53 protein-coding genes and 1 pseudogene (1 of these 54 running past the window's edge) are annotated in these 55,626 nt (G+C 61.8%); 26 read left to right on the top strand and 28 right to left on the bottom strand.

Annotated elements, in window-relative coordinates; all coding sequences use genetic code 11:
- Both C4J85_RS25865 and ptsP read left to right on the top strand, forming a co-directional pair.
- Positions 1 to 464, top strand: partial view of an RNA pyrophosphohydrolase gene (locus C4J85_RS25865; RefSeq protein ID WP_003176750.1) — the 3' portion only. The gene continues 16 nt to the left of window position 1, outside the view; only the last 464 of its 480 coding nucleotides appear in the window; its start codon lies off the left edge, out of view; it ends in the stop codon at positions 462 to 464.
- Between the two features lie 22 nt (positions 465 to 486).
- A complete protein-coding gene (gene ptsP, locus C4J85_RS25860) occupies positions 487 to 2,766 on the top strand; it encodes a phosphoenolpyruvate--protein phosphotransferase (protein WP_124364847.1) in 2,280 nt (759 codons plus the stop codon).
- Between the two features lie 109 nt (positions 2,767 to 2,875).
- Here the strand turns inward: ptsP and C4J85_RS25855 are convergent, their stop codons facing one another.
- A complete protein-coding gene (locus C4J85_RS25855; protein ID WP_124411019.1) occupies positions 2,876 to 3,622 on the bottom strand; it encodes an NRDE family protein in 747 nt (248 codons plus the stop codon).
- A 218-nt stretch (positions 3,623 to 3,840) separates the two neighbouring features.
- On the opposite strand from C4J85_RS25855, the gene lgt reads away from it, so the two are divergent.
- Positions 3,841 to 4,653: a prolipoprotein diacylglyceryl transferase gene (gene lgt, locus C4J85_RS25850; protein ID WP_122542012.1), complete on the top strand. Its 813-nt coding sequence runs from the start codon at positions 3,841 to 3,843 to the stop codon at positions 4,651 to 4,653.
- Positions 4,654 to 4,704: 51 nt separating this feature from the next.
- Positions 4,705 to 5,538, top strand: coding sequence for a thymidylate synthase (locus C4J85_RS25845; protein WP_124364845.1), 834 nt, complete (start codon positions 4,705 to 4,707; stop codon positions 5,536 to 5,538).
- A 124-nt stretch (positions 5,539 to 5,662) separates the two neighbouring features.
- Here the strand turns inward: C4J85_RS25845 and cadR are convergent, their stop codons facing one another.
- Positions 5,663 to 6,103, bottom strand: a complete 441-nt coding sequence (gene cadR, locus C4J85_RS25840; protein ID WP_124368727.1) for a Cd(II)/Pb(II)-responsive transcriptional regulator — start codon at positions 6,101 to 6,103, stop codon at positions 5,663 to 5,665.
- 85 nt (positions 6,104 to 6,188) lie between these two features.
- Here cadR and C4J85_RS25835 point away from each other — a divergent pair, with 85 nt between their 5' ends.
- The 6 genes from C4J85_RS25835 to C4J85_RS25805 all read left to right on the top strand — a co-directional run bounded on the left by C4J85_RS25835 (position 6,189) and on the right by C4J85_RS25805 (position 14,658).
- Positions 6,189 to 8,435, top strand: coding sequence for a heavy metal translocating P-type ATPase (locus C4J85_RS25835; RefSeq protein WP_124411018.1), 2,247 nt, complete (start codon positions 6,189 to 6,191; stop codon positions 8,433 to 8,435).
- A gap of 16 nt (positions 8,436 to 8,451) precedes the next feature.
- A complete protein-coding gene (locus C4J85_RS25830) occupies positions 8,452 to 9,315 on the top strand; it encodes a LysR family transcriptional regulator (RefSeq protein ID WP_124411017.1) in 864 nt (287 codons plus the stop codon).
- Positions 9,316 to 9,577: 262 nt separating this feature from the next.
- Positions 9,578 to 10,642, top strand: coding sequence for a putative 2-aminoethylphosphonate ABC transporter ATP-binding protein (locus C4J85_RS25820; RefSeq protein WP_124364841.1), 1,065 nt, complete (start codon positions 9,578 to 9,580; stop codon positions 10,640 to 10,642).
- Between the two features lie 7 nt (positions 10,643 to 10,649).
- Positions 10,650 to 12,356 (top strand): putative 2-aminoethylphosphonate ABC transporter permease subunit, encoded by a 1,707-nt coding sequence (locus tag C4J85_RS25815; RefSeq protein WP_177413587.1) that lies wholly within the window; start codon positions 10,650 to 10,652, stop codon positions 12,354 to 12,356.
- Between the two features lie 20 nt (positions 12,357 to 12,376).
- Positions 12,377 to 13,399 carry a putative 2-aminoethylphosphonate ABC transporter substrate-binding protein gene (locus C4J85_RS25810; protein ID WP_124411015.1) on the top strand — a complete coding sequence of 341 codons (1,023 nt, stop codon included), beginning with the start codon at positions 12,377 to 12,379 and terminating at the stop codon, positions 13,397 to 13,399.
- Between the two features lie 128 nt (positions 13,400 to 13,527).
- The gene (locus C4J85_RS25805) at positions 13,528 to 14,658 is read left to right on the top strand and encodes a TIGR03364 family FAD-dependent oxidoreductase (protein ID WP_124411014.1); all 1,131 of its coding nucleotides are present in this window, start codon (positions 13,528 to 13,530) and stop codon (positions 14,656 to 14,658) included.
- A gap of 7 nt (positions 14,659 to 14,665) precedes the next feature.
- Here C4J85_RS25805 and C4J85_RS25800 read toward each other — a convergent pair whose 3' ends face one another.
- Both C4J85_RS25800 and C4J85_RS25795 read right to left on the bottom strand, forming a co-directional pair.
- The gene (locus C4J85_RS25800) at positions 14,666 to 16,033 is read right to left on the bottom strand and encodes a DUF3482 domain-containing protein (RefSeq protein WP_124411013.1); all 1,368 of its coding nucleotides are present in this window, start codon (positions 16,031 to 16,033) and stop codon (positions 14,666 to 14,668) included.
- Positions 16,026 to 17,405, bottom strand: coding sequence for a DUF2868 domain-containing protein (locus C4J85_RS25795; protein ID WP_124411012.1), 1,380 nt, complete (start codon positions 17,403 to 17,405; stop codon positions 16,026 to 16,028). The genes C4J85_RS25800 and C4J85_RS25795 overlap by 8 nt, the downstream gene beginning before the upstream one ends.
- Positions 17,406 to 17,474: 69 nt before the next feature.
- On the opposite strand from C4J85_RS25795, the gene C4J85_RS25790 reads away from it, so the two are divergent.
- A complete protein-coding gene (locus C4J85_RS25790) occupies positions 17,475 to 17,987 on the top strand; it encodes a dihydrofolate reductase (RefSeq protein ID WP_124411011.1) in 513 nt (170 codons plus the stop codon).
- Between the two features lie 85 nt (positions 17,988 to 18,072).
- Here C4J85_RS25790 and C4J85_RS25785 read toward each other — a convergent pair whose 3' ends face one another.
- The gene (locus C4J85_RS25785; RefSeq protein WP_124368717.1) at positions 18,073 to 19,464 is read right to left on the bottom strand and encodes an L-cystine transporter; all 1,392 of its coding nucleotides are present in this window, start codon (positions 19,462 to 19,464) and stop codon (positions 18,073 to 18,075) included.
- 241 nt (positions 19,465 to 19,705) lie between these two features.
- On the opposite strand from C4J85_RS25785, the gene C4J85_RS25780 reads away from it, so the two are divergent.
- The gene (locus C4J85_RS25780; protein WP_124411010.1) at positions 19,706 to 20,764 is read left to right on the top strand and encodes a haloacid dehalogenase-like hydrolase; all 1,059 of its coding nucleotides are present in this window, start codon (positions 19,706 to 19,708) and stop codon (positions 20,762 to 20,764) included.
- Positions 20,765 to 20,955: 191 nt separating this feature from the next.
- Here the strand turns inward: C4J85_RS25780 and ilvD are convergent, their stop codons facing one another.
- Complete coding sequence (gene ilvD / locus C4J85_RS25775; protein WP_057723488.1) at positions 20,956 to 22,797, bottom strand: dihydroxy-acid dehydratase; 1,842 nt, start codon at positions 22,795 to 22,797, stop codon at positions 20,956 to 20,958.
- 385 nt (positions 22,798 to 23,182) lie between these two features.
- On the opposite strand from ilvD, the gene C4J85_RS25770 reads away from it, so the two are divergent.
- A complete protein-coding gene (locus C4J85_RS25770) occupies positions 23,183 to 23,641 on the top strand; it encodes a transposase (protein ID WP_124408438.1) in 459 nt (152 codons plus the stop codon).
- Between the two features lie 123 nt (positions 23,642 to 23,764).
- On the opposite strand, the gene C4J85_RS25765 is transcribed toward C4J85_RS25770, so the two are convergent.
- Both C4J85_RS25765 and C4J85_RS25760 read right to left on the bottom strand, forming a co-directional pair.
- Complete coding sequence (locus C4J85_RS25765; RefSeq protein ID WP_124411009.1) at positions 23,765 to 24,925, bottom strand: MFS transporter; 1,161 nt, start codon at positions 24,923 to 24,925, stop codon at positions 23,765 to 23,767.
- A gap of 155 nt (positions 24,926 to 25,080) precedes the next feature.
- Positions 25,081 to 26,277 (bottom strand): class I SAM-dependent rRNA methyltransferase, encoded by a 1,197-nt coding sequence (locus C4J85_RS25760; RefSeq protein WP_053127951.1) that lies wholly within the window; start codon positions 26,275 to 26,277, stop codon positions 25,081 to 25,083.
- A gap of 295 nt (positions 26,278 to 26,572) precedes the next feature.
- On the opposite strand from C4J85_RS25760, the gene C4J85_RS25755 reads away from it, so the two are divergent.
- Together C4J85_RS25755 and mutM are read left to right on the top strand one after the other, a co-directional pair.
- Positions 26,573 to 27,385, top strand: a complete 813-nt coding sequence (locus C4J85_RS25755; RefSeq protein WP_177413585.1) for an HDOD domain-containing protein — start codon at positions 26,573 to 26,575, stop codon at positions 27,383 to 27,385.
- 21 nt (positions 27,386 to 27,406) lie between these two features.
- Positions 27,407 to 28,219: a bifunctional DNA-formamidopyrimidine glycosylase/DNA-(apurinic or apyrimidinic site) lyase gene (mutM, locus tag C4J85_RS25750; RefSeq protein ID WP_124368712.1), complete on the top strand. Its 813-nt coding sequence runs from the start codon at positions 27,407 to 27,409 to the stop codon at positions 28,217 to 28,219.
- 116 nt (positions 28,220 to 28,335) lie between these two features.
- Here mutM and C4J85_RS25745 read toward each other — a convergent pair whose 3' ends face one another.
- The 5 genes and pseudogenes from C4J85_RS25745 to C4J85_RS25725 all read right to left on the bottom strand — a co-directional run.
- Positions 28,336 to 28,587, bottom strand: a complete 252-nt coding sequence (locus tag C4J85_RS25745) for a YfhL family 4Fe-4S dicluster ferredoxin (protein WP_003195146.1) — start codon at positions 28,585 to 28,587, stop codon at positions 28,336 to 28,338.
- Between the two features lie 102 nt (positions 28,588 to 28,689).
- Positions 28,690 to 29,169, bottom strand: coding sequence for a pantetheine-phosphate adenylyltransferase (gene coaD, locus C4J85_RS25740; RefSeq protein WP_049711086.1), 480 nt, complete (start codon positions 29,167 to 29,169; stop codon positions 28,690 to 28,692).
- A 103-nt stretch (positions 29,170 to 29,272) separates the two neighbouring features.
- Positions 29,273 to 30,868 (bottom strand): GMC family oxidoreductase, encoded by a 1,596-nt coding sequence (locus tag C4J85_RS25735; protein ID WP_124368711.1) that lies wholly within the window; start codon positions 30,866 to 30,868, stop codon positions 29,273 to 29,275.
- Between the two features lie 37 nt (positions 30,869 to 30,905).
- Positions 30,906 to 31,451, bottom strand: coding sequence for a twin-arginine translocation pathway signal protein (locus tag C4J85_RS25730; protein ID WP_124411007.1), 546 nt, complete (start codon positions 31,449 to 31,451; stop codon positions 30,906 to 30,908).
- A 28-nt stretch (positions 31,452 to 31,479) separates the two neighbouring features.
- Positions 31,480 to 32,922: pseudogene (locus tag C4J85_RS25725) on the bottom strand (coniferyl aldehyde dehydrogenase); the annotation flags it as partial.
- Positions 32,923 to 33,051: 129 nt separating this feature from the next.
- Here C4J85_RS25725 and C4J85_RS25720 point away from each other — a divergent pair.
- Together C4J85_RS25720 and C4J85_RS25715 are read left to right on the top strand one after the other, a co-directional pair.
- The gene (locus C4J85_RS25720; RefSeq protein WP_124368709.1) at positions 33,052 to 33,723 is read left to right on the top strand and encodes a TetR/AcrR family transcriptional regulator; all 672 of its coding nucleotides are present in this window, start codon (positions 33,052 to 33,054) and stop codon (positions 33,721 to 33,723) included.
- Between the two features lie 33 nt (positions 33,724 to 33,756).
- Entirely contained in the window at positions 33,757 to 34,611 is an 855-nt protein-coding gene (locus C4J85_RS25715) for a sulfurtransferase (protein ID WP_124411005.1), read from the top strand.
- 58 nt (positions 34,612 to 34,669) lie between these two features.
- On the opposite strand, the gene C4J85_RS25710 is transcribed toward C4J85_RS25715, so the two are convergent.
- From C4J85_RS25710 to C4J85_RS25695, 4 genes are read right to left on the bottom strand one after another with little or no spacing between them, the layout of a single operon-like run.
- On the bottom strand, positions 34,670 to 35,665 hold the full coding sequence (locus C4J85_RS25710; protein WP_124368707.1) for a hydrolase: 996 nt from the start codon (positions 35,663 to 35,665) through the stop codon (positions 34,670 to 34,672).
- Between the two features lie 29 nt (positions 35,666 to 35,694).
- Positions 35,695 to 36,300 (bottom strand): 16S rRNA (guanine(966)-N(2))-methyltransferase RsmD, encoded by a 606-nt coding sequence (gene rsmD, locus C4J85_RS25705; RefSeq protein ID WP_124364821.1) that lies wholly within the window; start codon positions 36,298 to 36,300, stop codon positions 35,695 to 35,697.
- Positions 36,300 to 37,790 (bottom strand): pitrilysin family protein, encoded by a 1,491-nt coding sequence (locus C4J85_RS25700; RefSeq protein ID WP_124411004.1) that lies wholly within the window; start codon positions 37,788 to 37,790, stop codon positions 36,300 to 36,302. The genes rsmD and C4J85_RS25700 overlap by 1 nt, the downstream gene beginning before the upstream one ends.
- A complete protein-coding gene (locus C4J85_RS25695) occupies positions 37,783 to 39,138 on the bottom strand; it encodes a pitrilysin family protein (RefSeq protein ID WP_124408430.1) in 1,356 nt (451 codons plus the stop codon). The genes C4J85_RS25700 and C4J85_RS25695 overlap by 8 nt, the downstream gene beginning before the upstream one ends.
- 231 nt (positions 39,139 to 39,369) lie before the next feature.
- On the opposite strand from C4J85_RS25695, the gene ftsY reads away from it, so the two are divergent.
- The 4 genes from ftsY to rpoH all read left to right on the top strand — a co-directional run bounded on the left by ftsY (position 39,370) and on the right by rpoH (position 43,403).
- On the top strand, positions 39,370 to 40,731 hold the full coding sequence (gene ftsY / locus C4J85_RS25690) for a signal recognition particle-docking protein FtsY (RefSeq protein ID WP_124411003.1): 1,362 nt from the start codon (positions 39,370 to 39,372) through the stop codon (positions 40,729 to 40,731).
- A complete protein-coding gene (gene ftsE / locus C4J85_RS25685) occupies positions 40,728 to 41,399 on the top strand; it encodes a cell division ATP-binding protein FtsE (protein WP_003213784.1) in 672 nt (223 codons plus the stop codon). The genes ftsY and ftsE overlap by 4 nt, the downstream gene beginning before the upstream one ends.
- On the top strand, positions 41,396 to 42,418 hold the full coding sequence (gene ftsX, locus C4J85_RS25680; RefSeq protein ID WP_124411002.1) for a permease-like cell division protein FtsX: 1,023 nt from the start codon (positions 41,396 to 41,398) through the stop codon (positions 42,416 to 42,418). The genes ftsE and ftsX overlap by 4 nt, the downstream gene beginning before the upstream one ends.
- Positions 42,419 to 42,548: 130 nt before the next feature.
- On the top strand, positions 42,549 to 43,403 hold the full coding sequence (gene rpoH / locus C4J85_RS25675) for an RNA polymerase sigma factor RpoH (RefSeq protein WP_003176698.1): 855 nt from the start codon (positions 42,549 to 42,551) through the stop codon (positions 43,401 to 43,403).
- A gap of 123 nt (positions 43,404 to 43,526) precedes the next feature.
- Here rpoH and mtgA read toward each other — a convergent pair whose 3' ends face one another.
- The gene (mtgA, locus tag C4J85_RS25670; protein ID WP_124411001.1) at positions 43,527 to 44,249 is read right to left on the bottom strand and encodes a monofunctional biosynthetic peptidoglycan transglycosylase; all 723 of its coding nucleotides are present in this window, start codon (positions 44,247 to 44,249) and stop codon (positions 43,527 to 43,529) included.
- Between the two features lie 74 nt (positions 44,250 to 44,323).
- Between mtgA and C4J85_RS25665 the strand changes: the two genes are divergently transcribed.
- From C4J85_RS25665 to trmB, 4 genes are all read left to right on the top strand, one after another.
- The gene (locus tag C4J85_RS25665) at positions 44,324 to 44,704 is read left to right on the top strand and encodes a DUF423 domain-containing protein (protein WP_124364815.1); all 381 of its coding nucleotides are present in this window, start codon (positions 44,324 to 44,326) and stop codon (positions 44,702 to 44,704) included.
- A 71-nt stretch (positions 44,705 to 44,775) separates the two neighbouring features.
- Entirely contained in the window at positions 44,776 to 44,976 is a 201-nt protein-coding gene (gene thiS / locus C4J85_RS25660) for a sulfur carrier protein ThiS (RefSeq protein WP_104505352.1), read from the top strand.
- 54 nt (positions 44,977 to 45,030) lie between these two features.
- Complete coding sequence (locus C4J85_RS25655) at positions 45,031 to 45,825, top strand: thiazole synthase (protein ID WP_124411000.1); 795 nt, start codon at positions 45,031 to 45,033, stop codon at positions 45,823 to 45,825.
- Positions 45,826 to 45,834: 9 nt separating this feature from the next.
- A complete protein-coding gene (gene trmB, locus C4J85_RS25650; protein WP_124410999.1) occupies positions 45,835 to 46,560 on the top strand; it encodes a tRNA (guanosine(46)-N7)-methyltransferase TrmB in 726 nt (241 codons plus the stop codon).
- A gap of 140 nt (positions 46,561 to 46,700) precedes the next feature.
- On the opposite strand, the gene C4J85_RS25645 is transcribed toward trmB, so the two are convergent.
- The 9 genes from C4J85_RS25645 to C4J85_RS25605 all read right to left on the bottom strand — a co-directional run bounded on the left by C4J85_RS25645 (position 46,701) and on the right by C4J85_RS25605 (position 53,541).
- Complete coding sequence (locus tag C4J85_RS25645; RefSeq protein WP_016972961.1) at positions 46,701 to 47,024, bottom strand: DUF3392 domain-containing protein; 324 nt, start codon at positions 47,022 to 47,024, stop codon at positions 46,701 to 46,703.
- A gap of 19 nt (positions 47,025 to 47,043) precedes the next feature.
- Positions 47,044 to 48,246 (bottom strand): radical SAM family heme chaperone HemW, encoded by a 1,203-nt coding sequence (hemW, locus tag C4J85_RS25640; RefSeq protein WP_124410998.1) that lies wholly within the window; start codon positions 48,244 to 48,246, stop codon positions 47,044 to 47,046.
- Positions 48,243 to 48,839: an RdgB/HAM1 family non-canonical purine NTP pyrophosphatase gene (gene rdgB / locus C4J85_RS25635; protein WP_164487891.1), complete on the bottom strand. Its 597-nt coding sequence runs from the start codon at positions 48,837 to 48,839 to the stop codon at positions 48,243 to 48,245. The genes hemW and rdgB overlap by 4 nt, the downstream gene beginning before the upstream one ends.
- Positions 48,836 to 49,270, bottom strand: coding sequence for a DUF4426 domain-containing protein (locus tag C4J85_RS25630; RefSeq protein ID WP_124372171.1), 435 nt, complete (start codon positions 49,268 to 49,270; stop codon positions 48,836 to 48,838). The genes rdgB and C4J85_RS25630 overlap by 4 nt, the downstream gene beginning before the upstream one ends.
- A gap of 21 nt (positions 49,271 to 49,291) precedes the next feature.
- On the bottom strand, positions 49,292 to 49,912 hold the full coding sequence (metW, locus tag C4J85_RS25625) for a methionine biosynthesis protein MetW (protein WP_124364809.1): 621 nt from the start codon (positions 49,910 to 49,912) through the stop codon (positions 49,292 to 49,294).
- 25 nt (positions 49,913 to 49,937) lie between these two features.
- Positions 49,938 to 51,080 (bottom strand): homoserine O-acetyltransferase, encoded by a 1,143-nt coding sequence (locus tag C4J85_RS25620; RefSeq protein ID WP_124410996.1) that lies wholly within the window; start codon positions 51,078 to 51,080, stop codon positions 49,938 to 49,940.
- A gap of 309 nt (positions 51,081 to 51,389) precedes the next feature.
- A complete protein-coding gene (locus C4J85_RS25615; RefSeq protein WP_124364807.1) occupies positions 51,390 to 51,977 on the bottom strand; it encodes a YggT family protein in 588 nt (195 codons plus the stop codon).
- Between the two features lie 25 nt (positions 51,978 to 52,002).
- Positions 52,003 to 52,821, bottom strand: coding sequence for a pyrroline-5-carboxylate reductase (gene proC, locus C4J85_RS25610; RefSeq protein ID WP_124410995.1), 819 nt, complete (start codon positions 52,819 to 52,821; stop codon positions 52,003 to 52,005).
- A 33-nt stretch (positions 52,822 to 52,854) separates the two neighbouring features.
- Positions 52,855 to 53,541, bottom strand: a complete 687-nt coding sequence (locus C4J85_RS25605; protein ID WP_124410994.1) for a YggS family pyridoxal phosphate-dependent enzyme — start codon at positions 53,539 to 53,541, stop codon at positions 52,855 to 52,857.
- A 57-nt stretch (positions 53,542 to 53,598) separates the two neighbouring features.
- Between C4J85_RS25605 and C4J85_RS25600 the strand changes: the two genes are divergently transcribed.
- Entirely contained in the window at positions 53,599 to 54,633 is a 1,035-nt protein-coding gene (locus tag C4J85_RS25600; protein ID WP_124410993.1) for a type IV pilus twitching motility protein PilT, read from the top strand.
- A 140-nt stretch (positions 54,634 to 54,773) separates the two neighbouring features.
- Here the strand turns inward: C4J85_RS25600 and C4J85_RS25595 are convergent, their stop codons facing one another.
- Complete coding sequence (locus C4J85_RS25595) at positions 54,774 to 55,412, bottom strand: C40 family peptidase (protein WP_124368691.1); 639 nt, start codon at positions 55,410 to 55,412, stop codon at positions 54,774 to 54,776.
- Between the last annotated feature and the right edge of the window lie 214 nt (positions 55,413 to 55,626).

Below are 55,626 nucleotides of genomic sequence, written 5' to 3'. Positions count from 1 at the left end.
GTTTCCGTCCTAATGTCGGGATTATTCTTACGAATGATGCCGGACAGGTGCTATGGGCTCGCCGAATCAACCAAGATGCCTGGCAGTTTCCTCAAGGTGGGATCAACCCCGACGAAACCCCTGAAGACGCCTTGTACCGTGAGTTGAACGAAGAAGTCGGCCTTGAGCGCGAAGATGTGCAGATTCTGGCCTGCACCCGGGGCTGGTTGCGCTATCGTTTGCCGCAACGCCTGGTGCGTACCCACAGCCAACCGCTGTGTATCGGCCAGAAGCAGAAATGGTTTCTCCTGCGCCTGATCTCCAATGAGCAGCGGGTGCGGATGGATTTGACCGGTAAACCGGAGTTCGATGGCTGGCGCTGGGTCAGTTATTGGTATCCGCTGGGCCAGGTGGTGACATTCAAGCGCGAGGTTTATCGTCGCGCTCTCAAAGAGCTTGCCCCGCGCCTTTTAGCGCGCGACTGACGACGGAGTTCGACCCCGAGCCATGCTCAATACGCTGCGCAAGATCGTCCAGGAAGTTAACTCCGCCAAGGATCTCAAGGCGGCGTTGGGGATTATTGTGTTGCGCGTCAAGGAAGCCATGGGCAGCCAGGTCTGCTCGGTTTACCTGCTGGACCCCGAGACCAACCGTTTTGTGCTGATGGCCACCGAGGGCTTGAACAAGCGCTCCATCGGCAAAGTCAGCATGGCGCCCAATGAAGGTCTGGTGGGCCTGGTGGGGACGCGTGAAGAACCCCTGAACCTTGAAAACGCGGCCGATCACCCGCGTTATCGCTACTTTGCCGAAACCGGCGAAGAGCGCTACGCCTCGTTTCTCGGCGCGCCGATCATCCACCACCGCCGCGTCGTCGGTGTGCTGGTCATCCAACAGAAAGAACGCCGCCAGTTCGACGAAGGTGAAGAAGCCTTCCTGGTGACCATGAGCGCGCAGCTGGCCGGGGTTATCGCCCACGCCGAAGCCACGGGCTCGATTCGCGGCCTGGGTCGCCAGGGCAAGGGCATCCAGGAGGCCAAGTTCGTCGGCGTGCCGGGTTCGCCGGGGGCCGCCGTCGGTACGGCGGTGGTCATGCTGCCACCGGCCGACCTCGATGTGGTACCGGACAAGACCGTTCACGACATCGACGCTGAAATCAAACTGTTCAAGACCGCCCTGGAAGGCGTGCGCGCCGACATGCGCAACCTGTCGACCAAGCTGGCCACCCAGTTGCGCCCGGAAGAGCGTGCGCTGTTCGATGTGTACCAGATGATGCTCGACGACGCGTCCCTGGGTAATGAAGTCAAGACCGTGATCAAGACCGGCCAGTGGGCCCAGGGCGCGCTGCGCCAGGTGGTTACCGATCACGTCAACCGTTTCGAATTGATGGACGACGCCTACCTGCGCGAGCGTGCCTCGGATGTGCGCGACCTCGGTCGCCGTCTGCTGGCCTACCTGCAGGAAGACCGCACCACCAATCTGGTCTACCCCGACAACACCATCCTGATCAGCGAAGAACTGACCGCCACCATGCTCGGCGAAGTGCCTGAGGGCAAATTGGTGGGCCTGGTCTCGGTATTGGGCTCGGGTAACTCCCACGTTGCGATCCTGGCTCGCGCCATGGGCATTCCGACGGTGATGGGCCTGGTGGACCTGCCGTATTCCAAGGTGGATGGCATCGACATGATCGTCGATGGCCATCGCGGCGAAGTCTTTACCAACCCCAGCGAATTGCTGCGCAAGCAATACGCCGAAGTGGTCGAGGAAGAGAAACAACTGGCGCTGGGCCTCGACTCGTTGCGCGAATTGCCGTGCGTGACCCTCGACGGCCATCGCGTGCCGCTGCTGGTAAACACCGGCCTGCTGGCCGATGTGGCCCGGGCGCAACAGCGCGGCGCTGAAGGGGTGGGGCTGTACCGCACCGAAGTGCCGTTCATGATCAACCAGCGTTTCCCGAGTGAGAAGGAGCAGCTGGCGATTTATCGCGAGCAACTGCAGGCCTTCCACCCGTTGCCGGTGACCATGCGCAGCCTGGATATCGGCGGCGACAAGTCACTGTCGTATTTCCCGATCAAGGAAGACAACCCTTTCCTCGGCTGGCGCGGGATTCGCGTCACCCTCGACCACCCTGAAATTTTCCTGGTGCAGACCCGCGCCATGCTCAAGGCCAGCGAAGGCCTGAATAACCTGCGCATCCTGCTGCCGATGATCTCCGGCACCCACGAGCTGGAAGAAGCCTTGCACCTGATCCACCGTGCCTGGGGCGAAGTGCGCGACGAAGGCGCCGACGTGCCGATGCCGCCGATTGGCGTGATGATCGAAATCCCGGCGGCGGTGTACCAGGCCAAGGAGCTGGCGCGGCAGGTGGACTTCCTGTCGGTGGGCTCCAACGACCTGACCCAATACCTGCTCGCCGTGGACCGCAACAATCCACGGGTAGCCGACCTGTACGACTACCTGCACCCGGCCGTGCTGCAAGCGCTTCAGCACGTAGTGCGCGACGCCCATGCCGAAGGCAAGCCGGTGAGTATCTGCGGTGAAATGGCCGGCGACCCGGCGGCGGCGGTGCTGTTGATGGCGATGGGCTTTGACAGCCTGTCGATGAACGCCACCAACTTGCCCAAAGTGAAGTGGATGCTGCGCCAGGTTGAATTGAGCATGGCCAAGGATTTGCTCGCCGAGTTGATGACCATCGACAACCCGCAAGTTATCCACAGCTCGCTGCAATTGGCGCTGAAGAACCTGGGGCTGACGCGGATGATCAACCCGGCTTCTGCGAAAACCCTCTGAAGCCTGGCGCCAATCCAAATGTGGGAGGGGGCTTGCTCCCGATAGCGGTGTATCAGTAGCAGATATTCTGACTGACATACCGCAATCGGGGGCAAGCCCCCTCCCACATTTAAAGATTGAGCTCGATTTCGCCGAGTCTGCCACCCTGCGGCCCGAAACTGCGCTCCACCATCCGCCGCGTGCCGTCAGCATTCACGATCAACGCCGTGCTCGCCCGTGTCCCGTAACTCGGGCTGGCGATAAACACACTCGACAGCAAACTCTCCGTCGCCAAGCCGACGCCGGTATCCGGCAGTTCAGCAAACGGTGCAGTCTGTGGGTCACTCAAGATCCTCAGCAACGCGTCCGGCTGCGGATCGTCGAGGATTTCAACGAGTGCCGCCTTGGCCTTGAGCAGCTTCGGCCAAGGCGTATCCAAGCCGGCATTGGATAAACCGTAAACGCCCGCCTCCAATCGCGTCGGCTCGGTCTCGTTGGCGTTGTAGTGCCAGAGCTTATCCCGCGTGCCCACTAATAGATTAAACCCGGCATATTCAATCGAACGTCCGTTAACATCCGCCAAATAATCGTCAATCGGCAGCGAACCACTGAGAAAGCGCGCCACCAGCTCACCCCGGGACTTGCGTGACGGCGGCTGGTGCGGGTCGCGGATATTGGTGAGCGCGGCAAAACGCCCCTCGGCGTTCACCCCCAGCCAAGTGCCGCCCGCTTCCTGATCGCGGCCGGCGTAGACCTGTGGCGCATCCGGCCATTGAGCCAGCGGCAGGCTGGGCCGGGCGTAGAATTCATCACGGTTGGCCGCGACGATCAGCGGCTGGGCATGGCCCGGCCGCCAGGCAAAAACAATCAGGCACATCGGGCGATCCCTTGTGTGTTTTTTCCTCACTCTACCCACAGAACCGCAGGCGTTCCATCGTAACGAAGTTGGGCCGCGCACCTTCCATCCGTTAACATGCCGGGCTGTTTGGTGTGTATGTGAACTTCTTAATTTGATCTCGCAGCTGTAACGCAGGCTTAATCGCGCATCGGCATGGTCCGGTGCGTCATGACTAAATGTTTTAACGAGGAGTCGCAATGCTGCCTTACCCGCAGATCGACCCGGTGGCCCTGGCCATCGGTCCGCTGAAAATCCATTGGTATGGGTTGATGTACCTGATCGGCATCGGCGGTGCCTGGCTGCTGGCGTCCCGGCGCCTGAACCGTTTCGACCCGACCTGGACCAAGGAGAAACTCTCCGACATGGTGTTCTGGTTGTCGATGGGGGTCATTGTCGGTGGGCGACTCGGGTATGTGCTGTTCTACGATCTGTCGGCCTACATCGCCAACCCGACGCTGATCTTTGAGGTGTGGAAGGGTGGCATGGCGTTCCACGGCGGGTTTATCGGCGTGATGATCGCCGCCTGGTGGTTTGGCCGGCGCAACGGCAAGTCGTTTTTCCAGCTGATGGACTTCGTCGCGCCGCTGGTGCCGATTGGCCTGGGCGCTGGGCGTATCGGTAACTTCATCAACGCCGAGCTGTGGGGCAAGCCGACCGATGTGCCGTGGGCCATGGTGTTCCCGCCGTTCAGCGACCCGGCGCAACTGCCGCGCCATCCGTCGCAGCTGTACCAGTTCGCCCTGGAAGGTGTGGCATTGTTCCTCATCCTGTACATCTTCTCGCGCAAGCCACGCCCAACCATGGCCGTGTCGGGGATGTTCGCGCTGTTCTACGGGATCTTCCGCTTCATCGTCGAGTTCGTGCGCGTACCGGATGCGCAGTTGGGCTACCTGGCGTGGGGCTGGTTGACCATGGGGCAGGTGCTCAGCATCCCGATGATCCTGGTCGGCCTGGGCCTGCTGTGGTGGGCTTACAACCGCCCACAAGGCATCAAGAGCACCGCGCTTTAAATTCGAACGCCGAGGCGTGCGCGCCTCGGCTTCAACGATACGGGTACCCACATGAAGCAATACCTCGAACTCCTGCACGACGTCGTGACCAATGGCCTGACCAAAGGCGATCGTACCGGCACCGGCACCAAGGCCGTGTTCGCCCGTCAGTATCGGCATAACCTGGCCGATGGCTTCCCGCTGCTGACCACCAAGAAGCTGCATTTCAAAAGCATCGCCAACGAACTGATCTGGATGTTGAGCGGCAACACCAACATCAAGTGGCTCAACGAAAACGGCGTGCGTATCTGGGATGAATGGGCCACCGAAGACGGCGACCTGGGCCCGGTGTACGGCGAGCAGTGGACCGCCTGGCCGACCAAGGACGGCGGCAAGATCAACCAGATCGACTACATGGTCGAGACGTTGAAGACCAACCCCAACAGCCGCCGCATCCTGTTCCACGGCTGGAACGTCGAATACCTGCCGGATGAAACCAAGAGCCCCCAGGAAAACGCGCGCAACGGCAAGCAGGCCTTGCCACCGTGCCACCTGCTGTACCAGGCGTTCGTGCACGACGGCCATCTGTCGATGCAGTTATACATCCGCAGCTCCGATGTATTCCTCGGCCTGCCCTATAACACTGCCGCCCTGGCGTTGTTGACCCACATGCTGGCCCAGCAGTGCGACCTGATCCCCCACGAGATCATCGTCACCACCGGCGACACCCATGCTTACAGCAACCACATGGAGCAGATCCAGACCCAGCTCGCGCGCACGCCGAAAAAGCTGCCGGAACTGGTGATCAAGCGTAAACCTGCGTCGATATACGACTACAAGTTCGAAGACTTTGAAATCGTCGGCTACGACGCCGACCCAAGCATCAAGGCTGACGTCGCGATCTGAAGTCTGTCCTGATCTAAATGTGGGAGGGGGCTTGCCCCCGATAGCGGTGGATCAGCCAGCATTTCTATGGCTGACACACCGTAATCGGGGGCAAGCCCCCTCCCACATTTGATCTGTGTTCACTCTAATGCCCGTGGCTTCTGCCAACATGTGACGGCTCGGCCTCGCTGGCCTGCACGCTCCCGCTGACCTCCAAGCGCTGCAAAATCCCGCACTGCGCCCCGCCGCCACAGCGCTGGCGCAAGTCCAGCAATTGTTCCTGCAACGCCAGCAGCCCATCGATCCGCGCTTTCACATGGTGGATATGTTCGTCGATCAACGCATTCACGCTTTCGCATTGATCCTGTGGGCTGTCACGCAGGCTGAGCAGGCTGCGGATTTCTTCCAGGGTCATGTCGAGGCTGCGGCAGTTGCGGATAAAGATCAGCCGCTCGGTGTGCGCCTGGGTGTACACCCGGTAGTTGCCCTCCGTGCGCGCCGGGGGTGGCAGCAGACTTTCCTTCTCGTAATAACGGATGGTTTCCACCGGGCAGTCGGTCAGTTTGGCCAGTTCGCCGATCTTCATCGCAGCAATCTCCAAATGGGTGCTTGACCCTATAGTGGCTACAGGGTCTTTACTTGGCAACAGGCACATCTACGGACGCGACAGCATGAGCGATTCCCTCCACACCCCGCATAAGCACGATCATGAGCATGATCACGGCGAGCAAACGCTCAAGCCGGTGCATGACCACGGCGGCGGGTGCTGTTCCGGCACCCCGGCGCCTGCAAAAGTACAGCTGAGCGACGCTCCCACCGTCGGCTCGCGCCTGAGCACCTTTCGCATCGAAGCGATGGACTGCCCCACCGAACAAACGCTGATCCAGAACAAACTGGGCAAGCTCGCCGGTGTGCAGCAGCTGGAATTCAACCTGATCAACCGCATCCTCGGCGTCACCCACGACTTGCCGAGCACTGCGCCGATCATCGACGCCATCAAATCCATCGGCATGCAGGCCGACCCGATCGAAGAAGGCACCCCCGCCGCTGCGCCGCCCGCCAAGAAGCACTGGTGGCCGCTGGCAGTCTCGGGCGTGGGCGCATTGGGCGCGGAAGTCCTGCATTTCACTGGCGTGGCGCCGACCTGGGTGATCGCCCTGGTGGCGCTGGTGTCGATCCTCAGCGGTGGCCTCACCACCTACAAAAAGGGCTGGATTGCCCTGAAAAACCTGAACCTGAACATCAACGCGCTGATGAGTATCGCCGTGACCGGCGCCGTGCTGATCGGCCAATGGCCGGAAGCGGCGATGGTGATGTTCCTGTTTACCGTGGCCGAGTTGATCGAGGCCAAGTCCCTGGACCGTGCGCGCAATGCCATCAGCGGTCTGATGCAAATGACCCCGGAGGAGGCCACGGTGCGCCAGGCGGACGGTTCATGGCTGGAGCAAGAGGTCAAAAGTATCGGTCCTGGCGCCATCGTGCGGGTAAAACCCGGCGAGCGCATCGGCCTGGACGGTGAGGTGACTGCCGGTCAATCCACGGTCGACCAGGCGCCGATCACCGGTGAAAGTCTGCCGATCGAAAAAACCGTGGGCGATAAAGTCTTCGCCGGTACGATCAACCAGGCCGGTTCCCTGGAATACAAGGTGACCGCAGCGGCGAATAATTCCACTCTGGCGCGGATCATCCACGCGGTGGAGCAGGCCCAGGGCGCCCGGGCGCCGACCCAGCGTTTTGTCGACCGCTTCTCCAAGGTCTATACACCCGCAGTGTTCCTGTTTGCCCTGGGCGTGGCGGTCATACCGCCGCTGTTCATGGCCGGAGTCTGGTTCGACTGGATCTACCGCGCCCTGGTGTTGCTGGTGGTCGCGTGCCCGTGCGCCTTGGTGATTTCCACCCCGGTGACCATTGTCAGCGGCCTCGCGGCGGCGGCGCGCAAAGGCATCCTGATCAAGGGCGGCGTGTACCTGGAGGGCGGTTACAAGCTCAACTACCTTGCCCTGGACAAGACCGGCACCATCACCCACGGCAAGCCGGTGCAAACCGACTACGTGCCGCTGTTCGCCACCGTGCAGGACAGCGCGCCGGCGCTGGCCGCGAGTTTGGCCGGCCGTTCCGACCACCCGGTGTCTTTGGCGATTGCCAACGCGGCGGTGGATAAAAACCTGGCGTCCTACGTTGTGGATAACTTCGCGGCATTGCCCGGTCGTGGCGTGCGCGGAGACATAAACGGCGAAACCTACCACCTGGGCAACCACCGTCTGGTGGAAGACCTCGGGCTGTGCTCGCCGGCCCTGGAAGAGAAACTCTTCGCCCTGGAAAAACAAGGCAAGTCCGTGGTGCTGCTACTCGACAAGTCGGGCCCGCTGGCCCTGTTCGCCGTAGCCGACACGGTCAAGGACAGCAGCCGCGAAGCCATCCGGCAACTGCACGAGCTGGGCGTCAAGACCCTGATGCTCACCGGCGATAACACCCACACCGCCCAGGCGATTGCCGCCCAGGTCGGTATCGACCAGGCCCAGGGCGACCTGCTGCCCACCGATAAGCTGCAAGCCATTGAAACGCTCTACGGGCAGGGCCACCGCGTCGGCATGGTCGGCGACGGCATCAACGACGCCCCGGCCCTGGCACGCGCCGAAATCGGCTTTGCCATGGCTGCGGCGGGCACCGACACCGCCATCGAGACCGCCGACGTGGCGCTGATGGACGATGATCTGCGCAAGATCCCGGCATTCATTCGGCTCTCCAGGCAAACGTCGAGTATCCTCAAGCAGAACATCGCCCTGGCGCTGGTGATCAAGGCGATCTTCCTGGCAGTCACCTTCCTGGGCATGGCGACGATGTGGATGGCGGTGTTCGCCGACATGGGGGTCAGCCTGCTGGTGGTGTTCAATGGCCTGCGCCTGTTGCGCAAATAGACGATGAGAGGGTGGTGTGCTGAGTGCTGAGCTGAAGGCGTTTTTCATGGTCGCCCGCCTGGGCAGCATTACCCAGGCGGCGAAAAAGCTCGGCCTGAGCCAACCTACGGTCACTACCCAGATCCGCAACCTGGAAAGCCACTACGGCGTTGAGCTGTTCTATCGTGGTGGCCGCCGCCTGATCGTCAGCGATGAAGGCGCGCGGCTGTTGCCGATGGTCAAGGCGCTGTTGCAGCAGGAAGCGGACATCGAGTTTTTCCTGCGCAATAACGGCCAGGTCCAGGGCACCTTACGGATTGCCGCCACCGCGCCGTACTACATTCTGGACCTGGTCAAAGCCTTCCGCGAACGCCTGCCGCACGTGGAGGTGTCGGTGGAAATCGGCAATTCCCAGCAGGTGCTCGAAGCGCTGGACGACTACCGCGTCGACGTCGCCGCCTCGTCGCAGTTGGTGGAAGACCCGCGTCTGGTGCGCCGCGTGCTGGGCACGGACCCGCTGGTGTTGGCGGTACACCGCAATCACCCGTTGGCCAAGCTTGATCACGTACCGTTGAGCGCGCTCATCGGGCATACCTTGCTGATGCGTGAAGCGGGTTCTACCACCCGCAGGCTGACGGAAGAGATGCTGAAGAACGCGGGCGTGGGGTACGGGCCGTTGCTGGAGATCGGCAGCCGTGAGTCGATTCGCGAGGCAGTGCTGCGCAATATCGGCATCAGCATCATCGCACGCCAGGAGGTGCCGCATGATCCGCAGCTGAAGGTGCTGACCATCGAGAATGCGCCGCAGATTCCGGAGTATCTGTACTGCCTCAAGGAGCGTAAAGGTGCCCGGTTGCCGGCGGCTTTCCTTGGCCTGGCCCAGGAAATGTCACCCTTGTAGGAGCGAGCTGATCGTTCCCACGCTCCGCGTGGGAATGCCTCCTGGGACGCTCCGCGTCCCGTCACTGCCGCCCACAGGTGACGCAGAGCGTCACGGGCTGCATTCCTACGCGGGAGCGTAGGAACGATCGGGACCCGGCACCACATTTCTAAGAATCCTACACAAATCCACCAATACCACTATCACCCCCTTTAGCCTTCCTGCCACACCAACGACGCATTCCCCCCCTAGCATGGCCCCATCAGTTCGATGAGGTGCCACCATGAACACAGCCCTGACCCAACCCGGCGCGCCGATGAAGGTGCGCGGTATCCAGAAACGCTTCGGCGCCTTTACCGCGTTGGACAACGTGTCCTTGGATGTCGCCGCTGGCGAGCTGGTGTGCCTGCTGGGCCCGTCCGGCTGCGGCAAGACCACCTTGCTGCGCTGCATCGCCGGGCTTGAGCGCCAGGACAGCGGCGAACTTTACCTGGGTGACCGGGATGTTTCCCGGCTGCCGCCCCAGGCGCGGGACTACGGCATTTTGTTCCAGTCCTACGCGCTGTTTCCCAACCTGACCGTTGAAGCGAACATCGGCTACGGCCTCGCCGGCTGTGGCCGTGATGAAGTGCGCAAGCGTGTCGGGCAAATGCTCGAATTGGTCGGCCTGCTCGGCAGCGAAAAGAAATTCCCCGGCCAGCTGTCCGGGGGCCAGCAGCAACGTGTCGCGCTGGCGCGGGCCCTGGCGCCGGCGCCTTCGTTATTGCTGTTGGATGAACCCATGTCGGCCCTCGACGCGCGGGTGCGCGAGCATCTGTGTACCGAGTTGCGCCAACTTCAGCGCCGCCTGGGCATCACCACGCTGATGGTCACCCACAACCAGGACGAGGCCATGTTGATGGCCGACCGCATCGCGGTCATGCACAACGGCAAGGTCGAGCAGTACGCCACGCCGCAGGAAATTTATGATCGCCCGGCCACGCCGTTCGTGGCGGAGTTCGTCGGCCAGGGCAACTGGCTGCCGTTCAGCCGCAACAGCGCCAGCCATGCCCAGGTCGGTGGGATGAATGTGCGCCTGGCCGACGATGCCGGCATCGCCAAGTCCGGCCGGCTGTTCTGCCGCCCGGAAGCGATCAGCGTGAACCCGCCGGTGCATGAGGAAAACCTGTTCCCGGCCAAAGTCCGCGAAATTACGTTCCTGGGCAATCGCTGCCGCATGAGTTTTGAGCTGGAACAGTTGCCGGGCCACCCGCTGCTGGCCGAGCTGGCACCGGAAGCCATGCCGCGCCTGGGCGCCCAGGACATTCTGGTGGCCCTGCCGCCGCGTAGCTTGCAGGTGTTTGCCTGAGATGGCCATGGAGACGGCGATGACACTGCCGCGCGAAATTTCTCGAGCTGAAACGGGCGACCGCCTGTTTGTGGTCGGCGGCAAATTAGTGTGGCTGGGCCTGTTGGTCGTGGCGGTGTTGCTGCCGCTGCTGGCGATTTTCTGGCGTGGCTTCAGCAGCGAAGCCGGGCAGGGTGGCGGGTTGATCGCTGCACGCGAGCTGCTGACCAGTGCCAACTTCCACTGGTTGCTCGGCAATAGCCTGAAAGTTTCCCTGAGCGTCGCGGCCATCGTCGTACCGCTGGCTTATCTGTTTGCCTACGCGCTGCAGCGCACCTTGATCCCCGGCAAGGTGATCTGGCGCGGCGTGTCGCTGCTGCCCTTGATGGCGCCATCGATGTTGCCGGGCATTGCACTGGTGTATCTGTTCGGCAACCAGGGGCTGTTGCGCGGGTTGCTCTCGGACAATATCTACGGCTTCTGGGGCATTGTGCTGGGTGAGGTGATTTACACCTTCCCACACGCCCTGATGATTCTGCTGTCGGCCTTGTCGCTGGCGGATGCGCGCTTGTTCGACGCGGCCTCAAGCATGGGCGCCAGCCCGGCCCGAGCGTTTCGCAGCATTACCTGGCCGGCCACGCGCCAGGCGGTGTTCGCGGCATTTTGCCTGGTGTTCACCTTGACCATCACCGACTTCGGCGTGCCCGTGGTGGTGGGCGGGGACTACCAGGTGCTGGCGCTGGAAGCCTACAAGGCGGTGGTCGGCCAGCAGCAGTTCGGCCGCGGTGCGTTGATCGGCATGGTGCTGCTGTTGCCGGCGCTGTTCAGCTTTGGTGTGGATGCGTGGTTGCGGCGCCGTCACGGCGACGCCATGAGCGGGCGTGCCCAGGTATTTCAACCACTGCCGTCGCGTTCCAGGGACGGCTGCTACCTGGCTATCGTGCTGCTGATCTGCGCGGCGCTGCTGCTGGTGTTCGGCATGGCGGTGTATTCCTCGCTGGTCAAGTTCTGGCCCTACAACCTGTCGCTGTCCTTGAACCACTACCAGTTCGAAGACACTGCCGGCGGCGGCTGGCTGGCCTATCGCAACAGCCTGACCATGGCGCTGTGCACGGCGTTGATCGGCAGTGCGCTGATCTTCACCGGCGCCTACCTGATGGAAAAAACCAAGGGCCAGCAGGGCCTGAACCTGGCTCTGCGCCTGCTCAGCTTTGTGCCGATGGCCGTACCGGGCCTGGTGCTGGGCCTGGGCTACGTATTTTTTTTCAACCTCGGCGGCAACCCGCTGCATGTGTTCTACGGCAGCATGGCGCTGCTGGTGGTGTGCACCATTGCTCACTATCTGACCACTGCGCAAATGACCGCCACCACTGCGCTGCGCCAACTGGACGTGGAATTCGAAGCCGCCGCGTTGTCCCTCAAGGCGCCGCTCTATCGCCATTACTTGAAAGTGACGGTGCCGATCTGCCTGCCGGCGCTGCTGGATATTCTGCGTTACCTGTTCGTGTCGGCGATGACCACCGTCTCCGCTGCGATCTTTCTCTACAGCCCCGACACCATCCTCGCCGCCGTCGCCGTATTGAACATGGACGATGCCGGCAATGTGGGCGGCGCGGCGGCCATGTCGACCCTGATCCTGTTCACCTCAGGCAGCGTCTCGCTGCTGCTGGCGTGGGCCTCACGTGGCGCCTTGCGCCGCTCCCAAGCCTGGCGCCAGACCGCGCCCGGGCAATGATCCTTCAAAGGAGGTATTCGATGTTCAAGCCACTGGCGCTGGTCGCTGCCGTACTCACCGCATTCAGCCTGAATGCCTTCGCCAACACCGAGTTGACCGTGTACACGGCCCTTGAAGCCGAGCAGTTGAAGACCTACAAAAAGGCCTTCGAGCAGGCCAACCCGGATATCCAGATCAAGTGGGTGCGCGACTCCACCGGCATCATCACCGCCAAGCTGTTGGCTGAAAAGGACCGCCCGCAGGCCGACGTGGTGTGGGGCCTGGCCGCCTCCAGCCTGGCGATCCTCGATCAACAAGGCATGCTCGATCGTTACGCGCCGAAAGACCTGGACAAGATAGGCAAAAACTACCGCGACGCCGCCAACCCACCGGCCTGGGTCGGCATGGATGTGTGGGCGGCGACCATTTGCTTCAACACCGTCGAAGCCGAGAAACAGGGCCTGAGCAAACCGGTGAGTTGGCAGGACCTGACCAAGCCTGAGTACAAGGGCAAGATCGTGATGCCCAACCCGGCGTCCTCCGGTACCGGCTTTCTGGACGTGAGCGCCTGGTTGCAAACCTTTGGTGAGCAGCAGGGCTGGCAGTACATGGACGAGCTGCACCAGAACATCGGCCAGTACGTTCACTCCGGCTCCAAGCCGTGCAAGCTGGCGGCGTCCGGGGAGTTTCCGATCGGTATTTCGTTTGAATACCCGGCCGTACAGCTCAAGCGCCAGGGCGCGCCGCTGGACATCATCCTGCCGAAGGAAGGCCTGGGCTGGGAAATCGAGGCGACGGCGGTGATCAAGGGCACGGCCCACGCCGATGCCGCCAGGAAACTCGCGGACTTCTCCGCCAGCCCGGCGGCGATGGAGCTGTACAAGGACAACTTCGCGGTGCTGGCCCAGCCAGGGATTGCCAAGCCGCAGACTGAATTGCCCGCCGATTACGAGCAGCGGTTGATCAAGAACGACTTTGCCTGGGCCTCGAAGAACCGCGACAGCATCCTGGTTGAATGGCGCAAGCGCTATGACGGCAAGTCGGAGAAGGTGGCGGGGCAGTAAGGGTACCGATCGTTCCCACGCTCCGCGTGGTAACGCCGCTCCGGACGCTCCGCGTCCGCTCTTGAAGGTCGTGACACGGAGCGTCACTGGATGAATTCCCACGCGGAGCGCGGGAACGAGAGGACAGTATGAGCAGTGATCTGTTAATTGTCGGCGCCGGCATCCTCGGCCTCTCCCATGCCTACGCCGCTGCCAGGCGCGGGCTCAAAGTCAGGGTTTTCGAACGCAGCGCTACCCCGCTGGGCGCCTCGGTGCGCAACTTCGGCCAGGCGCTGGTCACTGGCCAACCGCCGGGGCCGATGCTCGACCTGGCGCGGCAAAGCCGCGATATCTGGGCACACTGGGCGCAGGCCTGCGGCTTTCAGCTCAAGCGCAATGGCTCCTACCTGTTCGCCCGTACCGAAGCCGAAGAGCACCTGCTCGAAGCCTTCTGCGCCGGGCGTGCCCGCGAGCACGGCTACAACGTGGCGTTGCTGCAAGGCGCGGCGTTGAACGACCTGTACGGCGGCCAGTTCCGCCATCACCGCGCCGCGCTGCATGGCGAGGACGATCAGCAACTGTATTCGCGCGAAGCGATCCCGGCGCTGATCAACTACCTGGCCCAGGAACTGAACGTGGAGTTTCACTTTTCCACCCTGGTGCGCCACGTCGAGCCAGGCCAGTTGCACAGCACGGCGGGGCGTTTTCGCGGCGAGCAGATCATTGTGTGTTCCGGGCACGACTACCAGACCCTGCTGGCCGAATCGATTGCCCCGCTCAACCCACAAATCTGCCGCCTGCAAATGTTACGTGCGCGGCCGAGGCTTGAGCTGAACCTGCAACACGCCGTGTTGACCGGCCTCAGTTGCGTGCATTACGGCGCGTTCGCCGACTTGCCGCAAGCTGCGCCGGTGCAGGCGCAGATCCTGCGCGAAGCACCGCACCTGCATGAGCACGGCATTCACCTGCTGATCAGCCCTACGCCCCATGGCGACCTGATCATCGGCGATTCCCATGATTACGGCAGCGATGCATCGCCGTTCAACGCCGAGCAGGTCGATGACTGGCTGATCGAGCTGGCCGAGCAGACCCTGGGCTGCACACTCCAGGTGCTGGAGCGTTGGCAGGGCGTATATGGCTCGCGTGGGCCCGCGCCGTTTTCGTTTGTGCAGGCGGCTGCCGGCATTAGCATTGCGCTGATGCATACCGGTGTGGGCATGAGTGTGGGGCCGGCCATGGCCGAGCGAAATATCACGGCACTGTGGGGGCCGGCGTGCTAATGGCGGATCAGGCTTCGTCCAATCGCTGAGCCAGCGCCTCGATTTGCTCCTGACGCTCGGCCTGGCTCAACCTGGAGTGGGGGTTGAGCGATGACCATTGCGGATAGGCGCGCGCTTTGTTCAAGGCGTCTGGCAGCTTGCCTTCGCGCCAGGTTTTATCCTGGGGCGTATCGACCTTGATGCCGTGCATCGCCGCATGGCCGCGCAGGTTCAAGGCCTTGAGCAACTGGCGCTGGCGCAGGGCAAGCAGGCGCAGCACGCTGTCATCGACGGTCAGCTCGCGCTGGCCTTTGATTTTGCCCAGCAGACGCCCGCCATAACTGCGTGCGGTCTGCAGCGCGCCACCGGCAATTGCACCGGCGATGGCGGCAGCGCCGAGGGTCAAGCCGCCGACCAGCAGGTCCACGCCCGCGCCGGCTGCCGCGCCTGCGGCGATTCCGCCACCCACGCGCACGCCGAGTTGTTTGAGGGTTTCGGGGTTGAACAGGTCGTCGCCCCAGCGCCCGTCCAGCAGCGGCAAGTCGCTGGCGGCGGCGTCCTGCGGGCGGAAGCCGAACAGCTTGAGCAGGGAATCCACACACTTTTGTTCGCGTTGGCGCACGGCCTTGCGCAGTTCGCTGATCGCGTGCGGCTCATCTGCGGTCACTACGCTGCGCCGGCACGCTGCACAGTCGATCAACAATTCGGCGATCAAGCGTGCGGCGCTTTGCTGGCGCGCCTGGCGTTGGGCTTGCTGGTCGAGGATCAACCGCTCCAACTGCGGCCGTGAGTTTTCCAGCAGCAGGGCCAGGCTTTCATACAATCGCCGTTCGCCGTCTTCCGGCGGCGCCACGCTGTCAAAGCGCACCAGCGCATGCAGGCCCAGGCGAGCCAGGGCTTCACGCCACTGCGGTTCGCGGTGCTCGCTGCTGCTGACGAAATTGAGCACCGGCAGCAAGGGCTTGCCGCAGCTGGCCAGCACCTGCAGCTCGTCGCGGTACTTGGCCAGTACCGGCTCGCGGGCGTCGATCACGTACAGGCCGCCATCCGAGGCCAGCAGTTGGCGCAGCACTTTGGCTTCCTGTTCGAAGCGTTGGCGCGCCTCGCTGCCTTCCAGGAACCGCGTCAGGCGGGCCGGGCCATCCAGGCGTTCGCCGGGACGGTCGAGGCGTTCCAGGTAATCGAGCAGGGCGATGGCATCTTCCAGGCCGGGTGTGTCGTACAGCTCCAGCAAGGCTTCGCCGTCCACCGACAAGCGCGCACCTTCGACATGCCGCGTGGTGCTGGGGCGATGGGAGACTTCGCCAAAGCCGACATCGCGGGTCAGGGTGCGCAGCAGTGAGGTCTTGCCCACGTTGGTATGGCCGACTACGGCGAGCTTCAGGGGTTTAGTCATGACCGCTCTCCAGCCAGTTCAACGGTGCGCAGTCGGCGAAGGGCAGCTCAAGCTGTTGCAGCGCGGTGTGCCAGTCGCCCAGGCGCTCGGCATCCAGCGCCTGGCCGGGCGGCGCTTGCAGCAGCCACACCCGTGTGGCCGCGGCACTGCGCGCCAGTTCGGCGATCAGCGCCAGGCTGCCACGGTCGGGCGAGCGACGCGGGTCGCAGGCGATGGCGAGGCGCGCGGGCGGGAACCGTGTGAGCTGCTCCAGCAGTTTGTTGCGCGATTCACGGCTGTCGAGGATGCCGGCGTCCTTTACCGTGCCGGGCAGTTTGGGCGGCCAGGGGCGCTGGTCGTCCAGTTCGATGGCAACCAGCAGCGCGCCGTCGCTGTGCAGTTCACTGACGCCGCCTGCCACCTGGTGCAGGTGTTCGGGCGCCGCATCGTTGACCCCCAGCCGCTCGCTGCTCGGCATCAGGCGCTCGCGCAGTTGGGCGTAGCCGGGCTGGGTGAGGTCCAGGCCCAAGGCCGCGCGCCCACGTTTCCAGCGCCACAGGCACAGCAGTGCGAGGATCAGCCGAGGCAGCAGGCCGTAGACCAGCAACACTCCCACCAGCCAGGCGGCCCAGGCCTGGCGGGCGCTTTCGATATTCAGCGCGGAGTCGCCGCTGGCGCGGATCATCTCGACCGTCGGTACGTTGAAGCCGAGTAGGGCGGGCAGGGTGCCGAGGGCCTGGGTGACGGCGATGAAGGTATCCGCCCCGAGGATGGTGGTTTCCCACACGAAGCCGTAACGCCGGGTGGCGAGCAGCATCAGCAAAACCAGCAGGGCGCTGAGCAACGCCAGCAACCACAGGCTGTTGACCAGCACACCGACTGCCCAGCGGTTGAGTTTCTGGCGCTGCAGCAACAGCAGCAGTGCCGGTGCCAGTTGCGCGGCCTTGGCGTCGCGCGCAAGTTTTTCGCTGAGCCACAGCCACAGGCGACCGAGGCTGGCGCTGTGTTCGCCGGCAAACACCAGGCCCAGGGCCCAACTGAGCAGCAGGATCAGGTTCAGGCCGAGCAGGCTGCCCAGGGCCCAGAACACATTCACCGGGGCCATGCCGTTGCCCAGCGCGGCAAACGCCAGGCCGGCGCCGCTGATAACCGCGACTATCGCCAGCAGTACCACGGCCAGGCGCGCGCCTTGCAGCCAGCGACTGAGCGCGCCGGTCAGGCCGTCGCGTTCGGCCAGGTGCAGCGCACGCTGCGCGATACGCGTTGGCAGGTCGCCACCGGCCGAGCGGGCCAGGCGGTTGGCTTCGAGGTCTTCCAGGGGGCCGGCGTGTTCTTCGCGCAGGCGCACGGTTTCGGTCAGCCAGAGTGTGTGCAGCGGGTTCAGTGCAGTCACGCGCCATCCTGTTGTGTTCGTGAGGTTGGAGCATAACCGCTGACTCGCAGCTCTGGTATTCTCGTCGCCATGAAAAAAACTCTCCCTTTAAGCCTGATCGCAGCCCTCGGTGAAAACCGCGTGATCGGCGTCGACAACAGCATGCCCTGGCATTTGCCGGGGGATTTCAAATATTTCAAGGCCACCACCCTTGGCAAGCCGATCATCATGGGGCGCAAGACCTGGGATTCCCTGGGCCGACCGTTGCCGGGGCGCCTGAACATCGTGGTCAGCCGTCAGACCGACCTGATGCTTGAAGGTGCGCAAGTATTTGCGTCACTGGAAGCTGCGGTTGAACGCGCCGAGGCGTGGGCACTGGAGCAGGGCGTGGATGAGCTGATGCTGATCGGCGGTGCGCAGCTGTATGCGCAGGGGCTGGAACATGCCGATCGCCTGTACTTGACGCGCGTGGCGTTGAGCCCGGAAGGGGATGCGTGGTTTCCGGAGTTTGATCAGAGCCAGTGGAAGTTGGTGTCGAATGTGGAGAATGTGGCTGAGGGTGATAAGCCAGCGTACAACTTTGAGGTTTGGGAAAAGGCCTAAAAGCATCGGGGGCAAGCCCTCTCCCACATTTGAATGTATTCACAAATCAAAGTGTGGGAGGGGGCTTGCCCCCGATAGCGTCCTATCAGACCTGCGCCAACTCAGCATGCTCATCGGCATCGAGCAACGCTTTATCCGTCTGCCCCATGAGCTGGCTGGTAATCGCCCCCGCCGTCATCGAGCCATTCACGTTCAACGCCGTGCGGCCCATATCGATCAGCGGCTCCACGGAGATCAGCAGCGCCACCAGTGACACCGGCAAGCCCATGGCCGGCAGCACGATCAGTGCCGCAAAGGTCGCACCGCCGCCCACGCCCGCCACACCGGCCGAACTCAGGGTCACGATGGCCACCAGTGTCGCGATCCACAGCGGATCCAGCGGGTTGATGCCGACGGTCGGCGCCACCATCACCGCCAACATCGCAGGATAAAGCCCGGCGCAGCCGTTCTGGCCGATGGTCGCGCCAAACGAAGCGGCGAACCCGGCAATTGACTGCGGGATGCCCAGGCGGCGGGTCTGTGCTTCGATGCTCAAGGGGATCGAGGCGGCGCTGGAGCGGCTGGTGAAGGCAAACGTCAGCACCGGCCATACCTTGCGGAAGAAGCGTAGCGGGTTGACGCCGGCCAGGGACAACAACAGGCCGTGCACCACGAACATCAGGCCCAGGGCCAGGTACGACACTACGACAAAGCTGCCGAGCTTGATGATGTCCTGCAGGTTGGAGCTGGCGACCACTTTGGTCATCAGCGCCAGTACGCCGTACGGGGTCAGCTTCATGACCAGGCGCACCAGGCGCATCACCCAGGCTTGCAGGGTGTCGATGGCATTGAGCACTTTCTGGCCTTTTTCCACGTCATCCTTGAGCAGTTGCAACGCGGCAACCCCCAGGAACGCGGCGAAAATCACCACGCTGATGATCGACGTCGGCTTGGCCCGGGCCAGGTCGGCGAACGGGTTGGCCGGCACGAACGACAGCAGCAATTGCGGGATATTCAGGTCGGCGACCTTGCCCGCGTAATCGTTCTGGATGACTTGCAGGCGCGCCATTTCCTGGGTGCCGGCGACCAGGCCTTCGGCGGTGAGGCCGAACAGGTTGGTCAGGCCGATACCGATCAGCGCCGCAATCGCGGTGGTGAACAGCAGCGTGCCGATGGTCAGGAAGCTGATCTTGCCCAGGGACGAGGCATTGTGCAGACGCGCCACGGCACTGAGGATCGAGGCGAACACCAGCGGGATCACGATCATTTGCAGCAGTTGCACATAGCCATTGCCGACCAGATCGAACCAGCCGATGGAAGCCTTGAGCACCGGGTGGCCGGCACCATAAATGGCGTGCAGCACCACACCGAACACCACGCCAAGCACCAGGGCAAACAGCACCTTCTTGGCGAGGCTCCATTGAGTACGGCCGGTTTGTGCCAGGCCCAGCAACAGGGCCACGAACACCAGTAAGTTGAGAATCAGGGGAAGATTCATTGAAGCTCCGTTGAGAAGGCAGCCAATCGCGTGAGCCTGCGATTGCAAACCGGAGAGCCTAACAGCTTGAAATATATTGATTTAATACCGATATGGAATGGTCACTGTCGTTTTTGGAATAAGCGTTTGACGCTGTCGCGTATGCCCTTGGCGGAATCAGAACGCAGGCCGTCGTGCTCAACGCGAGTACTGTCACACAGATTTGTTAGCGTCGATGTCTTTCACTCAGGAAGGAACGCTTATGAAGCTCGCGCCGAAATTGCTTGCCGCCGCTCTCTGCCTCGGGCTCGCCAGCCAGGCGCTGGCCGCTACCGAGTTGAAACACTGGCCGGCGCCTGCCGCCAAACAATTGAACGAGATGATCGCTGCCAATGCCAACAAGGGCAATTTCGCGGTGTTCGACATGGACAACACCAGCTACCGCTACGACCTTGAAGAATCCTTGCTGCCGTACATGGAGAACAAGGGCCTGATCACCCGCGACAGCCTCGACCCTTCGCTCAAACTGATGCCGTTCAAAGACACCGCCGACCACAAGGAAAGCCTGTTCAGCTACTACTATCGCCTCTGCGAAGTGGACGACATGGTGTGCTACCCGTGGGTGGCCCAAGTGTTTTCCGGCTTCACCCTCAAGGAACTCAAGGTCCAGGTCGACGAGTTGATGGCCTCCGGCAAGCCTGTGCCCGTCACCTATTTTGAAGGCGACGCGGTGAAGAAATCCGAAGTGCAGCCACCGAAAGTCTTCACCGGCCAGGCCGAGCTGTACAACAAGCTGATGGAAAACGGCATCGACGTGTATGTGATGACTGCCGCCTCGGAAGAACTGGTGCGCATGGTCGCCGCCGATCCGAAGTACGGCTACAACGTCAAGCCCGAAAACGTCATCGGCGTGACCACCCTGCTCAAAGACCGCAGCACGGGCGAACTGACCACCGCGCGCAAACAGATCGCCGCCGGCAAATACGACGAGAAGGCCAACCTCGGGCTGGAACTCACGCCGTACCTGTGGACCCCGGCGACCTGGATGGCCGGCAAACACGCGGCGATCCTCACGTACATCGACGAGTGGAAAAAACCGGTGCTTGTCGGCGGCGACACCCCGACCAGCGACGGTTACATGCTGTTCCACGATGTGGACGTGGCCAAGGGTGGCATTCACTTGTGGATCAACCGCAAGGACAAATACATGACCCAGCTCAACGGCATGATGGCCAAGCATGCGGCGGCGCAGGCCAAGGAAGGGTTGCCGGTGACGGCGGACAAGAATTGGGTGATCGTCAAGCCGGAGGATATTCAGTAATCACGGGTGTACATCGGTAAATGTGGGAGGGGGCTTGCTCCCGATAGCGGTGGGTCAGGCAGCTCATATATTGCCTGACACTCTGCTATCGGGAGCAAGCCCCCTCCCACATTTGATCTTCATCGGTCTTGGGGTTTATCTCCAGGCAAAAAAATGCCCCGCCAAGTGCGGGGCACTTTTATGGGCGAGGCTTACAGCCCGTCGAGCATCGCCTTGTTACGCACGGCACCTTTGTCGGCACTGGTCGCCAACAGGGCGTAAGCCTTCAACGCGGTAGTGACTTTGCGCGGACGCTTCTCCACCGGCTTCCAGCCTTTCTTGTCCTGCTCGACCCGGCGTGCGGCCAGTTCTTCATCGCTGATCAACAGGTTGATCGAGCGGTTCGGGATGTCGATCAGCACCTTGTCACCATCCTGCACCAGGCCGATCGCGCCGCCGGCAGCGGCTTCCGGCGAAGCGTGGCCGATAGACAAGCCCGAGGTGCCGCCGGAGAAGCGGCCGTCGGTGAGCAGGGCGCAGGCTTTGCCCAGGCCTTTGGACTTGAGGTACGAGGTTGGATAGAGCATTTCCTGCATACCCGGGCCGCCTTTAGGGCCTTCGTAGCGGATGATCACGATGTCGCCTTCTTTGACTTCGTCAGCCAGGATGCCGCGCACCGAGCTGTCCTGGCTTTCGTAGATCTTGGCGCGGCCTTCGAACACGTGGATGGACTCGTCCACACCGGCAGTCTTCACCACGCAACCGTCGAGGGCGATGTTGCCGTACAGCACGGCCAGGCCGCCTTCCTGGGAATAGGCGTGCTCGACACTGCGGATGCAGCCGTTTTCACGGTCGTCGTCCAGGGTGTCCCAGCGGGTCGACTGGCTGAACGCGGTCTGGGTCGGAATGCCTGCAGGGCCTGCCTTGAAGAAGGTGTGCACAGCTTCGTCGTCAGTCTGGGTGATGTCCCACTTGGCGATGCCTTCGGCGAGGGACGTGCTGTGCACGGTCGGCAGGTCAGTGTGCAGCAGGCCGCCACGGGCCAGGGAGCCCAGGATCGAGAAGATCCCGCCGGCGCGGTGCACATCTTCCATGTGGTATTTCTGGATGTTCGGCGCGACCTTGCACAGTTGCGGCACGTGACGGGACAGACGGTCGATGTCGCGCAGGTCGAAATCGATCTCGGCTTCCTGGGCGGCAGCCAGCAAGTGCAGGATGGTGTTGGTGGAACCGCCCATGGCGATGTCCAGGGTCATGGCGTTTTCGAACGCCTTGAAGTTGGCGATATTGCGCGGCAATACCGACTCATCGTTCTCGGTGTAGTAGCGCTTGCACAGCTCGACGATGGTGCGGCCAGCCTGCAGGAACAGTTGCTCACGGTCGCTGTGGGTGGCCAGCGTCGAGCCGTTGCCCGGCAAGGCCAGGCCCAGGGCTTCCACCAGGCAGTTCATCGAATTGGCGGTGAACATGCCGGAGCATGAACCGCAGGTCGGGCAGGCGCTGCGCTCGTATTCCGCGACCTTCTCGTCAGAAGCGCTGGAATCGGCGGCGATGACCATGGCGTCGACCAGGTCGAGGCCGTGGGAGGCAAGCTTGGTCTTGCCGGCTTCCATCGGGCCACCGGAGACGAAGATCACCGGGATGTTCAGGCGCAGGGCGGCCATCAGCATGCCGGGGGTGATCTTGTCGCAGTTGGAGATGCACACGATGGCGTCGGCGCAGTGGGCGTTGACCATGTACTCCACGGAATCGGCGATGATCTCGCGGCTCGGCAGCGAGTACAGCATGCCGTCATGGCCCATGGCGATGCCGTCGTCCACGGCGATGGTGTTGAATTCCTTTGCCACGCCGCCGGCGCGTTCGATCTCGCGGGCGACCAGTTGGCCCAGGTCCTTGAGGTGGACATGGCCGGGTACGAACTGGGTGAACGAGTTGGCAATCGCGATGATCGGCTTCTTGAAGTCGTCATCTTTCATCCCCGTGGCACGCCACAATGCGCGGGCGCCGGCCATGTTGCGGCCGTGGGTGGATGTTTTCGAGCGGTAATCTGGCATGGAGCACTCCGGGCGGCTAATCAGGTACTTAAGGGAAGTGAGCTTCTATTGACGTCTGGAACACCCGAAAAATGGCACTGGTGTCCGGAAGTTGCCGCAAACGTGACGGGATCGCCGTGCGCATTGGCCTTGAGCTCATAAACCCGCCGGGGGATGACTGGCGATGAATAGGCCCGATTCTACACCGTCTTCCTGTAGGAGCGAGCTTGCTCGCGAAAAACGTAAACGATAACGCAGCGCTATCAGGTAGTCCGTGTCGCCTGTTGGTTTTTCGCGAGCAAGCTCGCTCCTACAGGCGCGAGAAATATTCAGAACTACTGTTTAAAGGCCAGTAAACACTGCGCCCTCTACCGTTTCTCTTCCAATCACAGAAGAGGACGAAGGAATGTCCACCCAGCAAAATGCTCATCGGCTGCGCAATGGGCGCTATTCAGAATCGGGCCGCGTGTACCTGATCACGGCTGTTACCTACCAACGACAATCAATTTTTCAGGACTGGCGCACGGGTCGCCTGCTCGTCAGCGAATTCAGGAAAGCTCAGGAAGACGGTGAGGCGACCTCGCTGGCCTGGGTCGTGATGCCTGACCATTTTCATTGGTTGGTCGAACTGCACAATGGCGACTTGCCAAGACTGATGCGAATCACCAAGTCGCGAAGTGCCCGCGCGATCAACAGTGCGAGGTGCTCTTACGGGACGCTTTGGCAAAAAGGCTATTTCGATCGGGCACTGCGTCGCGAGGAGGACTTGAAAGCAATGGCCCGCTATATCGTCGCGAATCCTTTGCGTGCTGGTTTGGTCGAGCACATTGGTCAATACCCGCTATGGGATGCCATCTGGATATGACGCACCTTCACTTGTAGGAGCGAGCTTGCTCGCGAAGAACGTCAACGATAACGCAGCGCTATCAGGTAGCCCGCGTCGTGTATGAGTTTTTCGCGAGCAAGCTCGCTCCTACAGGGGAAAGCGTCAGTGCCTGATCTGCGCATTGGTCAGCCAACCCCACAGACTGAAAATGATAAAGCTCAAGGCAATCGTGATCAGCAAATGACTGCCGGTTTGCGCAAGTGCTGCGCTGCTGATGGCGGCGGTGAGGAACATAATGCTATTACCCGCCGACGCCGCGGTCCCCGCGCTGCTGGAAAACAACAACATCGCCGCCGAAATGGCAGCGGGGCGAACCAGGGTGACTGCCAGTGCGCTGATCAGCATCGGGATGAGCAGGGTTGCCGTGGTAATGGCTTCAAAGATGACGATCAGCGTCAGCAGAATACCCGCGACGAGCAGTAATCCGAGGCCGATATTGATTTGCCGGGACAGCGCCATACGTTTTTGCAGGTACGAGGCAGCAACGCCGCCGAGCAGGTAGGCCACGCCGTACACCATCAGCACCAGCGCATATTGATATTCGGACAGCTTTAGCGCGTCCATGAAAATCAGCGGTGTCACGCTGATCAAGGCGAAGTAGCAGGCAAACACCAGGGCGGCGATCCACCAATAGCGCAGGAAGTCGCGATTGGTGGCGACGGCTTTGAGCGTGCCTAGGATCGAGATGGTCGCGCGATGCTGGCCGGCAGCCTTGGAAGGCAGGACGCAAAACGCATGGATCAACATGCCCAAGGCCATGAGCGCAAACCCATAAAAGCTCCCTTGCCAGTCGAAGGTGGTTTGCAGCCAGGAGCCGATCAGTGGCGACAGGGCAACAAACGAGCCGCTCAGGGTCATGTAATAGAGGCGTACCCGGGCGCGGTCCTGTTCGTCGAACAGGTCCTCCACCAGCGCGTGACCCAGTACGAAGAAGCCGCAGCCCATGGCCTGCACCGTGCGAAACAGCAGGAACGTCAGGTAATCCGAGGCCATTGCGCAGCCTATTGCCCCGAAGATCGACAGCGTGATGCAGACGAGCAGCACTTCCTTGCGCCCCCATTTATCCGACAGCGGGCCGGCGACCAGTTGCGAGATCGAAAACACCAGCGTGAACAGACTGATCGACAGCGCGATGTCTGCGCTGGGCGTGTCGAACCGGGTTGCCAGTGCGGGGAAAGAGGGCAGCAGGATATTGATCGGGAAGAAGCTGATCAGGGAAATGCAGGTGATGAGGATAGAGCGGGAGAGGGTGGGTCCAGACATTGTTTTTATTTTCCGGAGTAAAACCAGAAAACGATACTAGTCTGCGAAAAGTGGAATTCAATCAAATCTACTGTGGGCGGCGTCCCATAGTGGTGTACGCCTTTCCTGTAGGAGCGAGGCTGCTAGCCCTCGCTCCTACAGGGGAGGTTCCGGTCTTAGCTGTTCGGCAACAACCGGCAGGTAATGCTCTTGATATAGCGCGTCTCGACAATTGCCGGGTGCACCGGGTGGTCCGGGCCCTGGCCGCCGCGTTCGAGCATCTGGATATTGCGGTCCAGGTGGCGGGCGCTGGTCAGCAGGATGTTTTGCAGGTCGTCTTCGGGCAGGTGCATGGAGCACGAGGCGCTGACCAGGATGCCGTCCTTGCTGAGCAGGCGCATGGCTTGCTCGTTCAGGCGGCGGTAGGCGCCTTCGCCGTTTTTCATGTCTTTCTTGCGTTTGATGAAGGCGGGTGGGTCGGCGACAATCACGTCGAAGCGTTCTTCGCTGGCTTTGAGTTCCTTGAGCGCTTCGAACACGTCGCCTTCGATGCAGGTCATTTTCTCGGCGACGCCGTTCAGCGCGGCATTGCGCTCGACGCCATCGAGGGCGAAAGCGGAGGCGTCGACGCAGAACACTTCACTGGCGCCGAAAGCCGCGGCTTGCACGCCCCAACCGCCGATGTAGCTGTACAGGTCGAGTACGCGCTTGCCCTTGGCATACGGCGCCAGGCGTGCGCGGTTCATGCGGTGGTCGTAGAACCAGCCGGTTTTCTGGCCCTGGATCACCGGGGCTTCGAATTTCACGCCGTTTTCTTCCAGCGCTACCCACTCCGGCACCAGGCCGAACACGGTTTCGACGTAGCGGTTGAGGCCTTCGGCGTCGCGCGCGGCGGAGTCGTTCTTGAACAGGATGCCGCTCGGCTTGAGCACTTGGGTCAGGGCGGCGATCACGTCTTCTTTATGGGCTTCCATGGTCGCCGAGGCAATCTGCACGACGAGGATGTCGCCGAAACGGTCGACTACCAAACCTGGCAGCAGGTCGGAATCACCGTAGACCAGGCGATAGAACGGCTTGTCGAACAGGCGATCACGCAGCGACAGCGCGACGTTGATGCGGTGCACCAGCAGCGACTTGTCCAGCGGCAACTTGATGTCGCGCGACAGCAGGCGGGCGCAGATCAGGTTGTTCGGGCTCATGGCCACGATGCCGAGGGTCTTGCCGCCGGCTGCTTCCAGGATAGCCTGGTCACCTGCCTGGAAGCCGTGGAGTGGGGTGGCGGCCACGTCGATTTCGTTGCTGTAGACCCACAGGTGGCCGTTGCGCAAACGACGATCGGCGTTGGCTTTGAGACGCAGGCTTGGCAGGGACATGACGTCGCTCCGGAAAAAAGAGCGGGAGTATACCGTGTTGTGTATGACTTGGCGGCGCCGCCGGACATGTGGGAGGGGGCTTGCTCCCGATAGCGGTATGTCAGAAACAGATGAGCTGACTGATCCACTGCTATCGGGAGCAAGCCCCCTCCCACATTAAGTCCGGTTTCAATCGGGCATTTGGGTGTCGGCCACGTCTGCATAAGGGTTAGAATCCCCGCCTAGCCCAGAGTGTGTACTTATGTCCCAAGAGCTTTCCGCCGAACAGATTCAGCAGGTGCTGCAAGGCATCAGCGTGCCGCCCCAGCCGCAAATCATGGTGGATTTGCAGATGGAACAGTACATGCCCGACCCGGACCTGGAAGTGATCGCCCGTTTGATCGCCCAGGACCCGGGCCTGTCCGGTGCGTTGCTGAAAATCGTCAACTCGCCGTATTACGGCCTGAGCAACAAGATCGCTTCGATCCAGCGCGCGGTGAACCTGCTGGGCAGCCGCTCGGTGATCAACCTGATCAATGCGTTGTCGATCAAAGGCGAGATGAGCGATGACACCATCGTCACGCTCAACCGCTTCTGGGACACGGCCCAGGACGTGGCCATGACCTGCCTGACCCTGGCCAAGCGCACCGGCGCTCAAGCGGTCGACGAAGCCTATGCCCTGGGCCTGTTCCACGATTGCGGCGTACCGCTGATGCTCAAGCGGTTCCCCAACTACATGACGGTATTGGAGCAGGGCTACGCCAATGCCGGCCCGGATTGCCGCGTGGTCGACACCGAGAACAACGCGTTCAACACCAACCATGCCGTGGTGGGATACTACACCGCCAAATCCTGGCGCCTGCCGGAGCATGTGACCGACGCCATCGCCAATCACCACAACGCCCTGGCGATTTTCAGCGATGAATCGTCGCGTAACCCGGCCCTCAAAAATCTGCTGGCGATCCTGAAAATGGCCGAGCACATTTGTTCGTCCTATCGCGTGCTGGGCAACCAGACCGTCGACCGTGAATGGGAGGCGATCGGCCATCTGGTACTGGATTACGTGGGCCTGTCGGACTACGACTTCGAAAGCCTGAAGTTGTCGATCCGCGAGCTGGGCGCGCACTGAGCCTTTCTTCCCGAGGTACACATGCCTGAGTTACCAGAAGTCGAAACCACCCGGCGCGGGATTGCCCCTCACCTGGAGGGCCAGCGCGTCAGCCGGGTGGTGGTGCGTGAGCGCCGCCTGCGCTGGCCGATTCCCGACGACCTCGATGTGCGCCTGTCCGGGCAGCGCATCGTGCTGGTGGAGCGGCGCGCCAAGTACCTGTTGATCAATGCCGAAGTGGGCACCTTGATCAGCCACCTGGGCATGTCGGGCAACCTGCGCCTGGTTGAAGTCGGCATGCCTGCGGCCAAGCATGAACATGTGGATATCGAGCTGGAATCCGGCCTGGCCCTGCGCTACACCGACCCCCGGCGCTTTGGCGCGATGCTCTGGAGCCAGGACCCGCACAACCACGCGCTGCTGATCCGCCTGGGGCCGGAGCCGTTGACCGCGCTGTTTGATGGCGAGCGCTTGTTCCAGCTGTCCCGTGGGCGGTCGATGGCGGTCAAGCCGTTCATCATGGATAACGCGGTGGTGGTGGGCGTGGGCAATATCTATGCGACGGAAGCGCTGTTTGCGGCGGGAATCGATCCGCGTCGCGCGGCGGGCGGTATATCGCGGGGGCGTTATCTGAAGCTGGCGATCGAGATCAAGCGCGTGCTGGCGGCTGCCATCGAGCGCGGCGGTACCACGTTGCGCGACTTTATCGGTGGCGATGGGCAGCCGGGGTATTTCCAGCAGGAATTGTTCGTGTATGGCCGGGGCGGCGCGGCGTGCAAGGTCTGCGGGACCGAGTTGCGCAATGTGGTGCTGGGGCAGCGGGCGAGTGTGTTTTGTCCCAAGTGCCAGAGCTGATTGCTGTGTGATGGCTGATGCCGCCATCGGGAGCAAGCCCCCTCACACATTTGAAATGCGTTCACATGTGGGAGGGGGCTTGCCCCCGATGAGGCCCTTACAGGCGCTGAATAGCCTCAAGCCTTACCGGTAATCTTCCGGTACTTCTCCATCAACTGCTCTTCCGTCTCCGGATGGGCTTCATCCAATGGAATGCAATCCACCGGGCACACCTGCTGGCACTGGGGCTCGTCGTAGTGGCCGACGCACTGGGTGCACAGGTTGGGGTCGATCACGTAGATCTCTTCGCCCTGGGAAATTGCAGCGTTCGGGCACTCGGGTTCGCAGACGTCGCAATTGATGCAATCGTCGGTGATGATCAGGGACATGAAAACTCCTGCCAGGGCCGTCAGCCAAGGCATCTGAAAACTAATGCGCGCAATTGTGCCGCATTGGCGCCCGCAGCGCGAGCGGGCGCCGGTTGAGCGGTCTTACTTCTTGAAGCGTAGCGTCAGCGCATCCGCAACGGCCGGATGCACGAACTTAGTGATATCTCCGCCCAAAGCAGCGATTTCGCGCACCAACGTCGAGGAAATGAACGAGTAACGTTCCGACGGCGTCAGAAACAGGCTTTCCACGTCCGGCGCCAGTTGGCGGTTCATGTTGGCCAGCTGGAATTCATATTCGAAATCCGACACCGCGCGCAGGCCACGCAGGAACACATTGGCATTCTGCTCCTTGGCAAAATGCGCCAGCAGCGTCGCAAAGCCCACCACTTCTACGTTAGGCAGGTGCTTGGTGACCTCACGGGCCAGCTCCACGCGTTGTTCCAACGGGAACAGCGGGTTTTTCTTGGGGCTGGCGGCAACCGCGATGATCACATGGTCGAACAGGCGAGAGGCGCGTTCGACCAGATCGCCATGGCCTTTGGTAATCGGGTCGAAGGTACCTGGGTACAACACTCGGTTCATCGCGTCGTCCTGGCGGAGTCCGTTGGGGAACCGGATGGTATCGCAGCCATCCCGGTCGGCCAAGTCGACTTATGTAGATAGATGCCGTGAATCCTGCGATTTTTCACGCTGTTTTCAGACGTTCGGACAAAGCCGACGCCAGTTGGGCAGTCAATCCATACACCGACAATTGGGGATTTGCCCCAATGCTGGTGGGGAACAGAGAGCCGTCGTGAATCGACAGGTTGCGCAGTTGGTGATGGCGACCGAGGCTATCGGCCACTGCGTTTGTCGGGTCTTCGCCCATGGCGCAACCGCCCATCACATGGGCGCTGCCCAGGGTGGTGCGATGCAGTTCGAGGCTCAAACCGTCGATCAAACTACGTGCATCTGCCAGGTTATTCACGTACCGGGCGTCGTGATGCAGGGGCTTGACCGATTTGGCGCCCGCCGCGAACTGAATCTCGGCCATGCTGTGGAAGGCCCGGCGCAGGCCGTCCCAGGCATAGGGCGAGACCTGATAGTCGAGCACCGGCGTACCGTCACCGCGTAATTCCACTGCGCCGCCAGGGCTGTCGGGGTGAAAGCCGTCTCGCAATAGCGCGAGCATGGCGTGGGTGTGGGGCAATTGGCTCATGTCCAGGGCGTTCTGCGCGCCGTAGCCGCCGAACAGGGTGGTAGCCAGTCCTGGATGCAGGGGCGGAGCTTCTAGTTTGTAGGACATTTTACCGGTGGTGCCGTCCTGCCACTGGAAGTGGTCGGAATAGATCGACTGCGGCGCACCGTAGAACGGGTTGATCACCTCGTCGAACAACCCGGCGGAGAAATTCACCAGGTGCAGGAAGGTGCGTTTGCCCAGGCGTGAATGCGGGTCGGGCGCGCCCGAGCGCATCAGCAATGCCGGGCTGTTGATGCCGCCGCCCGCGAGTACGTAGTGTTTGGCCTTCACGGTGATCTTGCGGCCGGTAGGCGCCACGCAGCGCTTATCCATGGCCACGCATTCCAGGCTGCTGATCATGTCGCCGCTGTATTTGAGGCGCTCGGCGCGAGCCAGGTAGAGCAGCTCGCCGCCTTTCTCCAGCGTGGCGGGGATGGTGGTCACCAGCATCGATTGCTTGGCATTGACCGGGCAGCCCATGCCGCAATAACCCAGGTTGAAGCAACCGCGCACATTGCGCGGGATCACGTGCCAGCTGTAGCCGAGCTTTTCGCAGCCTTTGCGGATCACGTCGTTGTTGGCATTGGGCGGCAGGGCCCATGGCGCGATGCCCAGGCGCTGCTCCATGGTCTCGAACCACGGCGCCATCTCGGCGCTGCTATGGCCCTTCACCGCGTAGTCGCTGGCCCAATGGGCGAGGGTGGCATCCGGTGTGCGGAAGCTGGAGGTCCAGTTGATCAGCGTGGTGCCGCCCACCGCCCGGCCCTGCAGGATGGTAATCGCACCGTCCTTGCTCATGCGGCCGATCCCTTCCTGGTACAGGCTGGCATAGGCTTCGTCTTCCAGCAGCTTGAAATCGCTGCTGGTCTTGAGTGGGCCTTCTTCGATCAACAGCACCTTGTAGCCAGCGGCGCTGAGGATTTCAGCGGTGGTGCCGCCACCGGCGCCGCTGCCGATGATGGCTACGTCGGCTTCCAGGGTCAGGTCGCTGTCGAGGGCGGCGCCGTTGTGGGTTTTCCAGCCGCGGGCCATGCCGTCGCGGAATAGATCGGGTACGGGCATCAGGTTCGTCTCTGGTTTTTATTGTCGGGGATGCAAATCAGATTTTCGGCGGGCCGGGATAGCCGCAATGGGCCCAGGACTCGGGCCGGAAGTACCAGGCCATGGTCACCAGCTTGAGCAGCGAGCCCTGGCCCATGCGCAGCAGGTTCAGGTAGCTGTTTTCCCAACGCTGCAGGAAGTTGCGGATCTGCTCCGCGCTGGCGTTTTCCCAACTGCCCCAGATACCCGTCAGCGGGCCTCGGGTAATGCCCATGCCGAGCACGTCGAACAGCTGCTGGGTGAGCTTGAACATCTCGGGTGACAGGTGCTGCAGGCTGTAGTCGAGCTTTTTCAGGGTGTCTTCAATCCCGGCGCTGATGGCCTGGGCGCTGGCTGCGCCTTCCAGCAGTACCGGGATGACCGCGCGCAAAAATGGCAGGTCACTGGTCCGCAACAGCGCAAAGCCGCTGGCCGGCGTGCTGCTTGAGCAGCCGCTGAGGCTCGCCCCCAGCCCGGCGGTGGCCAGGAATGCGCTGGCGCACAGGCCGATTTTCAAGACGCCGCGCCGCGACAGCGCAGGTGTTTCAGTCAGGCTGGGGTTCATTGTTTTTATTGTCCCGCAGGTGAGGTTATCAGCGAATAAACAGCTTCTGGATCAACTTCTGAATGGTTTTCCCGTAGGGCGGGTAGATCAGCTTCGCCGCGTTCAAACGCTGTTTGACCAGCACGCCCTTGGCCTTGCTGAACGTCAGGAAACCTTCGTGGCCGTGGTAGTGGCCCATGCCAGAGGGGCCGATGCCGCCGAATGGCATGTCGTCCTGGGCCACGTGCAGCAGGGTGTCGTTCAGGCACACGCCACCGGAGTGGGTCTCGTGGAGCACACGGTCCTGTTCGCGTTTGTTGTAGCCGAAGTAATACAGGGCCAGCGGGCGAGGGCGTTGGTTGATGTAGGCAAAGGCCTGGTCGATGCCGCGATAGGGCACGATCGGTAATAGCGGACCAAAGATCTCGTCCTGCATGACCGTCATGTCGTCGCTCACATTCAGCAGCAGGCTATGGGCCATACGGCGTGCCTGGCCCTGGTCGTAAAGCGGAATCAGGGTGGCGCCCTTGTCGGTGGCGTCCTTGGCGTAGGCATTGAGCCTGGCCAGTTGCCGCTCGTTGATGATGGCGGTGTAGTCCGGGTTGTCGGCCAGGGTCGGATAAAACCCGCGAATCGCGTTGGCGTAAGCCTCGACAAAACCGTCCACACGTTCCTCCGGCACCAGCACATAGTCGGGCGCCACGCAGGTTTGGCCGGCGTTCAAGGCCTTGCCGAAGGCGATACGTTCGGCGGCGTCCTTGAGCGGCACATCGGCGGAAACAATGGCCGGCGATTTGCCGCCCAACTCCAGGGTGACCGGGGTGAGGTGTTCGGCGGCGGCCCGCATCACATGCCTGCCGATGCTGGTGGCGCCGGTGAACAGCAAATGATCGAAACGCAACCTGGAAAACGCCACGCCGACGTCAGCTTCGCCGAGCACCACGCACACCAGGTCCTCGGGGAAGATTTTTGCCAGCAATGCCTTGAGCAGTTCGCCGGTGGCCGGCGTGGATTCGCTGAGCTTGAGCATTACCCGGTTGCCGGCGGCCAAGGCTCCGACCAGCGGACCGATAGCCAGGTACAGCGGGTAGTTCCATGGCACGATGACGCCCACCACCCCCAGCGGTTGGTAAATGACTTTGGCCGACGCGGGCTGAAAGGCAATGCCTACAGCGCGCCGAGAAGGTTTCATCCAGCCTTTGAGGTGTTTAGTCGCGTAGTGAATGCCGTGCAGGCTGGGCATCAGTTCGGCGAACAGGGTTTCGTCCGCGCTGCGATGGCTGAAGTCCTGGCTGATCGCATTGATCAGCGCCTGGCGTTCATCGCTGAGCACATCGCGCAGAGCCTTGAGCCATTGCTGGCGTTGCGCGGCCGGCGGCATCGGGTTGGCGGCATAGGCGCGACGTTGGGCGTCGAACAGGATCTGGAGTTGATCCAGCGCCTGGGATTGCTGCAGGTAGGCAACGTTGGCAGACATGGCGCGGTCCCGGTTGTTATAGGTCTGCCTGGATTTTTAGAGTCATTACTCTAAATTGTCAAATAACATTGCAGTAACAACCAGATTTATCCTGATCCGGATAGGCCGTAAGATGCCCAATCCCGTGTTTGGAAGCTGAGCCCTATGGCACCACGAGTAAAGACCAGCGAGCGAATTGTGCAAACCAGCCTGGAGCTTTTTAACCAGCAGGGCGAGCGCAGTGTCAGCACCAACCATATCGCTGCCCATATGGAGATTTCCCCGGGCAACCTGTACTACCACTTCCCCAATAAGCAGGCGATTATCGCCGTGCTGTTCCGTGAATACGAAGCGTTGGTGGACAGTTTCCTACGCCCGCCCCAGGGGCGGGCGATGGTGGTGGAAGACAAACGCTTTTACCTGCAGGCGGTACTGGCCGGCATGTGGCGCTACCGCTTCCTGCACCGCGACCTCGAACATTTATTGGAAAGCGACCCCGAGCTGGCCACGGGCTATCGGCGGTTCTCCCAGCGCTGCCTGATCCAGGGCGGGGCAATCTACCAGGGCTTTGTCGACGCCGGCATCCTCACGATGGACCCGGTGCAAACCGAGGCCCTGACCCTCAATGCCTGGATCATCCTCACCTCGTGGGTGCGTTTCCTGTGCACCACCAATGAAAATTCCACCCATTTGAGCGCCGAAGCGATAAAACGTGGGGTCTATCAGGTGCTGGTGCTGGAGGCAGGGTTTGTCACGCCTCAGGCAAAAACGGCGGTGGATGGGTTGTTCAAAGAGTTTTACGTGCCATTGAACCAGGCATTGGAAGAAGTGAAGTAAGACCTTTCCCCTTTGTATGCACAGGAGTCAGTCATGCCGCTTGCCCAACTGATCAGCCCCCAGGCATTAGCCGAGCGCCAAACGTCGGCCGGGCTGGTGATCCTCGATTGCCGTTTCGCCCTGGAAGACCCCGATTACGGCCTGTGCAGCTATGCCGAAGGGCATATCGAAGGGGCGCAATATGCCGACCTGGAGCGCCATCTCAGCGGCCCGGTGATCAAGGGCGTGACCGGCCGTCACCCGCTGCCCGCGGCGCACGCCTTCATTCAGCAATTGCAGGCGTGGGGCATCAGCGCTGATACCGACGTGGTGCTGTATGACGACGGCCCAGGGGCCTTTGCGGCTCGGGCATGGTGGTTGCTGGCCTGGCTCGGCAAGCGCGAGGGTGTGTTTATCCTGGATGGCGGCCTCAAGGCGTGGCACGCGGCGGGCTTCCCATTGAGCCTGGATGCGCCGGTGATTGAACCAGGCACGTTTGCCGGTACGCCGGATAATCGATTGGTGCTCGATGCCGAGCAGTTACAGAAACGCCTGGGCGAACCGGACATGACGTTGATCGATGCTCGCGCCCAGGCGCGTTTTCGTGGCGATGTGGAGCCAATCGACCCGATCGCCGGGCATATTCCAGGCGCTCAATGCGCGGCCTTCAATGAAAACCTGGGCAGTGATGGGCGCTTTTTGCCGGCTGGGCAGCTCAAACAGCGTTTTGCTGCGCAGTTGCAGGGCCGGTCGCCGGATGAGCTGGTGGCGTATTGCGGTTCGGGTGTGACAGCGTGTCATAACCTGTTTGCGTTGGGCTTGGCGGGGTATCCGTTGGGCAAGTTGTATGCGGGATCTTGGAGTGAGTGGATTACGGATCCCAAGCGGGAAGTGGCCACAGGCGATTGAGCAATCGGCCTGCGAACCCAATCAAAATGTGGGAGGGGGCTTGCTCCCTCCCACATTTTTATCCGTGTTGTGCCAGTAGCCATTGGGGGATGCGGCGTTCCAGGTAGTAGCCGGGGCGTTTCAGCGAACCCTCTACAAACCCCACATGCCCGCCCTTGGCCGTCAGCTCGAACTCGGTACAGTCTGATAGCTCACTGGCCTCGGGCAAACTGTGGGCAAACACGAACGGGTCATCAGCCGCCTGGATAATCAACGTCGGCGTGCGGATAGCGCCCAGGTAGTAGCGACTCGAGGCGCGGCGGTAGTAGTCCTCGGCGCTGAGGAAACCGTGCAGCGGCGCGGTGACCCGGCCATCGAAATCCCAGAACGTGCGCATTTTCTCCAACGGACCCAACGCCTCCAGGGTGTTGAGCCCGTCTTGTCGGCCGTCCTGCAAAAACTGGCGTTGCTTGACGCGGATATAAGCCAGCATCTCGCGCATAAAGTGCTTCTGATACACCCGCGAAAAGCCAATCCCGATGCGATCCGCGCATTGATCCAGGCGAAACGGCACCGATACCGCCGCCGCGCCTTGCAGCCCGGAGGCGTCGCCGGTTTCCCCCAGGTGCTTGAGCAATACGTTGCCGCCCAAGGAATAACCCACCGCATATAACGGCGCCAACGGCCGCTTGGCACGCAGATGGGCGATCGCTGCCGCCAGATCTTCGCTGGCACCGGAATGGTAGCTGCGGGCCAACAAATTCGGCTCGCCTGAGCAACCGCGCCAGTTCAAGGCTGCGCTGGCCCAGCCTTGGGCCGCGAGCGCCTTTTGCAGGCCGGCCACGTAGGGCGAATTGGACGAACCGGTCAGCCCGTGCAGCACCAGCACCAGAGGCGCGTGCACGTCATGTGGGCCGTGCCAGTCGAGGTCCAGAAAGTCGCCGTCCTCCAGCCACAGGCGTTCGCGCTGACGCTCGATATGCGTGGTGGGACGCCATAGCGGCCCCCACAGCGTTTGCAGATGGGGGTTGCCGAGGCCGAAGGCGGGGGTGAAGCGGTCCACAGATGCCGTCATGAAATACTCGCTGCCTGACAAGCTCGCTCCTACAGGGTGCGGTGCCACAACGCGTAATAAACCCGCCCGGACTTCTGCTCGCGGTGCAAGCGCCAGCTCCCCGGCAGGCCGAGCGTCGACGGCGCTGTCTCGCTTTCAGTGTAGACCCACGCATCCGGCGCCAACCATTGGCGTTCTTCCAGCAATGCACACACGGTCGGCAGCAGGTTCTGGTTGAACGGTGGGTCGAGGAACACCACGTCGTATTCGCTGGCCGCCTGGGTTTCCAGGTAGCGCAAGGCGTCGGCGGTCTGAACCTGGCCGTTGGTGCAGCGCAACGTGCCCAAGTGTTCCTTGAGGCTGGACACCGCCACATTGCTCGCATCCAGCGCCTGGGCCTGGGAGGCGCCACGGGACAGCGCCTCCAGGAACAGCGCGCCACTGCCCGCAAACGGGTCGAGCACCTTGGCGCCGCCGATGTAGGGCGCAAGCCAGTTGAACAAGGTTTCGCGCACGCGATCTGGCGTCGGGCGCAGGCCCACGACGTCGGGGAAGCTCAGCTTGCGGCTGCCCCATTCACCGCCAATGATGCGCAGTTGGCCCACACCGTTATGTACGTTGTGGACAGGTTTTTTCGGGCGAGATGAACTGGCCATTAATGCTCCGGAACCCCGAGCGGTTGCTCGGCAGGTTTATCAGTGGGGGGCGGTAGTGGCTTTTGCGCAATCGTCGGGCCGGCGGTCACGATGACCATCTTGTCGGCGCTCAAGTGTTTGTTCATTGCAGCCTTGACCTGCTCCACGGTCAGGGCCTGGGATTGTTTCATGAAATCCTCCAGATAGCTCAGCGGCAGGTTATAGAAACCCATGGCGCCAAGCTGCCCGACGATATCGGCGTTGCTCGCGGTGGACAGCGGGAAGCTGCCGGCCAGTTCACGCTTGGCATCATCCAGCTCCTTCTGGGTAGGGCCGGTCTTGAGGTAGTCGGCCACGACGTCTTCGACCAGGCGCAGCGTGCCGCCGCTCATTTCGGCGCGGGTTTGCAGGTTGATCATGAACGGGCCGCGCACCTGCATCGGCGAGAAGCCGGAGTACACGCCGTAGGTAAGGCCGCGCTTTTCACGCACTTCGCTCATCAACCGTGTGCCGAAACCGCCGCCGCCCAGAATCTGGTTGCCCAGGGACAGTGCAGCGTAGTCCGGGTCGGCGCGATCGATGCCCAACTGGGCAAACAGCAGGTGGGTCTGCTTGGAGGGAAACTCGATGCGGCTCAGGCCGGCCTTTGGCTCGGTTGGCTGGGCAATCTTCGCCAGGGCCGGGCCCTTGGGCAACGCGGTAGAGACCTTGGCGGTCATGGCTTCGGCTTCGGCGCGGGTCAGGTCGCCCACCACCGCGATCACTGCATTGCCTGCCGCATAAGCCTTGGCGTGGAATGCCTGCAGCTGTTGCACGGTAATCGCCGGCACGCTTTCTGGCGTGCCTTCGCTTGGGTGGGCATACGGATGGTCGCCGTACAGGCGCTTGAACAACTCGATGCTCGCCAGCTTGGCGGGATTCTGTTTCTGGTATTCGAAGCCGGCCAGGATCTGATTCTTGATGCGTGCCAGTGAGTCGGCCGGGAAGGTCGGCTTGCCGATCACGTCATCGAACAGCGCGAGTGCGGCATCGCGTTTGTCGCTGTCGCTCAAGCTGCGCAGGGACACCAGGGCCATATCGCGATAGGCGCCATTGCCAAAGTCGGCCCCCAGGCCTTCAAAGCCGCTGGCGATCTGGCTGACGTCCTTGCCCGGCACGCCTTCGTTGAGCATGGCGTTGGTCATCAAGGCCAGGCCCGGCACGTTGCCGTCCTGGCTGCTGCCGGCGGCGAACAGGATGCGCACGTCGAACATCGGCAGTTCATGGGCTTCGACGAACAGCACCTTGGCGCCTTCGGCGGTGGTCCAGGTTTGCACGTCGAGCTTGCGGTTGGTCGGCGCCTTGCCGTCCAGTTCAGCCAGCGATTGCAGTGTGTTGGCCGTTTGGGCCTTGTCCAGTGCCTGGCTGGCGACCGACTCGCTCGGGCGCAACAGGTACACGGCACCGGCCGCGATCAAGGTGACGGCGATCAGGCCGGGCAGAATCAGGCGGTTGCTCTTGCGGTCACTCATGAGCGGTCTCCTCAGGCAAAACATGGGCGACGCTCAGACGTTCGCGGGTGAAATAGGTGCGTGCAGCCTTCTGGATATCTTCTGGGGTGACGCTTTGCAGGTCGGCAAGCTCAGTGTCCATCAGCTTCCAGGACAGGCCGACGGTCTCCAGCGAGCCGATCGCCGTGGCCTGGGCGGTGATGGAGTCGCGCTGGTAGACCACGCCCGCAATCACCTGGGCGCGGATGCGTTCCAGCTCTTCGACGGTTGGCGGCTTGGCTTTGAGCTCTTCCAGCAGGCGCCACAGGCCGGCTTCGGCTTGGGCGACGGTCTTTTTCTTCTGCTGGTTGGGCGTGGCGGTCAGCATGAACAGCGTGTCGCCGCGAGTGAAGGCGTCATAATCGGTGGACGCGGCGGAGACAAGTTCTTCACCCCGCTCCAACTGCTCGGAGATACGCGCGCTGTAACCGCCGTCGAGCAGGGCCGAGATCAGGCGCAGGGCTTGTACCGAGCGCTTGTCCTCGGCAGTGGCCAGGCTCGGCACGTTGAAACCGAGGAACACGCTGGGCAGCTGGGTTTGCACGTGCAGGGTCAGCAGGCGCTCGCCGGGCTCGGCCAGCTCCATCGGGACCTTGGCTGGCGGGACGTCACGCTTGGGGATCGGGCCGAAGTAGCGCTGGGCCAGGTTTTTCACCTCGTCCGGCGTGACGTCGCCGACCACTACCAGGGTCGCGTTGTTCGGCACGTACCAGGCCTGGTACCAGTGGCGCAGTTCCTCGACCTTCATGCGCTCAAGGTCAGCCATCCAGCCGATGGTGGGCGTGTGATAGCCGCTGGCCGGGAAGGCCATGGCCTTGAAGCGTTCATAGGCCTTGGACATCGGGTTGTCGTCGGTGCGCAGGCGGCGCTCTTCCTTGATGACCTCGATTTCGCGGCTGAACTCATCGGCCGGCAGGCGCAGGCTGGCCATGCGGTCGGCTTCCAGTTCGAAGGCCACGCCCAGGCGGTCACGGGCCAGCACCTGGTAATAAGCGGTGTAGTCGTCACTGGTGAAGGCGTTTTCTTCAGCGCCCAGGTCGCGCAGGATCAGCGAGGCTTCGCCGGGGCCGACCTTGGCGCTGCCCTTGAACATCATATGTTCCAGGGCATGGGACAAACCGGTCTGGCCCGGGGTTTCGTAGCTCGAGCCGACCTTGTACCAGACCTGGGAAACCACCACCGGCGCGCGATGATCTTCGCGCACGACCACCTTGAGGCCGTTGTCGAGGGTGAATTCGTGGGTGGGTTGTGGGTCGGCAGCCAAAGCTGAAAAGGGCAGACAAACTGTGCTGAGCAGCAGGCCTGCGGCGCGGCGGGCTAGAGCATTCATTCGTTTTTTAACCTGTTGGACTGCCCGCTTGGTCTTAGCGTCGGCGGGCGAGGAGGTGCTAGGATACCGATCCGACTTAGGGGCGGCCACTGCGGCTGTCTTGTTGAGGCCCTATTTAGGCCTTCAAAATGTTGCGCATGAACGAGCTGGCTAAAAAACAGTCTGTTACGCATCGAATTTTATTTACCGAAGCGCCTGCTGGCGCGTCGCTACCTTGAGATAGCCGTCTCCATGTTTGGTTCCAACGACGACAAGAAGACCCCAGCTGCGGCTGGCGAGAAGAAAGGCCTGTTCGGATGGCTGCGCAAAAAGCCGCAGGAAACCGTCGTCGAACAGCCACAGGTTCAACCTGAACCTATCCCTGAGCCTATAGTAGAAGCCGAGCCGGTTGCCGAAACACCGGCGCCGACGGTGTTGCCGATGGCCGAGCCGGTGCTGCAGCCTGCGGTCGAGCCAGAGCCAGAGCCAGAGCCAGAGCACAAGCCGTGGCCGCAACTGCCGGTGGCTGAGGAGCCGGTGGCGCTGGTTGAAGATGTGCAGGTTGAGCACGTAGCGCCGCCTATTCCTACGGTGGTTGAACCCGTAGCAACAGTCGTGCAGACGCCACCCGCCGTCGAGGCCCCCGCGCCTGCCGTCATCGAAGAACCCGCCGCTGAAACCAGCAAAACCGGCTTTTTCACCCGTCTCAAGCAAGGTCTGAGCAAAACCAGCGCCAGTATCGGCGAGGGCATGGCCAGCCTGTTCCTCGGCAAGAAGACCATCGATGACGAGCTGCTGGAAGACATCGAAACCCGCCTGCTCACTGCAGACGTGGGCGTCGAAGCCACCGCCGTGATCATCCAGAGCCTGACCCAGAAGGTCGCCCGCAAGCAGCTGACTGACGCCGACGCGTTATACAAATCCTTGCAGGCCGAGCTGGCCGCCATGCTTAAACCCGTTGAAGCGCCGCTGGTGATCACCCCGAAGAAGCCGTTCGTGATCCTGGTGGTAGGCGTCAACGGCGCCGGCAAGACCACCACCATTGGCAAGTTGGCGAAAAAACTGCAGTCCGAAGGCAAGAAAGTCATGCTCGCCGCCGGCGACACCTTCCGTGCCGCTGCCGTTGAGCAACTGCAAGTGTGGGGCGAGCGCAACAAGATCCCGGTGATCGCCCAGCACACCGGTGCCGACTCCGCGTCGGTGATTTTCGATGCCGTGCAGGCAGCCAAGGCCCGGAACATCGATGTGCTGATCGCCGACACCGCCGGCCGCCTGCACACCAAAGACAATTTGATGGAAGAGCTGAAGAAAGTCCGCCGCGTGATCGGCAAGCTCGACGCCGACGCCCCGCATGAGGTACTGCTGGTGCTGGACGCCGGTACCGGGCAGAACGCCATCAGTCAGGCCAAACAATTCAACCAGACGGTGCAACTGACCGGCCTGGCATTGACTAAGCTCGACGGCACGGCCAAGGGCGGTGTGATTTTCGCCCTGGCCAAGCAGTTCGGGTTGCCGATTCGTTATATCGGCGTCGGTGAAGGCATCGACGACCTGCGCACTTTTGAAGCCGAACCCTTTGTACAGGCACTGTTTGCCGAGCGGGAGCGTTCATGATTCGATTCGAACAGGTCGGTAAACGCTACGCCAACGGGCATGTGGGCTTGCATGAGCTGAGCTTTCGAGTACGGCGGGGCGAGTTTTTGTTCGTGACCGGGCATTCCGGCGCCGGTAAGAGCACCTTATTGCGCCTGCTGCTGGCCATGGAGCGCCCGACCACCGGCAAGCTGCTGCTGGCGGGCCAGGACCTGGCCACCATCAGCAATGCGCAGATCCCGTTCCTGCGCCGTCAGATCGGCGTGGTATTCCAGAACCACCAGTTGCTGTTCGACCGCACGGTGTTCAACAACATTGCCTTGCCCCTGCAGATTCTCGGGCTGTCCAAGGCCGAGATCGTCAAGCGCGTGGATTCAGCCCTGGAGCGCGTGGCCTTGTCGGACAAGACCGACCTCTACCCCGGCGATTTGTCCACCGGCCAGCAACAGCGCGTCGGTATCGCGCGGGCCATCGTCCACCGTCCGGCCTTGCTGCTGGCGGATGAACCCACCGGTAACCTCGATCCGCGCCTGGCGGCCGAGATCATGGGGGTGTTCGAAGACATCAACCGGCTGGGCACCAGCGTGTTGATCGCCAGCCACGACCTGGCGCTGATTGCGCGCATGCGCCATCGCATGCTGACCCTGCAACGCGGTCGTTTGATCGGCGACGGGGAGGCCGGCGTATGAGTGCAACACGCAGCCCTAAAGTATCCGAACGCGTGGCGCCGAAACCGGCCGACCCGCAACCGAAAAAGAAAAAACACGACGATGACGACGGCCCGGACTTCGGCACCCTGTTGCGTGCCTGGATCGAAAGCCATCGTGCCAGCCTGCTCGACAGCTTGCGTCGCTTGGGCAAGCAGCCGATCGGCAGCTTTTTCACCTGCATGGTGATGGCCGTGGCCCTGAGCCTGCCAATGGGCTTGTCATTGCTGCTTAATAATGTGGAGCGCCTGGGCGGTTCCTGGCAGCGCGCGGCGCAGATTTCCCTGTACCTGAACCTCGACGCCAGCGCCAAGGACGGCGAAGGGCTGCGCGACGAGATCAAGAACCTGCCAGGGGTGGCGGATGCCGAATACATCAGCCGCGATCAGGCGCTGGAAGAGTTCCAGCAACAATCCGGCCTGGGCGAGGCGCTTAAAGAGCTGCCGCAGAACCCGCTGCCGGGTGTGGTGCTGGTGACGCCCAATGAAGTGGACAAGCCGGCCCTGGAAGCCCTGCGACAAAAACTCGCAGAGATGCCCAAGGTGCAACAAGCGCAACTTGATCTAGTCTGGGTAGAGCGCCTGGCCGCGATCCTCAAGCTGGGCGACCGCTTCGTGTTCGGTTTGACGGTGCTGTTGGTGTCTGCATTACTTTTGGTGATAGGTAATACCATTCGTCTTCATATTGAAAACCGCCGCACCGAGATAGAAGTGATTAAACTGGTCGGCGGCACGGACAGCTATGTGCGTCGTCCTTTTCTGTACATGGGCGCGCTTTATGGCTTAGGTGCCGGGATTTTGTCCTGGGGCGTGCTGGCTTTTGGCCTGGACTGGCTGAACGATGCGGTTATCGGGCTTGCCGGCTTGTACGGCAGCGATTTTGCCCTGGCAGGGGTGCCGGTAGCCGATGGTCTGAGCCTCTTGCTTGGCGCGGTATTGTTGGGGTATATCGGTGCGTGGATTGCGGTGGCACGGCACTTACGTGAGCTGGCACCGAAGTAGTTAATGTCAGGGTAATGTAGTTTCGTTTGTATTGACCTTGTCAGCAGTTTAGGGAACTTGTCCTACGGTTCCCCGGTCAATTTTCGCAGTGCTGAACTGCACGAGTTATGTGAGTCGGAGGTTTTTTCGTATGACCACTTCTTTGCAACCTGCTTATGCCTTGGTCCCGGGTGCGAACCTGGAAGCCTATGTGCACACGGTAAACAGCATTCCCTTGCTGACGCCCGAGCAGGAGCGTGAACTGGCCGAGAGTCTCTACTATGAGCAGGATTTGGGGGCGGCTCGGCAGATGGTGCTCGCCCACCTGCGTTTTGTCGTACATATCGCCCGTAGCTATAGCGGCTACGGCCTGGCCCAGGCTGACCTGATTCAGGAAGGCAACGTCGGCCTGATGAAGGCGGTGAAGCGCTTCAACCCGGAAATGGGTGTGCGCCTGGTGTCTTTTGCTGTGCACTGGATCAAGGCGGAAATCCACGAGTTCATCCTGCGCAACTGGCGCATCGTGAAAGTCGCGACCACCAAGGCCCAGCGCAAGCTGTTCTTCAACCTGCGCAGCCAGAAGAAACGCCTGGCGTGGCTGAACAACGAGGAAGTCCACCGCGTGGCCGAAAGCCTCGGCGTGGAGCCCCGTGAAGTGCGCGAGATGGAAAGTCGCCTGACCGGCCATGATATGGCCTTCGATCCGGCTGCCGAAGCAGACGACGACAGCGCCTTCCAATCGCCGGCCAACTACCTGGAAGACCACCGGTACGACCCGGCGCGTCAACTGGAAGACGCCGACTGGAGCGACAACTCCAATCACAACCTGCACGAAGCGCTGGAAGTGCTGGACGACCGCAGCCGTGACATTCTCTACCAGCGCTGGCTGGCGGAAGAAAAAGCCACGCTGCACGACCTGGCGCAGAAGTACAACGTGTCGGCCGAGCGGATTCGTCAGCTTGAGAAAAGCGCGATGAACAAGCTGAAGCTGTCGATCGCCGCCTAATCAGCGACGCGGTCAAAATGTGGGAGGGGGCTTGCTCCCGATAGCAGAGTGTCAGTCGACATATGAGTGACTGATCCACCGCTATCGGGAGCAAGCCCCCTCCCACAGTTGTTTTGTATTGTGTCAGTTGGACCAGGGAGCCTTGCGGGAGTTGTTCAACTCGACCAGATAACCCTCGCCACCCAACTGACTCATCTGCTGGCGAATCCACGCCGCGCGCCGCGCCACATAGGCGGTCGGATGGCTGGCACTCCACACCCGTGGGTTCGGCAACACCGCCGCCAGGTAGCTGGCCTGCTGACGCGACAGCCCTTTGGCGCTCACTCCAAAATGATGCCGCGCCGCTGCTTCTGCACCGAACACACCCTCGTCCCACTCCACGCTGTTGAGGTACACCTCAAGGATGCGCTGCTTGGGCCACAGCACTTCGATCAACCCGGTAAACCAGGCTTCCAGGCCCTTGCGCAGATAACTGCGGCCGGTCCACAGGAACAGGTTTTTCGACACCTGCTGGCTCAAGGTGCTGGCGCCGCGAATCGTGCCGCCGCGCTCGTTATGCACGATCGCCGCCTGAATCGCGCCAAAGTCGAAGCCCCAGTGCTGCGGGAAACGCTGGTCTTCACCGGCCATCACCGCCACTTTGAGGTCGTCGGAAATCTCGTCCCACGCCACCCAGCTGCGCTGCAGGTCGATAGGTTCGCCGTCGATCCAGGATTCGACCTTGCGCTCCACCATCAGCGCAGTGAACGGCGGCGGTACGACGCGAAACAGCAGCACCAGCAGCACACTGGCGATGGCGAACCATTTCACGACGTTGAGAAAGCGATTGATGAGGACACGCAGCATAGAGATGGCTTGGCCGAACCCGTTGAGCGGGCCATTATACAGACCCTGCCCGATGAGTCTGACTGGAGTTCCTCATGCTGCGTAGCTTTCTGATGCTGGCTGCCTTTTTTGGCTTTACCGGTGTCGCCCTCGGCGCGTTCGCCGCCCATGGCCTGAAGAACCGTCTGAGCGCCGACTACCTGGCGATCTTCCACACCGGCGTGACGTATCAACTGGTGCACACCCTGGCGTTGTTTGGCGTGGCGCTGCTGGCCGCGCATATTCCTGGCCGACTGGTCACCTGGGCGGGCATTTCATTTGTGGTCGGCATCGTGCTGTTCTCCGGCAGCCTGTATCTGTTGACCCTGACCGGCATCAGCAAACTCGGGATCATCACGCCGTTCGGCGGGCTGGCGTTTCTGCTCGGCTGGTTTTTCCTCGGCTTGCTCGCCTGGCGCCTGCAACTGACCGCTTGACGCTTGAAGCTGACCTTCAGCGCCCAATCGCGTTAGAATGCCGGCCCCTAAAAACGATGGCGGCCCGTGGCATGCGCATTCAGTTGAACGGCGAACCCCTTGAACTGCCCGACGGTGAAACCGTCGCGGCCCTGCTGACCCGCCTGGACCTCACCGGGCGCCGTGTCGCAGTGGAACTCAACCTGGATATCGTCCCGCGCAGCCAGCACGCAGGTACCGCGCTCAGCGAAGGTGACCAGGTCGAAGTGGTCCACGCCATCGGCGGCGGCTAGTCGCCCCGGCCGTAACGCATTCTGCAGAACCTCACCCCATTACGAGGATTTCCCATGAGCATCGTTCGTAGCGACAAGCCCTTCGTCCTGGCCGGTCGTACCTATCTGTCCCGTTTGCTGGTCGGCACCGGCAAGTACCGCGACATGGAAGAAACCCGTCTGGCCATCGAAGCCTCGGGCGCCGAAATCGTTACCTTCGCCGTACGTCGCACCAACCTCGGCCAGATCGAGGGCGAGCCGAACCTGCTCGAAGTGCTGTCGCCGGACCGCTACACCTTCCTGCCGAACACCGCTGGCTGCTTTGACGCCATCGAAGCCGTGCGCACCTGCCGCCTGGCCCGTGAGCTGCTCGACGGCCACAACCTGGTTAAGCTGGAAGTGCTGGCCGACCAGAAAACCCTGTTCCCCAACGTGATCGAAACCCTCAAGGCCGCCGAAACCCTGGTCAAGGAAGGCTTTGACGTGATGGTCTACACCAGCGATGACCCGATCATCGCCCGCCAGCTGGCGGAAATCGGCTGCATCGCGGTGATGCCACTGGCTGGCCTGATCGGCTCCGGCCTGGGGATCTGCAACCCTTACAACCTGCAGATCATCCTTGAAGAAGCCAGGATCCCGGTGCTGGTGGATGCGGGCGTGGGCACTGCCTCCGACGCTACCATCGCCATGGAGCTGGGCTGCGACGCGGTACTGATGAACTCGGCCATTGCCCATGCCCAGCAACCGATCATGATGGCCGAAGCCATGCAACACGCAATCGTCGCGGGCCGCCTGGCCTACCTCGCCGGGCGCATGCCGAAAAAACTCTATGCCAGCGCCTCTTCGCCGCTGGATGGCCTGATCAAGTAAGAGCTATTGATGACTGAATCAAACGAAACGCCGAACCCCGTGGAAGCAGGCGACGAGTCCAAGCACCGCCGCATCAAGAGCTTCGTGATGCGCGCCGGGCGCATGACCGAAGGCCAGCAAAAAGGCCTGACGCAAGGCACGTCGCTGTTCGTGTTGCCCCTGGCCGATGCGCCGGTGGACTTCGACCAGGTGTTCGGTCGCTCGGCCCCGCGGTCCCTGGAAATCGGCTTCGGCATGGGCCATTCCCTGCTGGAAATGGCGGCGGCCGCGCCGGACCAGGATTTCATCGGTGTAGAAGTGCACCGCCCAGGTGTCGGCGCGCTGCTGAACGGCGTGCTGACCCAGGGCCTGACCAATCTGCGGGTCTACGACTGCGACGCGATTGAAGTGCTCAACCGCTGCATTGCCGACAACAGTCTCGACCGGCTGATGCTGTTCTTCCCCGACCCATGGCACAAGGCCCGTCACCACAAGCGTCGCATCGTCCAGGCTTCCTTCGCGGAACTGGTGCGCAGCAAGCTGAAAGTGGGGGGCATCCTGCACATGGCCACCGACTGGGAGCCCTATGCCGAATACATGCTGGACGTGATGAACGTCGCCCCCGGCTACCGCAACCTGGCCGAAGACGGCAAATGCGTACCGCGCCCGGCAGAGCGCCCAGTCACCAAGTTCGAACGCCGTGGCGAGAAGTTGGGGCATGGGGTGTGGGATTTGAAGTTCGAGAAAGTCGACTGATAAGCCATTGGCTTGGAATGCAGTAAAAATGTGGGAGGGGCTTGCCCCCGATAGCGGTGGGTCAGCCAAACATGTGTTGTCTGACACCCTGCCATCGGGGGCAAGCCCCCTCCCACATTTGTTTTGTGTTGGGTTTGCGGTCAGCGGCGGTCGGCGACGACGCCAATCAACACCAGCACCACCACCAGCACCGGCGCGAGGCTGTAGTTATTGAACTGGCTCAGCCCCCGCACGATCCACGGCGTGGCGTAGATCAGCGCCGCGCCGCTGCCGATCATGCACACCAACGCCATCAGGGGGACGCGCAACGCGCCGGCGATGCTGCCCAGGCGGGCTTCGACCCAGCCCTTGATGTCAGCGCCGAACAGCACCAGCAAACAGCCGACCAGCGCCAGGGAGATTTCCGACAGGTTGCTACGGCTCCAGCGGGATACGGTGGCGAGCAGGTCGAGTACCAAATCCATTCGATTTCCTTAAGAGCGATCAGCTCAAAAACGTCTGCAACAGGTCATTGAGAAAGAGTTGCCCGCGGTCGGTCGCCGCCAGGCGTGACGGTTCGACCTGCATTAAGCCACTTTGTTCTGCCTCGCGGCGGCCTTCGGCGAGGCTCGCCAGGTCAAGGCCGGTGCGCTCGGTGTAAAGCCTGGCGTCTACGCCTTCGGTGAGGCGCAGGGCGTTCATCAGGAACTCGAACGGCAGCTCTTCATTGGTCAGTTCTTTGGCCCCCGCCTGGAAGCTTTTGGCCGGGTTGAGGTAGTCCTTCGGTGCGCGGGTTTTCCAGGTGCGCACGATGCGTCCATCCGGATGGCTGAGCTTGCCGTGGGCACCGGCGCCGATACCGATGAAGTCGCCAAAGCTCCAGTAATTGAGGTTATGCCGCGCCGGTCGACCGGGTTGGGCATAGGCCGACACTTCATATTGTGTGTAACCGTGCTCGGCGAGCAGCGCCTGGCCGGCTTCCTGAATGTCCCACAGGGTGTCGTCTTCCGGCAGCGCGGGGGGCTGGTTCCAGAACACCGTGTTGGGTTCCAGGGTCAACTGGTACCAGGACAAGTGCGTCGGCTTCAATGCGATGGCTTGGCGCAGATCGGCCAGGGCGTCGTCCAGGGACTGATCGGGCAAGCCGTGCATCAGGTCCAGGTTGAAGTTATCGAACCCGGCCTGGCGCGCCATACCCGCAGCGCGAATGGCTTCATCGCCGTTGTGGATGCGGCCCAGGGCTTCGAGCTTGGCCTGCTGGAAGCTCTGGATGCCGATGGACAGGCGATTGATCCCCAGCTTGCGGTAAGCCACGAACTTCTCTTGTTCGAAGGTGCCAGGATTGGCTTCCAGGGTGATTTCGATGTCGTCGGCAAACGCGATGCGCGCTTGCACCCCTTCGAGCAGCCGCCCCAACGCGGTGGCGCTGAACAGGCTCGGGGTGCCGCCGCCAAAGAAGATCGAGCTCAGTTTGCGGCCATGAACGGCGTGCAGGTCCTGGTCCAGATCCGCCAGCAAGGCGTCCACATACGCTTCTTCCGGCAGCACGGTGCTTGCGGTATGGGAGTTGAAGTCGCAATAAGGGCATTTGCGCACGCACCACGGGATGTGGATGTACAGCGCCAGGGGCGGCAGCACAGGCAACGCCGACCGGGGTGTTTGCGCGCCGCCGTGGATCAGTGGCAGCGCCTGGGTGTGGTGGGTCATTTCAGGCTCAGGCGTTGGCGCAGCAAATCCATTGCGCGGGCGCGGTGGCTGATCTGGTTCTTGTCGGCCGGACTCAGTTCGGCGCTGGAGACATTGCGCTCCGGCACCCAGAACAGCGGATCGTAGCCAAAGCCATGCTCACCGCTGGCTGCATGCAGGATGCGCCCGTGCCACAAGCCTTCGCAGAGGATCGGCAAGGGGTCATCGGCGTGGCGCACCAATGCCAGCACACAGACGAACTGCGCACCGCGCATCGCGTCCGGCACATCCTTGAGCGCTTCCAGCAGCTTGGCGTTATTGGCCGCATCGCCCTTGCCGTCGGCATAACGCGCCGAATAGATGCCCGGTGCGCCACCGAGGTAGTCCACCGCCAGGCCCGAATCGTCCGCCAAGGCCGGCAGGCCCGAGAGGCGCGCGGCATTGCGCGCCTTGAGGATGGCGTTCTCGACAAATGACAGGCCGGTTTCTTCCGGCTCGACCTGGCTGAACTCACCGATCGAGCGCAGCTTTACCGCGTCACCGAGCATGGCCTGCAATTCTTTGAGTTTGCCGGCGTTATGGCTGGCGAGTACGAGTTGAGTGAGGTTCATCAGTCGGCCGGAAACAGTTCTTGGTTGAATTGGAAACCATGGGCTTTGCCGCCGGTTTCAACATTGATGGTAAATGTCTTGTATTCCCGCTGGGTCACGGAGTAGGGCGCGAGGTAGCTGACGCCACCTTTCTCTTCGATCTGCTTGAACGTCAGGATTTCGCTCTTGCCACCCAAATCCTTGATGGTGCCGGTCACCTGGGCCGCGACGGGGGTTACGCCCTTGATCACGGTCACATTGATCAAGCCCTTGTCCTTGCTGCGCACCACGCCGACTTTCTGGGCGGTCTCCGGCGACAGGAAGCTTGAAGTGAAGGTGTTGTAGTGAACGGTGATATCGCCGAAGTCTTTCTTGCGGTTAGCGTCGATAGCGTCCGCAGCCATGGCGCTGGCGCCCAGGCAGGCGGTCAGGAGAAAAACAGCCAAACGACTCATGAGCGTCCCTCTTGATAATGATTAGACGGCAATCTTGTGGTCGGTCAGGCCAGGGCTGCTGACCCGGTAGATACCGATTTCGCCCAACAGGTTGGGCCATAGCTTACTCGCCCAGCCGTGGCGATGTTGTTGATCGACGGCAAGGCGGTTGATCACCTTGGCCTCACGCTCGCCACACAGGGCCTCGAAGTCTTCGAAGGTGCAGAAGTGGATATTCGGCGTGTTGTACCAGGTGTACGGCAGGAAGTCCGACACCGGCATGCGGCCCTTGGTGGCCAGGTACCAGCGGCAGCGCCAGTGCCCGAAGTTGGGGAAGGTGATGATGCACTGGCGGCCGACGCGCAGCATTTCGTCGAGAATACGGTCCGGGTAGTGCACCGCTTGCAGGGCCTGGGTCATCACCACGATGTCGAAGCTGTCGCTGGCAAAGTTGCCCAGGCCCTTGTCCAGGTCCTGCTCGATCACGTTGATGCCCTTGGCCACGCACTGGGCGATGTTGTCCGGGTCGTTTTCCAGGCCGTAGCCGGTGACTTGCTTGTTGTCGCGCAGCCAGCTCAGCAGCTCGCCATCACCGCAGCCCAGGTCGAGCACGCGGCTGCCGGCGGGGATCCAGTCTTGGATGATTTCCAGGTCGGCTCTCATGGCGTTTTCCCAAAGCGTAAGCAATTCATATAAGCGTAATGCGGTTCATGTAGTTGCTGAAGGCCTGCAAATAACGCGGGATCGGAATCAGGAAGGCGTCGTGGCCTTGCGGTGCATCGATCTCCAGGTAGCAGACGTCTTTGCGTGCAGCCATCAGGGCGTCCACCAGCTCGCGGGAGCGCGCCGGCGAGAAGCGCCAGTCAGTGGTGAACGACATCACGCAGAACTTGGCCGTGGCCTGCTCGAAGGTTTTCGCCAGGTCGTCATTGAAGTTCGCGGCCGGGTCGAAGTAGTCCAGCGCCTTGGTCATCAGCAGGTAGGTGTTGGCGTCGAAACGCCCGGAGAACTCCTCGCCCTGATAACGCAGGTAGCTTTCCACCTGGAACTCGACGCTGTGGAAGTCGTAGTTGAGCTTCTCGCTCTTGAGGCCACGGCCGAATTTCTCGCCCATGGAATCATCGGACAGGTAGGTGATGTGCCCGACCATCCGCGCCAGCATCAGGCCACGCTTGGGGATCACCCCCGCTTCCTGGAACGAACCACCGTGGAACTCCGGGTCGGTGAGGATGGCCTGGCGCGCCACTTCGTTGAAGGCAATGTTCTGCGCCGACAACTTGGGCGCCGAGGCGATCGCGAGGCAGTGGCGCACGCGATCCGGGTAGGTGATGGTCCATTGCAGGGCTTGCATGCCGCCCAGGCTGCCACCGATCACGGCCGCCCATTGGTCGATGCCCAGCCGGTCGGCGAGGCGCGCCTGGCTGTGCACCCAGTCTTCCACGGTGAGTACCGGGAAGTCGGCGCCGAAGGGCTTGCCGGTCTCCGGGTTGAGGCTGCTGGGGCCGGTGGAACCGTTGCAGCCGCCGAGGTTGTTCAGGCTGACCACGAAGAACTTGTTGGTGTCGATGGGCTTGCCGGGGCCGATGCAGCTGTCCCACCAGCCGGGCTTGCGCTCGTCGACGCTGTGGAAGCCCGCAGCATGATGGTGGCCGGACAAGGCGTGGCAGATCAGCACGGCGTTGCTCGCCGTGGCGTTGAGTTGGCCGTAGGTTTCGTAGATCAAGTCGTAGGCAGGCAGCGAACGGCCGCAGGCCAGGGCCAAGGGTTCGCTGAAGTGCGCCATTTGGGGCACGACCAGTCCAACGGAATCGGGGGGGAAGGCAGTTGGCATCGACCCTGCTCTCGTTTAAATGAGGCGTAAGTCTAAAGACCACTGGACCCAGCGGCAAGCAAAGGCCTGCGCCGGTACACAGATACAAAATGTGGGAGGGGGCGAGCCCTAATGCCAGTCAGTTAAGGACGAACACTGTACCTGTGGCGAGGGAGCTTGCTCCCGCTGGGCCGCGAAGCGGCCCCAAAAATGGGACTGCTGCGCAGTCCAGCGGGAGCAAGCTCCCTCGCCACAGGTTACTTTTACCCTTTCTACTTCTTAACTGACTGGCATTAGGGCAAGCCCCCTCCCACATTTTCCAGCGTATTGTCAGATCAGGCCGAACAGTTCTTTAGGCATGAACGCATAAAACGCCAGGCGTGGAATCACCCAGCTTTGAATCAGCTGGATCGCGATAAACGCGAAGATCGGCGAAATATCCAGGCCGCCCAGGTTGGGGATCAGGCGGCGGAACGGCGCCAGCACCGGTTCGGTGATCTGGTAGACCAGCTCGGCGCCCGGACTGCGGCTGCCGGGGGCGACCCACGAGAGGATCACGCTGATGATCATCGACCAGAAGATGATCTTCAAAAACAGCGAGAAAATACCGATCAGCGCCCATGGCAACAGCAGCACCGTGAAGGCCTGGTAGCCATTGAGCATCAGGATCACCACGAACAGCAGGATCTGCAGCAGCAGTGCCAGTACCAGCGACGACATGTCCAGCCCGAACAGGCTCGGGATCACCCGGCGCAGCGGCTTGAGCAGCGGTTGGGTGGCCTTGACCACGAACTGGCACAACGGGTTGTAGAAGTTCGCCCGCACCAGTTGCAGGATAAAGCGCATCAGCACGATCAGCAGGTACAGGCTGCCCAGGGTCTGGATGATGAAGATGGCAGCGTCATTGATTCCGAGCATGTTTGTTTACCTTGGTAAGTGACGACTATTTGCCCAGTTGCTCAGCCATTTCGGCGGAACGGTGTGCCGCAGCACCCAGTGCTTTTTCCACCAGGGCTTCAAAGCCGCCGGCCTGGAATGATTCGATGGCGGCATGGGTGGTGCCGCCCGGGGACGTGACGCGACGGCGCAGCTCGGCCGCATCCACATCGCTGGTCACCGCCATCTTCGCAGCGCCCAGGGCGGTTTGCTCGGCCAGTTGCTCGGCAACGTCGGCAGGCAGGCCCAGTTTCACGCCGGCGGCGGTCATGGCTTCGATCAACAGGAAGAAGTACGCCGGGCCGCTGCCGGACACGGCGGTGACCGCGTCCAGTTGCTGCTCCTGCGCCAGCCACAGGGCAATGCCCACGGCGGATAACAGTTGCTGGGCCTGGTCACGCTGTGCGGCGCTGACGTCGGCGGTGGCGTACAAGCCGCTCACGCCCTGGCGCAACAAGGACGGCGTATTCGGCATGCAACGTACGATCGGTTGGGCACCGAGCCAGGTGTTCATGCTGGCGCAGGTGATGCCGGCGGCGATGGACACCACCAGCTGATGCGCCTGCAGGCTCGGGCGCAGGCTTTCGCACACGGTCTTCATGGCCTGGGGCTTGACCGCCAGCACAATGACGTCGACGCCCTGGATGGCCTCGGCGTTGTCGGCAAAGGTTTCAATGCCGTGTTCGGCGCTGACGCGGGCGCGGGTTTCGGCGCCGGGATCGCTGGCGCGAATCTGCGCAGCGTCCAGGCCCTTGGCCCGCAGGCCGCCGATCAGGCTGGCTGCCATGTTACCGGCGCCGATAAAGGCAATACGCATGTCTTTCATGACAGGTCCTTAGCTAGATGAACGTCAGCCATTTCACGGCTGGCCGTAGTCGCGGGCGCCAAACAGCGCGGTACCGATCCGCACCCAGGTGGCGCCTTGAGCGATGGCCGACTCGAGGTCGTGGCTCATGCCCATGGAAAGTGTGTCGAGTGGCAGGTTCAGGCTGGCTTGCAGCTCGCGCACCGTGGCGAACGCCGCATCCTGCGCCGCGCGATCGTCAGTCGGCTCGGGGATCGCCATCAGGCCCCGCAGCTTCAGGCGCGGCAGGGCGCTGATGGCGTTGGCCAGGGCCGGCAGGTCGGCGGGCGTACAGCCGGACTTGCTGGCTTCGCCACTGACGTTGACCTGGATGCAGATATTCAACGCCGGCAGGTCGGCAGGGCGTTGTTCGGACAGGCGTTGTGCGATTTTCAGGCGGTCCACGGAATGCACCCAAGCGAAGTTCTCGGCGATCGCGCGAGTCTTGTTCGATTGAATGGGGCCGATGAAGTGCCAACTCAAGGGCAAGTCGGTTAATTCGGCTTGTTTGCCCAGGGCTTCCTGCAGATAGTTTTCACCAAAGTCATGCATCCCGGCGGCAAAGGCTTCGCGCACGGCTTGCGCCGGTTTGGTCTTGCTCACGGCCAGCAGGTGGATGCTGCTTGCGTCACGCTGCACGGCGTCGGCGGCGGCGCGGATGCGCTGGCTAACCAGGCCGATGTTGTCTGCTATCGTCGACATTCAAGTTGCGCCCGTGGATATGGAGTCCGCGGCATTCTACTGGAAATGGAAAGCCCTATGGATATCACTGAATTACTGACGGCCAGCGTGCGCCGGGGCGCCTCCGACCTGCATTTGTCGGCCGGCCTGGCGCCGATGTTGCGCATCGATGGCGAGGTCTGGCCGCTGGACAGCCCGATACTGGCCGGGCCGCAGTTGGCAGATTTACTGAGCCCTTTGCTCAACCAATACCAACAAAAGGATTTCGAAACATCTCTTGAAACGGATTTTGCGTTCGAGCTGCCCGGCGTGGCGCGCTTTCGCGCGAATGTGTTCCAGCAGGCGCGTGGCGTTGGCGCGGTGTTTCGCACCATCCCCACCGACATCCAGAGCCTGGAAAGCCTTGGCTTGGGCGAGGTGTTCCAGCGTATCGCGCTGTTACCCCGTGGCCTGGTGCTGGTGACCGGGCCCACCGGGTCGGGCAAGTCCACCACGTTGGCGGCGATGATCGATTACCTGAATCGGCATCGGCGCCAGCACATCCTCACGCTGGAAGACCCGATTGAATTTATCCACAGGCCGAAAATGGCGTTGATCAACCAGCGCCAGGTGCATCGCGATACCCACAGCTTTTCGGTGGCCCTGCGCTCGGCGCTACGCGAAGACCCGGATGTGATCCTGGTGGGCGAGCTGCGCGACCTGGAAACCATCCGCCTGGCGCTGACGGCCGCTGAGACCGGCCATCTGGTATTTGGCACCTTGCACACCACCTCGGCGGCAAAGACGGTAGACCGGCTGGTGGACGTGTTCCCGGCCGTGGAAAAGGCCATGGTCCGCTCGATGCTGTCGGAGTCGCTGCAGGCGGTGGTTTCCCAGGTGCTGGTGAAGAAGGTCGGCGGCGGACGGGTAGCGGCTCACGAGATCATGCTGGGCACGCCGGCCATTCGTAATCTGATCCGCGAAGACAAGGTGGTGCAGATGGTCTCGGCCATCCAGACCGGTGGGGCAGTGGGGATGAAAACGCTGGATATGAGTTTGAAGGCGTTGGTCGCGCAGGGCGTGATCAGTCGGGACGACGCACGGGAACAGGCGAGGGTGCCGGCAGACATATGAGATTCAGCAAACAATGAAACCAAATGTGGGAGGGGGCTTGCTCCCGATAGCGGTTGATCAGCCAACAAATCTGTTGAATGACACTCTGCTATCGGGAGCAAGCCCCCTCCCACATTGTTTAACTGTATTTCAGCCTGGAATCAGCGCTGCACGATTCGCAGGTTGCTGTTCTGCTCTTTGGGCAGCACCCGCTTGGCGATCACGTAGTTCTTGTCCCAGAACGGCTTTTTCAGCGTGTCGATGCTCACCGACTTGCCACGACGTGGCGCGTGGATGAAGCGGTCGTTGCCCAGGTAGATGGCAACGTGGTTGACCTGGCGGCTCTTGAGCTTGAAGAACAGCAAGTCGCCCGGCTTCAGGTCTTTGCGATCGACTTTCAACCCGTGGCCGGCGGCCATGGCGTTGGACGTACGCGGCAAATCCACGGCTTTGACATCGTTGAACGCATATTTCACCAGGCCGCTGCAGTCGAACCCTTTACTTGGGCTGCTGCCGCCCCAACGATAAGGAGTACCGAGCACGTTGACGGCACGGCTGAGAACATCGCTGCTTTGCTTGGTATTCACGGCCAGCTGGGTGGAAAGCGTTTTACCGTGGGCCTTGCTCAGTTGAGTCGGGCGGCTGACAGTCGGCTTTACCGATTTGGCGGTGCTGGGCGTGCTATGAACTTTAGGGGTAAAACCGTTAACGTTTGGAAGACGTTGCTCACGATTGGTGGCGTGGGCGGCCAGTGGCATTAATAGGCAAATGGTTAGCCATGTCTTGAAAAATGGTCGCATTAGGCGTGGCTCTTATGGGTTTGCGCGCAACTTTATAACAGGTTTTGGTGTCGTTCTCAGGCCGTTTGTCGACTGAACCTTGGGGTCAAATTCAGCAAAAACGCGACGATTCGTCGCAATTGTCCGACACAAGTCAGGCGGCATAAGGCTTTGAGGGCAGGAAGATACCATTTGCCGTACGTCGGGCGCTCGTAAAAAAGTCACAAAAAAAATG

Origin of the sequence: Pseudomonas sp. R4-34-07 (assembly GCF_003852375.1) — a bacterium.
Classification (GTDB): Bacteria; Pseudomonadota; Gammaproteobacteria; order Pseudomonadales; family Pseudomonadaceae; genus Aquipseudomonas.
This window is presented reverse-complemented; position numbering and strand designations above follow the sequence as displayed.

Coding starts and splice junctions, on each gene's coding strand:
- lgt (WP_122542012.1), top strand. CDS start 3,841: ATGCTGCCTTACCCGCAGATCGACCCGGTGGCCCTGGCCATCGGTCCG.
- C4J85_RS25645 (WP_016972961.1), bottom strand. CDS start 47,024: ATGGATTTGGTACTCGACCTGCTCGCCACCGTATCCCGCTGGAGCCGT.
- proC (WP_124410995.1), bottom strand. CDS start 52,821: ATGAAAGACATGCGTATTGCCTTTATCGGCGCCGGTAACATGGCAGCC.
- C4J85_RS25745 (WP_003195146.1), bottom strand. CDS start 28,587: ATGTCCCTGATCATCACCGACGATTGCATCAATTGCGACGTCTGCGAA.
- C4J85_RS25810 (WP_124411015.1), top strand. CDS start 12,377: ATGTTCAAGCCACTGGCGCTGGTCGCTGCCGTACTCACCGCATTCAGC.
- C4J85_RS25805 (WP_124411014.1), top strand. CDS start 13,528: ATGAGCAGTGATCTGTTAATTGTCGGCGCCGGCATCCTCGGCCTCTCC.
- mtgA (WP_124411001.1), bottom strand. CDS start 44,249: ATGCTGCGTGTCCTCATCAATCGCTTTCTCAACGTCGTGAAATGGTTC.
- C4J85_RS25605 (WP_124410994.1), bottom strand. CDS start 53,541: ATGTCGACGATAGCAGACAACATCGGCCTGGTTAGCCAGCGCATCCGC.
- C4J85_RS25710 (WP_124368707.1), bottom strand. CDS start 35,665: ATGACGGCATCTGTGGACCGCTTCACCCCCGCCTTCGGCCTCGGCAAC.
- ftsX (WP_124411002.1), top strand. CDS start 41,396: ATGAGTGCAACACGCAGCCCTAAAGTATCCGAACGCGTGGCGCCGAAA.
- C4J85_RS25720 (WP_124368709.1), top strand. CDS start 33,052: ATGGCACCACGAGTAAAGACCAGCGAGCGAATTGTGCAAACCAGCCTG.
- C4J85_RS25665 (WP_124364815.1), top strand. CDS start 44,324: ATGCTGCGTAGCTTTCTGATGCTGGCTGCCTTTTTTGGCTTTACCGGT.
- trmB (WP_124410999.1), top strand. CDS start 45,835: ATGACTGAATCAAACGAAACGCCGAACCCCGTGGAAGCAGGCGACGAG.
- C4J85_RS25785 (WP_124368717.1), bottom strand. CDS start 19,464: ATGAATCTTCCCCTGATTCTCAACTTACTGGTGTTCGTGGCCCTGTTG.
- C4J85_RS25630 (WP_124372171.1), bottom strand. CDS start 49,270: ATGAGTCGTTTGGCTGTTTTTCTCCTGACCGCCTGCCTGGGCGCCAGC.
- ilvD (WP_057723488.1), bottom strand. CDS start 22,797: ATGCCAGATTACCGCTCGAAAACATCCACCCACGGCCGCAACATGGCC.
- C4J85_RS25835 (WP_124411018.1), top strand. CDS start 6,189: ATGAGCGATTCCCTCCACACCCCGCATAAGCACGATCATGAGCATGAT.
- C4J85_RS25760 (WP_053127951.1), bottom strand. CDS start 26,277: ATGTCCCTGCCAAGCCTGCGTCTCAAAGCCAACGCCGATCGTCGTTTG.
- ftsY (WP_124411003.1), top strand. CDS start 39,370: ATGTTTGGTTCCAACGACGACAAGAAGACCCCAGCTGCGGCTGGCGAG.
- rpoH (WP_003176698.1), top strand. CDS start 42,549: ATGACCACTTCTTTGCAACCTGCTTATGCCTTGGTCCCGGGTGCGAAC.
- C4J85_RS25615 (WP_124364807.1), bottom strand. CDS start 51,977: ATGCTCGGAATCAATGACGCTGCCATCTTCATCATCCAGACCCTGGGC.
- C4J85_RS25845 (WP_124364845.1), top strand. CDS start 4,705: ATGAAGCAATACCTCGAACTCCTGCACGACGTCGTGACCAATGGCCTG.
- C4J85_RS25600 (WP_124410993.1), top strand. CDS start 53,599: ATGGATATCACTGAATTACTGACGGCCAGCGTGCGCCGGGGCGCCTCC.
- metW (WP_124364809.1), bottom strand. CDS start 49,912: ATGAGAGCCGACCTGGAAATCATCCAAGACTGGATCCCCGCCGGCAGC.
- C4J85_RS25735 (WP_124368711.1), bottom strand. CDS start 30,868: ATGCCCGTACCCGATCTATTCCGCGACGGCATGGCCCGCGGCTGGAAA.
- hemW (WP_124410998.1), bottom strand. CDS start 48,246: ATGACCCACCACACCCAGGCGCTGCCACTGATCCACGGCGGCGCGCAA.
- mutM (WP_124368712.1), top strand. CDS start 27,407: ATGCCTGAGTTACCAGAAGTCGAAACCACCCGGCGCGGGATTGCCCCT.
- ptsP (WP_124364847.1), top strand. CDS start 487: ATGCTCAATACGCTGCGCAAGATCGTCCAGGAAGTTAACTCCGCCAAG.
- rsmD (WP_124364821.1), bottom strand. CDS start 36,300: ATGGCCAGTTCATCTCGCCCGAAAAAACCTGTCCACAACGTACATAAC.
- C4J85_RS25620 (WP_124410996.1), bottom strand. CDS start 51,080: ATGCCAACTGCCTTCCCCCCCGATTCCGTTGGACTGGTCGTGCCCCAA.
- C4J85_RS25780 (WP_124411010.1), top strand. CDS start 19,706: ATGAAGCTCGCGCCGAAATTGCTTGCCGCCGCTCTCTGCCTCGGGCTC.
- C4J85_RS25790 (WP_124411011.1), top strand. CDS start 17,475: ATGAAAAAAACTCTCCCTTTAAGCCTGATCGCAGCCCTCGGTGAAAAC.
- C4J85_RS25800 (WP_124411013.1), bottom strand. CDS start 16,033: ATGACTAAACCCCTGAAGCTCGCCGTAGTCGGCCATACCAACGTGGGC.
- C4J85_RS25815 (WP_177413587.1), top strand. CDS start 10,650: ATGGAGACGGCGATGACACTGCCGCGCGAAATTTCTCGAGCTGAAACG.
- cadR (WP_124368727.1), bottom strand. CDS start 6,103: ATGAAGATCGGCGAACTGGCCAAACTGACCGACTGCCCGGTGGAAACC.
- C4J85_RS25770 (WP_124408438.1), top strand. CDS start 23,183: ATGTCCACCCAGCAAAATGCTCATCGGCTGCGCAATGGGCGCTATTCA.
- C4J85_RS25695 (WP_124408430.1), bottom strand. CDS start 39,138: ATGAATGCTCTAGCCCGCCGCGCCGCAGGCCTGCTGCTCAGCACAGTT.
- C4J85_RS25765 (WP_124411009.1), bottom strand. CDS start 24,925: ATGTCTGGACCCACCCTCTCCCGCTCTATCCTCATCACCTGCATTTCC.
- C4J85_RS25820 (WP_124364841.1), top strand. CDS start 9,578: ATGAACACAGCCCTGACCCAACCCGGCGCGCCGATGAAGGTGCGCGGT.
- C4J85_RS25715 (WP_124411005.1), top strand. CDS start 33,757: ATGCCGCTTGCCCAACTGATCAGCCCCCAGGCATTAGCCGAGCGCCAA.
- C4J85_RS25595 (WP_124368691.1), bottom strand. CDS start 55,412: ATGCGACCATTTTTCAAGACATGGCTAACCATTTGCCTATTAATGCCA.
- C4J85_RS25730 (WP_124411007.1), bottom strand. CDS start 31,451: ATGAACCCCAGCCTGACTGAAACACCTGCGCTGTCGCGGCGCGGCGTC.
- ftsE (WP_003213784.1), top strand. CDS start 40,728: ATGATTCGATTCGAACAGGTCGGTAAACGCTACGCCAACGGGCATGTG.
- C4J85_RS25855 (WP_124411019.1), bottom strand. CDS start 3,622: ATGTGCCTGATTGTTTTTGCCTGGCGGCCGGGCCATGCCCAGCCGCTG.
- C4J85_RS25700 (WP_124411004.1), bottom strand. CDS start 37,790: ATGAGTGACCGCAAGAGCAACCGCCTGATTCTGCCCGGCCTGATCGCC.
- thiS (WP_104505352.1), top strand. CDS start 44,776: ATGCGCATTCAGTTGAACGGCGAACCCCTTGAACTGCCCGACGGTGAA.
- C4J85_RS25655 (WP_124411000.1), top strand. CDS start 45,031: ATGAGCATCGTTCGTAGCGACAAGCCCTTCGTCCTGGCCGGTCGTACC.
- coaD (WP_049711086.1), bottom strand. CDS start 29,169: ATGAACCGAGTGTTGTACCCAGGTACCTTCGACCCGATTACCAAAGGC.